The organism is Saccharothrix sabaoui (assembly GCF_051756985.1).
Taxonomy (GTDB): domain Bacteria; phylum Actinomycetota; class Actinomycetes; order Mycobacteriales; family Pseudonocardiaceae; genus Actinosynnema.
Window position 1 is genome coordinate 1 of the sequence record NZ_JBPKJK010000005.1, and the last position, 57,173, is coordinate 57,173.

56 protein-coding genes, 1 tRNA gene and 1 pseudogene (1 of these 58 running past the window's edge) are annotated in these 57,173 nt (G+C 74.0%); 21 read left to right on the forward strand and 37 right to left on the reverse strand.

Annotated elements, in window-relative coordinates; all coding sequences use genetic code 11:
• From ACR807_RS02670 to ACR807_RS02705, 8 genes and pseudogenes are all read right to left on the reverse strand, one after another.
• Positions 1–668: GAF domain-containing protein (locus ACR807_RS02670; protein ID WP_438919557.1), on the reverse strand; the 668-nt coding region annotated here is incomplete at its 3' end.
• Positions 665–3,778, reverse strand: coding sequence for a thiol reductant ABC exporter subunit CydD (gene cydD, locus ACR807_RS02675; RefSeq protein WP_438919558.1), 3,114 nt, complete (start codon positions 3,776–3,778; stop codon positions 665–667). The genes cydD and ACR807_RS02670, both read right to left, overlap by 4 nt.
• The gene (cydB, locus tag ACR807_RS02680; protein ID WP_438919559.1) at positions 3,775–4,854 is read right to left on the reverse strand and encodes a cytochrome d ubiquinol oxidase subunit II; all 1,080 of its coding nucleotides are present in this window, start codon (positions 4,852–4,854) and stop codon (positions 3,775–3,777) included. The genes cydD and cydB overlap by 4 nt, the downstream gene beginning before the upstream one ends.
• A gap of 12 nt (positions 4,855–4,866) precedes the next feature.
• Positions 4,867–6,369, reverse strand: a complete 1,503-nt coding sequence (locus ACR807_RS02685; RefSeq protein ID WP_438919560.1) for a cytochrome ubiquinol oxidase subunit I — start codon at positions 6,367–6,369, stop codon at positions 4,867–4,869.
• Between the two features lie 126 nt (positions 6,370–6,495).
• Positions 6,496–6,967, reverse strand: a pseudogene (locus ACR807_RS02690) (Uma2 family endonuclease); the annotation flags it as partial.
• A 51-nt stretch (positions 6,968–7,018) separates the two neighbouring features.
• A complete protein-coding gene (locus tag ACR807_RS02695; RefSeq protein WP_438919561.1) occupies positions 7,019–7,687 on the reverse strand; it encodes an IclR family transcriptional regulator in 669 nt (222 codons plus the stop codon).
• Positions 7,688–7,690: 3 nt separating this feature from the next.
• On the reverse strand, positions 7,691–8,893 hold the full coding sequence (locus ACR807_RS02700; RefSeq protein WP_438919562.1) for a fumarylacetoacetate hydrolase family protein: 1,203 nt from the start codon (positions 8,891–8,893) through the stop codon (positions 7,691–7,693).
• Positions 8,890–9,756, reverse strand: coding sequence for a hypothetical protein (locus ACR807_RS02705; protein ID WP_438919563.1), 867 nt, complete (start codon positions 9,754–9,756; stop codon positions 8,890–8,892). Before ACR807_RS02705 ends, ACR807_RS02700 begins: the two co-directional genes overlap by 4 nt.
• Before the next feature lie 70 nt (positions 9,757–9,826).
• Between ACR807_RS02705 and ACR807_RS02710 the strand changes: the two genes are divergently transcribed.
• From ACR807_RS02710 to ACR807_RS02735, 6 genes are all read left to right on the forward strand, one after another.
• On the forward strand, positions 9,827–11,002 hold the full coding sequence (locus tag ACR807_RS02710) for a homogentisate 1,2-dioxygenase (RefSeq protein WP_438919564.1): 1,176 nt from the start codon (positions 9,827–9,829) through the stop codon (positions 11,000–11,002).
• 39 nt (positions 11,003–11,041) lie between these two features.
• Entirely contained in the window at positions 11,042–12,325 is a 1,284-nt protein-coding gene (locus tag ACR807_RS02715) for an SWIM zinc finger family protein (RefSeq protein ID WP_438919565.1), read from the forward strand.
• A gap of 41 nt (positions 12,326–12,366) precedes the next feature.
• Positions 12,367–13,815 (forward strand): DUF5691 domain-containing protein, encoded by a 1,449-nt coding sequence (locus ACR807_RS02720; RefSeq protein ID WP_438919566.1) that lies wholly within the window; start codon positions 12,367–12,369, stop codon positions 13,813–13,815.
• The gene (locus ACR807_RS02725) at positions 13,812–14,897 is read left to right on the forward strand and encodes an ATP-binding protein (RefSeq protein ID WP_438919567.1); all 1,086 of its coding nucleotides are present in this window, start codon (positions 13,812–13,814) and stop codon (positions 14,895–14,897) included. Before ACR807_RS02720 ends, ACR807_RS02725 begins: the two co-directional genes overlap by 4 nt.
• Complete coding sequence (locus ACR807_RS02730; protein WP_438919568.1) at positions 14,897–17,197, forward strand: DUF5682 family protein; 2,301 nt, start codon at positions 14,897–14,899, stop codon at positions 17,195–17,197. Before ACR807_RS02725 ends, ACR807_RS02730 begins: the two co-directional genes overlap by 1 nt.
• Positions 17,198–17,323: 126 nt before the next feature.
• On the forward strand, positions 17,324–18,505 hold the full coding sequence (locus ACR807_RS02735) for a VWA domain-containing protein (protein ID WP_438919569.1): 1,182 nt from the start codon (positions 17,324–17,326) through the stop codon (positions 18,503–18,505).
• Positions 18,506–18,614: 109 nt separating this feature from the next.
• On the opposite strand, the gene ACR807_RS02740 is transcribed toward ACR807_RS02735, so the two are convergent.
• Positions 18,615–19,079 (reverse strand): hypothetical protein, encoded by a 465-nt coding sequence (locus tag ACR807_RS02740; RefSeq protein WP_438919570.1) that lies wholly within the window; start codon positions 19,077–19,079, stop codon positions 18,615–18,617.
• A 62-nt stretch (positions 19,080–19,141) separates the two neighbouring features.
• Entirely contained in the window at positions 19,142–19,615 is a 474-nt protein-coding gene (locus tag ACR807_RS02745) for a hypothetical protein (protein ID WP_438919571.1), read from the reverse strand.
• A 179-nt stretch (positions 19,616–19,794) separates the two neighbouring features.
• Between ACR807_RS02745 and ACR807_RS02750 the strand changes: the two genes are divergently transcribed.
• Both ACR807_RS02750 and ACR807_RS02755 read left to right on the forward strand, forming a co-directional pair.
• Complete coding sequence (locus tag ACR807_RS02750; RefSeq protein ID WP_438919572.1) at positions 19,795–20,553, forward strand: DUF2470 domain-containing protein; 759 nt, start codon at positions 19,795–19,797, stop codon at positions 20,551–20,553.
• A gap of 10 nt (positions 20,554–20,563) precedes the next feature.
• The gene (locus tag ACR807_RS02755) at positions 20,564–21,328 is read left to right on the forward strand and encodes a CPBP family intramembrane glutamic endopeptidase (protein WP_438919573.1); all 765 of its coding nucleotides are present in this window, start codon (positions 20,564–20,566) and stop codon (positions 21,326–21,328) included.
• Between the two features lie 211 nt (positions 21,329–21,539).
• Here the strand turns inward: ACR807_RS02755 and ACR807_RS02760 are convergent, their stop codons facing one another.
• Entirely contained in the window at positions 21,540–23,579 is a 2,040-nt protein-coding gene (locus tag ACR807_RS02760) for a caspase, EACC1-associated type (RefSeq protein ID WP_438919574.1), read from the reverse strand.
• 1 nt (position 23,580) lies between these two features.
• Positions 23,581–23,997, reverse strand: coding sequence for a hypothetical protein (locus ACR807_RS02765; protein WP_438919575.1), 417 nt, complete (start codon positions 23,995–23,997; stop codon positions 23,581–23,583).
• A gap of 202 nt (positions 23,998–24,199) precedes the next feature.
• Here ACR807_RS02765 and ACR807_RS02770 point away from each other — a divergent pair, with 202 nt between their 5' ends.
• Together ACR807_RS02770 and ACR807_RS02775 are read left to right on the forward strand one after the other, a co-directional pair.
• Entirely contained in the window at positions 24,200–25,447 is a 1,248-nt protein-coding gene (locus tag ACR807_RS02770; protein WP_438919576.1) for an arginine deiminase, read from the forward strand.
• Between the two features lie 116 nt (positions 25,448–25,563).
• Entirely contained in the window at positions 25,564–26,127 is a 564-nt protein-coding gene (locus ACR807_RS02775; RefSeq protein WP_438919577.1) for a ferritin, read from the forward strand.
• Between the two features lie 129 nt (positions 26,128–26,256).
• Here ACR807_RS02775 and ACR807_RS02780 read toward each other — a convergent pair whose 3' ends face one another.
• The 6 genes from ACR807_RS02780 to ACR807_RS02805 all read right to left on the reverse strand — a co-directional run bounded on the left by ACR807_RS02780 (position 26,257) and on the right by ACR807_RS02805 (position 30,091).
• Positions 26,257–26,724 carry a hypothetical protein gene (locus ACR807_RS02780; protein WP_438919578.1) on the reverse strand — a complete coding sequence of 156 codons (468 nt, stop codon included), beginning with the start codon at positions 26,722–26,724 and terminating at the stop codon, positions 26,257–26,259.
• Between the two features lie 5 nt (positions 26,725–26,729).
• Positions 26,730–27,422, reverse strand: a complete 693-nt coding sequence (locus ACR807_RS02785; RefSeq protein ID WP_438919579.1) for a hypothetical protein — start codon at positions 27,420–27,422, stop codon at positions 26,730–26,732.
• Entirely contained in the window at positions 27,419–27,928 is a 510-nt protein-coding gene (locus ACR807_RS02790; protein ID WP_438919580.1) for a SigE family RNA polymerase sigma factor, read from the reverse strand. Before ACR807_RS02790 ends, ACR807_RS02785 begins: the two co-directional genes overlap by 4 nt.
• A gap of 81 nt (positions 27,929–28,009) precedes the next feature.
• On the reverse strand, positions 28,010–28,336 hold the full coding sequence (locus ACR807_RS02795; RefSeq protein ID WP_438919581.1) for a DUF952 domain-containing protein: 327 nt from the start codon (positions 28,334–28,336) through the stop codon (positions 28,010–28,012).
• A 70-nt stretch (positions 28,337–28,406) separates the two neighbouring features.
• Positions 28,407–29,366 (reverse strand): DUF5926 family protein, encoded by a 960-nt coding sequence (locus ACR807_RS02800; protein ID WP_438919582.1) that lies wholly within the window; start codon positions 29,364–29,366, stop codon positions 28,407–28,409.
• A 17-nt stretch (positions 29,367–29,383) separates the two neighbouring features.
• Positions 29,384–30,091 (reverse strand): glycerophosphodiester phosphodiesterase, encoded by a 708-nt coding sequence (locus ACR807_RS02805; RefSeq protein ID WP_438919583.1) that lies wholly within the window; start codon positions 30,089–30,091, stop codon positions 29,384–29,386.
• Between the two features lie 91 nt (positions 30,092–30,182).
• Between ACR807_RS02805 and ACR807_RS02810 the strand changes: the two genes are divergently transcribed.
• From ACR807_RS02810 to ACR807_RS02820, 3 genes are all read left to right on the forward strand, one after another.
• Positions 30,183–31,412 (forward strand): cytochrome P450, encoded by a 1,230-nt coding sequence (locus tag ACR807_RS02810; protein ID WP_438919656.1) that lies wholly within the window; start codon positions 30,183–30,185, stop codon positions 31,410–31,412.
• Between the two features lie 30 nt (positions 31,413–31,442).
• Positions 31,443–32,147: a hypothetical protein gene (locus ACR807_RS02815; protein WP_438919584.1), complete on the forward strand. Its 705-nt coding sequence runs from the start codon at positions 31,443–31,445 to the stop codon at positions 32,145–32,147.
• 66 nt (positions 32,148–32,213) lie between these two features.
• Positions 32,214–32,744 (forward strand): DUF6879 family protein, encoded by a 531-nt coding sequence (locus ACR807_RS02820; RefSeq protein WP_438919585.1) that lies wholly within the window; start codon positions 32,214–32,216, stop codon positions 32,742–32,744.
• Here the strand turns inward: ACR807_RS02820 and ACR807_RS02825 are convergent.
• The 3 genes from ACR807_RS02825 to ACR807_RS02835 are packed head-to-tail and all read right to left on the reverse strand — an operon-like array spanning position 32,741 to position 34,827.
• On the reverse strand, positions 32,741–33,766 hold the full coding sequence (locus ACR807_RS02825; protein ID WP_438919586.1) for a glycerophosphodiester phosphodiesterase: 1,026 nt from the start codon (positions 33,764–33,766) through the stop codon (positions 32,741–32,743). The two genes, ACR807_RS02820 and ACR807_RS02825, sit on opposite strands and share 4 nt — an antisense overlap.
• 24 nt (positions 33,767–33,790) lie before the next feature.
• On the reverse strand, positions 33,791–33,985 hold the full coding sequence (locus ACR807_RS02830) for a DUF397 domain-containing protein (RefSeq protein WP_438919587.1): 195 nt from the start codon (positions 33,983–33,985) through the stop codon (positions 33,791–33,793).
• Positions 33,986–33,999: 14 nt separating this feature from the next.
• Positions 34,000–34,827: a Scr1 family TA system antitoxin-like transcriptional regulator gene (locus ACR807_RS02835; protein ID WP_438919588.1), complete on the reverse strand. Its 828-nt coding sequence runs from the start codon at positions 34,825–34,827 to the stop codon at positions 34,000–34,002.
• A gap of 90 nt (positions 34,828–34,917) precedes the next feature.
• On the opposite strand from ACR807_RS02835, the gene ACR807_RS02840 reads away from it, so the two are divergent.
• Both ACR807_RS02840 and ACR807_RS02845 read left to right on the forward strand, forming a co-directional pair.
• Entirely contained in the window at positions 34,918–35,172 is a 255-nt protein-coding gene (locus ACR807_RS02840; RefSeq protein ID WP_438919589.1) for a hypothetical protein, read from the forward strand.
• Between the two features lie 76 nt (positions 35,173–35,248).
• On the forward strand, positions 35,249–37,705 hold the full coding sequence (locus ACR807_RS02845; protein ID WP_438919590.1) for an RCC1 domain-containing protein: 2,457 nt from the start codon (positions 35,249–35,251) through the stop codon (positions 37,703–37,705).
• Between the two features lie 150 nt (positions 37,706–37,855).
• Here the strand turns inward: ACR807_RS02845 and ACR807_RS02850 are convergent, their stop codons facing one another.
• The 8 genes from ACR807_RS02850 to ACR807_RS02885 all read right to left on the reverse strand — a co-directional run bounded on the left by ACR807_RS02850 (position 37,856) and on the right by ACR807_RS02885 (position 45,734).
• Positions 37,856–38,761, reverse strand: a complete 906-nt coding sequence (locus tag ACR807_RS02850; protein ID WP_438919591.1) for a DUF4328 domain-containing protein — start codon at positions 38,759–38,761, stop codon at positions 37,856–37,858.
• A 1-nt stretch (position 38,762) separates the two neighbouring features.
• The gene (locus tag ACR807_RS02855; protein WP_438919592.1) at positions 38,763–39,110 is read right to left on the reverse strand and encodes a rhodanese-like domain-containing protein; all 348 of its coding nucleotides are present in this window, start codon (positions 39,108–39,110) and stop codon (positions 38,763–38,765) included.
• 106 nt (positions 39,111–39,216) lie between these two features.
• Complete coding sequence (locus ACR807_RS02860; RefSeq protein WP_438919593.1) at positions 39,217–40,824, reverse strand: monocarboxylic acid transporter; 1,608 nt, start codon at positions 40,822–40,824, stop codon at positions 39,217–39,219.
• Positions 40,821–41,168: a DUF485 domain-containing protein gene (locus ACR807_RS02865; RefSeq protein ID WP_438919594.1), complete on the reverse strand. Its 348-nt coding sequence runs from the start codon at positions 41,166–41,168 to the stop codon at positions 40,821–40,823. Before ACR807_RS02865 ends, ACR807_RS02860 begins: the two co-directional genes overlap by 4 nt.
• A 376-nt stretch (positions 41,169–41,544) precedes the next feature.
• On the reverse strand, positions 41,545–43,335 hold the full coding sequence (locus ACR807_RS02870; protein ID WP_438919595.1) for a sodium/solute symporter: 1,791 nt from the start codon (positions 43,333–43,335) through the stop codon (positions 41,545–41,547).
• Positions 43,332–43,637 carry a hypothetical protein gene (locus ACR807_RS02875; RefSeq protein WP_438919596.1) on the reverse strand — a complete coding sequence of 102 codons (306 nt, stop codon included), beginning with the start codon at positions 43,635–43,637 and terminating at the stop codon, positions 43,332–43,334. The genes ACR807_RS02870 and ACR807_RS02875 overlap by 4 nt, the downstream gene beginning before the upstream one ends.
• A 296-nt stretch (positions 43,638–43,933) precedes the next feature.
• Positions 43,934–44,809: a LytR/AlgR family response regulator transcription factor gene (locus tag ACR807_RS02880; protein ID WP_438919597.1), complete on the reverse strand. Its 876-nt coding sequence runs from the start codon at positions 44,807–44,809 to the stop codon at positions 43,934–43,936.
• Positions 44,810–44,870: 61 nt separating this feature from the next.
• A complete protein-coding gene (locus tag ACR807_RS02885; protein ID WP_438919598.1) occupies positions 44,871–45,734 on the reverse strand; it encodes a S49 family peptidase in 864 nt (287 codons plus the stop codon).
• A gap of 54 nt (positions 45,735–45,788) precedes the next feature.
• On the opposite strand from ACR807_RS02885, the gene ACR807_RS02890 reads away from it, so the two are divergent.
• Positions 45,789–45,956, forward strand: coding sequence for a hypothetical protein (locus ACR807_RS02890; RefSeq protein ID WP_438919599.1), 168 nt, complete (start codon positions 45,789–45,791; stop codon positions 45,954–45,956).
• Between the two features lie 36 nt (positions 45,957–45,992).
• On the opposite strand, the gene ACR807_RS02895 is transcribed toward ACR807_RS02890, so the two are convergent.
• The 5 genes from ACR807_RS02895 to ACR807_RS02915 all read right to left on the reverse strand — a co-directional run bounded on the left by ACR807_RS02895 (position 45,993) and on the right by ACR807_RS02915 (position 50,795).
• Positions 45,993–47,252: a sensor histidine kinase gene (locus ACR807_RS02895; protein ID WP_438919600.1), complete on the reverse strand. Its 1,260-nt coding sequence runs from the start codon at positions 47,250–47,252 to the stop codon at positions 45,993–45,995.
• Between the two features lie 167 nt (positions 47,253–47,419).
• On the reverse strand, positions 47,420–47,686 hold the full coding sequence (locus ACR807_RS02900) for a hypothetical protein (protein ID WP_438919601.1): 267 nt from the start codon (positions 47,684–47,686) through the stop codon (positions 47,420–47,422).
• Positions 47,687–47,769: 83 nt separating this feature from the next.
• The gene (locus tag ACR807_RS02905) at positions 47,770–48,633 is read right to left on the reverse strand and encodes an Fpg/Nei family DNA glycosylase (protein ID WP_438919602.1); all 864 of its coding nucleotides are present in this window, start codon (positions 48,631–48,633) and stop codon (positions 47,770–47,772) included.
• Between the two features lie 67 nt (positions 48,634–48,700).
• Entirely contained in the window at positions 48,701–49,135 is a 435-nt protein-coding gene (locus ACR807_RS02910; protein WP_438919603.1) for a DUF983 domain-containing protein, read from the reverse strand.
• Between the two features lie 85 nt (positions 49,136–49,220).
• Positions 49,221–50,795 (reverse strand): sigma-70 family RNA polymerase sigma factor, encoded by a 1,575-nt coding sequence (locus tag ACR807_RS02915; protein WP_438919604.1) that lies wholly within the window; start codon positions 50,793–50,795, stop codon positions 49,221–49,223.
• A gap of 239 nt (positions 50,796–51,034) precedes the next feature.
• Here ACR807_RS02915 and ACR807_RS02920 point away from each other — a divergent pair, with 239 nt between their 5' ends.
• From ACR807_RS02920 to ACR807_RS02940, 5 genes are all read left to right on the forward strand, one after another.
• Positions 51,035–51,433 carry a DUF7674 family protein gene (locus ACR807_RS02920; RefSeq protein ID WP_438919605.1) on the forward strand — a complete coding sequence of 133 codons (399 nt, stop codon included), beginning with the start codon at positions 51,035–51,037 and terminating at the stop codon, positions 51,431–51,433.
• A 27-nt stretch (positions 51,434–51,460) separates the two neighbouring features.
• Positions 51,461–51,533, forward strand: a tRNA-Gly gene (locus ACR807_RS02925).
• 129 nt (positions 51,534–51,662) lie between these two features.
• On the forward strand, positions 51,663–52,088 hold the full coding sequence (locus ACR807_RS02930; RefSeq protein WP_438919606.1) for an OsmC family peroxiredoxin: 426 nt from the start codon (positions 51,663–51,665) through the stop codon (positions 52,086–52,088).
• 102 nt (positions 52,089–52,190) lie between these two features.
• Positions 52,191–52,613, forward strand: coding sequence for a hypothetical protein (locus ACR807_RS02935; protein ID WP_438919607.1), 423 nt, complete (start codon positions 52,191–52,193; stop codon positions 52,611–52,613).
• A 60-nt stretch (positions 52,614–52,673) separates the two neighbouring features.
• Positions 52,674–53,654, forward strand: coding sequence for a pentapeptide repeat-containing protein (locus ACR807_RS02940; RefSeq protein ID WP_438919608.1), 981 nt, complete (start codon positions 52,674–52,676; stop codon positions 53,652–53,654).
• 3 nt (positions 53,655–53,657) lie between these two features.
• Here the strand turns inward: ACR807_RS02940 and ACR807_RS02945 are convergent, their stop codons facing one another.
• The 3 genes from ACR807_RS02945 to ACR807_RS02955 form a co-directional block, all read right to left on the reverse strand.
• Positions 53,658–55,409, reverse strand: a complete 1,752-nt coding sequence (locus tag ACR807_RS02945; protein WP_438919609.1) for an ABC transporter ATP-binding protein — start codon at positions 55,407–55,409, stop codon at positions 53,658–53,660.
• 150 nt (positions 55,410–55,559) lie between these two features.
• Complete coding sequence (locus ACR807_RS02950) at positions 55,560–56,504, reverse strand: glycoside hydrolase family 6 protein (RefSeq protein WP_438919610.1); 945 nt, start codon at positions 56,502–56,504, stop codon at positions 55,560–55,562.
• A gap of 27 nt (positions 56,505–56,531) precedes the next feature.
• Positions 56,532–57,173, reverse strand: partial view of an NACHT domain-containing protein gene (locus ACR807_RS02955; RefSeq protein WP_438919611.1) — the 3' end only. Its footprint extends 2,331 nt past the window's final position; 642 of the gene's 2,973 nt are visible here — the last part of the coding sequence; its start codon lies off the right edge, out of view; it ends in the stop codon at positions 56,532–56,534.

Below are 57,173 nucleotides of genomic sequence, written 5' to 3' on the forward strand. Positions count from 1 at the left end.
GCCTCGGCGAGCCGCTTCGCCTCGCGACCGTCGAGCTTGAGCCTGCGGTCGAGCAGGTCGAGCTGCACGCCGGTCGCGTACAGCCGCTGGATGATCACGTCGTGCAGGTCGCGCGCGATGCGCTCGCGCTCCTGGTAGACCGCGATGCGCTGGCGCGCCGTCGACCCCTCGGCCAGCACCACGGCGAGGCCGGCCTGCGCGGCGAACGCGGCCAGCACGTCGACGGTGTCCGGGCTGAACGGCCGACCGCCCTTGCGCCGGTACACGGCGAGCGCGCCGATCTTGCGCTCCTTCGTGCCGAACGGCGCCACCGCGAACGGCCCGTAGGACCGCAGCTCCTTCGGCACGAACGGCGCGGTGCGCGGGTCGGTGGTGAAGTCGTCGGCGACGACGGGCACCCCGGTGCGGGCGGCGCGGGCGGCCGACGAGCGGTTCGACAGGACCACGCCCACCGGGTCGTCGTCGCCCGAGAACCCGCCGGAGGACGCCTCGACGGTGAGCGTGCCGTCGTCGGTGGTGACCATGGCGAGGCCCAGGTCGGCCTCGGCGAGTTCGACGGCGCTGCGCACGACGAGCGGCAGCACGGCGTCCGGGTCGTCGCCCGCGAGCGCCGCGGAGGTGATCTCGGTCGAAGCGGCGAGCACGCGTGCGGGGTCCACGGAGGTCAACGGTATGCCCTGGCCGCGACGCGCACCCGGCCCCCGGCGACGTCCAGCACGAGGTCGGCCCGGTCCGCCTCGGCGGGGCGGTGGGTGATGTGCACGACGGTGCGGTCGCGCAGCACGTCGTCGAGCCGGTCGAGGAGGGCGCGGGCGGTGGGTTCGTCGAGGTGGGCGGTGGGTTCGTCGAGCAGCACGAGGTCGGCGTCGTGCAGCACGGCGCGGGCCACGGCGACGCGCTGCGCCTCGCCGCCGGACAGCAGCGTCGGACCGATCACCGTGTCGAGGTCGAGGTCGGGCCGGGGGTCGAGGCCGGCCACGCCGAGCGCCCACCGCAGCCGGTCGTCGTCGGCGTGCGGGTCGCCGAGCCGCAGGTTCTCCCGCAGGGTGGTCGTCACCAGCATCGGCTCCTGCGGGCACCACGCGACGCGCGCCGGCCTCGCCACCGTCCCCCGCTCCGCCCCGACGAACCCGAGCAGCAACGCGAACAGCGTCGACTTCCCGGCTCCCGAGGGCCCCACCACAGCTGCTTTTGTCCCCTTCGGAAGATGCACGGTCACGTTCGCCAGCGTGCTTTCCGCACTTCCGGGCCAGCGCGCGGTGACATCGGACAGCACCACGTCCGCACCGGAAGCAAGAACGATTGAATCGTCCGATTGTTCAACAATCCTCCCGTAGGACTCGCGCAACGCGGCCCGGTGCTGCGCGGCGGCCGGGAGGGCGCCGAGGACCTCGGCCAGGGCGAGCGGCACGAGGCCGAGCACCGGCACCCACAGCGGGTCGACGCCGCCGGCGAGGGCGAGCCCCGTGCACACGGCGGCGGCCAGGCCGGTGGTCAGGTGCACGATCCCGGTGGCCGCGCCCGCCCCGAGGGCCTGCCGGCGCGCCGCCCGGGCCAGTGCGGCGTCCCGGGCGGCCAGGTCGGCGCGCACGGTCCGGTCCGCGCCGAAGGCGATCAGGTCGGGCGCGGCGGTGAGCAGGGTCAGCACCCGCTCCGACACCTCGCGCCTCCCCCGGGCCAGGGCGGTGGTCGCGCGCCGCTCGGCGAGGACGGCCACCACCGGCGCGAGCACGCCGCCCACCGCCAGCGCGACCGCCAGCGCGACCCCGGCGGCCGGGTCGACCAGCGTGAACAGCACCACCGCGGCCAGCGCCGTGCCGAGCGCGACCAGCGGCGGCTGGAGGACGCGCGGCAGCAGGTCGCGGACGGTGTCGACGTCGTCGACGAGCCGGGTCAGGTCGGCCCGGCCGGGGCGCAGCGACCGCCACAGCCGCACCCGCAGCGCCTCGGCGTGCCGGAACGCCGCGTCGTGCGACACCAGCCGCTCCAGGTAGCGCAGCACGCCCTTCGCCAGCGCGAACGTCCGCACGCCCACCACCAGGACGGACAGCGTCAGGATCGGCGGCTGGGTGGCGGCCTTCGCGATCAGGTACGCCGCGACGGCGGTGAGGGCGACACCGCTCAGCGCCGCCGCCGCACCCAGCAGCGCGCCCGCCACGAGCCGACGCGTCGGACGTGGGGAATGAGGGATTGTTGAACGATCCGACGTGTGAGCGATTGAGCGGCCGGGAATGGTGTCGTCGGATTGTTGAACAATCCTGTGGGTGGACAGGAGGACGGCTGTGCCGGAGGTCGCGGCTTGCTGGATCGCGGCCATGACGCGGGTGGCGGTGGCGGGGTCGAGGTGGGCGGTGGGTTCGTCCAGGAGGAGGACGGTCGCGCCGTCGCGGACCTTGGTGAGGGCGCGGGCGAGGGCGACGCGCTGGCGTTCGCCGGTGGACAGCTCGGCGATCGGGCGGTGGGCCAGGTGGTCGGCGGCGACCGAGGCGAGGACGTCCCGGTCCACGCGGCCGGTGGTCAGCTCCAGCTCGTCGGCGACGGTGCGGCCGGCGAAGGCGGGGCGCTGCGGCACCCAGGCGATGGCGTCGCGGTCGACGGTCACCGAACCGCCGTCCGGCCGGACGTAGCCGAGGAGCACGTCGAACAGCGTGGACTTGCCCGCACCGCTGGGCGCGTCGAGGCGGTGCACCTCGCCGGGGCGCACCCGCAGGCTCACGCCGTCCGGGGCGTACCGGCCCCGGCGGCGGACGCGCAGGTCGCGCACCTCGACACCGCTGGGGGGCGATGCGGGAACCGGGGGCAGCTCGGGGGTGGGGTCGGCGGGGCGCACGGGGATCTCGGCGACCCGGCGCACGGCCTCCACGCCGTCCTCCGACGCGTGGTGCGCCGCACCGGCGGCCCGCAGCGGCAGGTAGCACTCGGGCGCGAGGATCAGCACCACCAGGCCCACGGCCAGCGTCATCTCCCCCGACACCAGCCGCAGGCCGATGCCGACCGCGATCAGCGCCACCGACAGCGATGCCGCGATCTCCAGCACCAGCGCCGACAGGAACGCCACCCGCAGCGTGCCCATGGTGGCCTTCCGGTACCGCTCGCCGACCTCCCGGACCGCGCCGGCCTGCGCCGCCGCGCGCCCGAACGCGGTCAGCACCGGCAGGGCGCGCACGAGTTCCGCGAGCCGCCCCGACAGCCGTTCCAGCGCGGTCGCCGCCGCGGCGACCCGGGCCGAGGTGAACTTGCCGATCAGGATGGCGAACACCGGGATCAGCGGCAGCGTCACGGCGATCAGCACGGCCGACGTCGGGTCGGTCCACAGCACCCACGCGCCGACCAGCGGCGGCACCACGGCCGTCGTCACGAGCGCGGGCAGGTACTTGGTGAAGTAGGCGTCCAGCGCGTCCAGTCCCCGGGTCGCGAGGACCGCCAGCTCCGCGGGGCCGCGGTCGACGATCCAGCCGGGTCCGAGGGCGAGCGCCCGGTCCAGGACCGCGGCCCGCAGCTCCTCCTTCGCCCCGGCCGCCGCGCGCGCCGCCGCGGACTCCGTGGCCCACGCCAGCAGCGCGCGCACCACGACGGCCGCCGCCAGGACCCACAGCGATCCGCCGGACACCAGCGCCGACGCCAGCGCCACGGCCTGCCACACCAGCGCCCCGGCCGTCAGGGCGGCCAGCAGCGCGCACAGGACCAGCGCCCGGCGCGCCGCCCCCGAGAGGGCGGGCAGCGCGCCGAGCGGGCCTTTCCCCGGCTTCGTGGCGGAAGGGGCTCCGGGGAAGCTCATGACGTGCCCGACGGGCGCGACGGGCGCGACGGACCCGCACCGGGGGCGGGCGCGTCGACCACGGGGGCGTCACCGGTGGGCACGTGCACCGGCGGGATGTGCCGGGTGCCGATCCGCTTGCGGAACACCCAGTAGGTCCACCCCTGGTAGACGAGCACGGCGGGCGTGCCGAACGCGGCGACCCACGTCATCACGGTCAGCGTGTACGGCGAGGACGCCGCCCCGGCCACGGTCAGCGACCACGCCGGGTCGAGCGTCGACGGCAGCACGTCGGGGTGCAGCGCGCCGAACAGCGCGGCCACCGCCGCCGCCACCGCGACGCCCATCAGCGCGAACGCCTGCCCCTCGCGCCGCAGCGCCAGCCGGGCGTACGCGCCCAGGGCGGCCAGGGCCACCGCGATCGACGCGCCCCACGTCCACACCGAGCCGGACCGCAGCTGCACGGCCAGCAGCAGCACCAGCAGCGGCAGCAGCGCGAACGGCGCGACCTTCAGGGCCAGCGCGCGGGCGCGTTCCCGCACGTCGCCCTCGGTCTTGAGGGACAGGAACACCGCGCCGTGCACGAGCGCGTACCCGGCCACGGCGACCGCGCCGAGCAGCGTTTCCGGCCGGACCGAGGCGAACGGCGAGCCGACCCGGTCGCCGACGGCGTCCAGCGGCAGGCCGAACACGGTGGTCGACAGGAGCAGGCCGACGCTCAGCGCCGCCGCCCACGACCCGCCGACGATCACCCGGTCCCACGTGCGCCGCCAGCGCGCCGAGTCGACCTTGCCGCGGTACTCGAACGCGACCCCGCGCCCGATCAGGGCCAGCAGGAACAGCACCAGCGGCAGGTAGGCGCCGCTGAGCAGCGAGGCGTACCAGGCGGGGAACGCGGCGAACGTCGCGCCGACCGCCACCAGCAGCCACACCTCGTTGCCGTCCCACACCGGGCCGATGGTGTTGATCACCACGCGGCGCTCGGTCTCGTCGCGGCCCAGCACCGGCAGCAGCATGCCGACGCCGAAGTCGAAGCCCTCCAGGAACAGGTAGCCCAGCCACAGCAGGGCGATCACGCAGAACCAGAACGTCTCCACGGCTCTCCCCGCTCAGTACGCGAACTGGAGGTGGTCGGACTCGTCGCGGCCCGGTCGCCCGCCGTCGCCCGGCGGTTCCCCGGCACCGCCGCCCGGTGCCGGCAGCACGCCCGCGACCCCCGCGCGGACGTACCGCCGGACCAGGAACACCTCGACGCAGGCCAGCACCCCGTAGACCAGCGTCAAGGCCACCAGCGAGGTCAGCACCTCGCCGACGGTCGAGTTCGACACGGCGCGCGCGGTGAACATCCACACCCCGTCCACGCCGGTCGGGTTGGGCACCACCACGAACGGCTGGCGCCCCATCTCGGTGAAGATCCAGCCGAAGCTGTTGCCCAGGAACGGCGTCGCGACGCTGCCCAGCGCGAACCACCTGAACCAGTTCCCGCGCGGCACCCGGCCGCCGCGGGTCAGCCACAGGATCGCCAGGCCGGACGCCACCGCGATGCCGCCGAACCCGATCATGAACCGGAAGCCCCAGTAGGTGACGGGCAGGTTCGGCACGTAGTCGATCGGCTGCCCCGACAGCTCGCCGAGCCGCTCGTCGACGGGGTAGTGGGTGCCGTACTTCGCCTGGTACTCGGGCACCAGGTCCTCGATGCCCTTGACCTCGGTGGAGAAGTCGTTGTGCGCGAGGAACGACAGCAGCGCGGGCACCGTGACGCTCTTGACGTTCTCGCAGTCCGGGCGCGACACGTCGCCGACCGCGAACACGGAGAACGAGGCGGGCTCCTCGGTGTGGCACAGCGCCTCGGCGGCGGCCATCTTCATCGGCTGCTGCTCGAACATCAGCTTGCCCTGGAGGTCGCCGCTCACCGCGAGACCGGCGAACGCGACCACCCCGACCCACGTGCCGAGCTTCACCGACGCGCGCCAGACCGCTCCCTCTTCGGTCCGCCGCCACAGGTGCCACGCCGCGATGCCCACCAGGAACGACGCCGCGACGGCGAACGCCCCGAAGACGGTGTGCGGGAACGCGGCGAGCACGGTGTTGTTGCCCAGCACGGCCCAGATCGAGGTGAGCCGCGGTCGCCCGTCGTCCAGGACGACGCCCACCGGGTGCTGCATCCACGAGTTCGCGGCCAGGATGAAGTAGGCCGACGCGATCGTGGCCAGCGAGAACGCCCAGACGCAGGCCAGGTGGACCCTCTTGGGCAGGCGGTCCCACCCGAAGATCCACAGGCCGAGGAACGTGGACTCGACGAAGAACGCGACGAGGCCCTCCATCGCGAGGGGCGCGCCGAACACGTCCCCCACGAAGCGCGAGTAGGCCGACCAGGTCATGCCGAACTGGAACTCCTGCACGATGCCGGTCACCACGCCCATGGCGAAGTTGATCAGCAGCAGCTTGCCCCAGAACTTCGTCATGGCCAGGTACTTGCGGTCGCCCGTGCGCACCCAGGCCGTCTGCATCCCCGCGACGAGCAGCGACAGGCCGATCGTCAGCGGCACCATCAGGAAGTGGTAGACGGTGGTGATGCCGAACTGCCACCGCGCCAGGTCGAGGACGTCCACGGCTATGAAGTTACGTCTGACCTGCGGTTCCGCTCAGGTACGAGGGTCCTGTCCGGGGCAGGACCAAGGTCCCGTCCCCCGCTGCCGCGAACCGCAGCCGCGCACCCACCCGGACGAGGACGGTCGGACGAGGGCGGTCAGGTCGAGCCGGACGGGGAACGGCACGTCGGTGGTGAAGACCCCCGTCACGTCACCGGGGTCCTGGTAGCCGAACTCGCCGGCGAGGTGGCAGGCCACCAGGGAGACCGGTTCGGCCAGGTCCACGATCCAGTAGTGGGGGATGCCGGCGTCCGCGTACTCGCCCCGCTCCACGACCCGGTCCGTGCGCTTCGACCCCGGCGAGACGATCTCCAGGACGACCAGGGCGTCGGACGCGCGGAGCATCCCCCCGCGCGCCACCGCCTCCCGGGGGACGACGAGCAGGTCGGGACGGCGGGAGAAACCCGGGTCACCGCCGCAGCGGCGACGGGCTGGGCGACATCAGGACCCGACCTTCTTGCAACTCGGAGTAGCCGGCCTCGACCTCTCCGAGCGCGGCGTACTCGGCGACCGTGAACAAGTGGGGCTCGTTCGCCGAAGGCTCGGGCAGAGCGGTCACCTGGTCCTCCTCGCGTCACGCCGATTGTCGCACACGCAGCGTAGCGTTGCTCTAACGCAACGCATCCGCGACCTCCTGGGCCGCCCGCACCACGTGCGGCCCCACGACGTCACCGTCCAGCTCCTCCAGGGCCACCACGCCCACGCTGGCCCGCAGTCCGGGCACACCGCGCACGGGCGCCGCGACGCCGAACGCGCCCGGTTGCAGCTCGCCCGTCGAGTGCACCCACTGGCGGCCCTCCGCGGACAGGCCGATGGCCTTCCCGGCCGCCCCCCGGTGCACGGGGTGGCGCGACCCGACCCGGTAGGCCACGTGGTACGCCGTCCACGACGGTTCGACGACCGCCACGGCCTGCGCCTCCGACCCGTCCGCCACGGTCAGGTGCGCGGTCGCGCCCACGTGCTCCGCCAGGGTCCGCAGGGCGGGCTGGGCGGCCAGCCGCAGCTGCGGCAGGACGTTGGACGCCAGGCGCAGCACGCCGAGGCCCAGCCGGACCTTGGAGCCCTCGCGCCGCACCAGGCCGCGTGACTGCAACGGCACCAGCAGCCGGTACACGGCGGCGCGCGACGCGCCGATGGCCGCCGCCAGCTCGCTGATCGACGGCGCCTCGGACTCGGCGTCGGCCACCGCCTGGAGCAGGGCCAGGCCCCGCTCCAGGGTCAGCGAGCTCTCCTTCGACGCCGGGGCCGGCACTCGTCCGCGCGGATCGGGTCTGACCACGGTCTACCTCTCGACGACGGCACCGCCACCGGCACCGGCGACGGCGGGCGCGATCGTGCCGACCACCTCGGCCAGCCCGACGACCGAACCGCCCTCCCCGGGTGCGGTGGCGGTGATGCGCACCTCGTCACCGTCCTCCAGGAAGGTCCGCTCACCCCCGCCGAGCGCGATCGGCTCCGTCCCGCCCCAGCTCAGCTCCAGGAAGGAGCCGCGCTGGTCGCGGTCGGGACCCGACACCGTGCCCGACGCGATCAGGTCGCCCGGACGGACCGTAGCGCCGTTCACCGACAGGTGCGCGAGCTGCTGGGCGAACGTCCACGACATCTCGCGGAACGGGGGCCGCGAGACGACCTCGCCGTTCCACTCGACCTCCAGGCGGATGTCGAGCCCCCACGGCCGTTCCTCGACGAGGTAGGGCAATACCGGGTTGGGCAGCGGCGGCGGGGTGACTCGGGCGACCGCGAACGCCTCCAGCGGCGTGATCCAGGCCGCCACGGACGTGGCGAACGACTTGCCGAGGAACGGGCCGAGCGGCTGGTACTCCCACGCCTGGACGTCGCGCGCGGACCAGTCGTTGACCAGGGCCACGCCGAACACGTGGTCCACGGCCTTCGCCGGGCTCAGCCTGGTCGCGACGGGCCCGCCGCACACGAAGCCGACCTCGGCCTCGACGTCGAGCCGCCCGGACGGTCCGAACACGGGCCCGGACGACGACCGGCGCTGGCCGTTCGGCCTGGTCACCGGGGTGCCGGAGACGACGACCGTGCCCGCCCGGCCGTGGTAGCCGATGGGCAGGTGCGTCCAGTTGGGGGTGAGCGCGTCGCCGTCGGGCCGGAAGATGCGCCCGACGTTCTCGGCGTGGTGGCGCGACGAGTAGAAGTCCACGTAGTCGGCCACGGTGAACGGCAGCACGGCGCCGTCCAGGCCCACCAGGGCCGCGCCGCGCGGGGCGGACTTCGCCGCCACCAGCTCGACCAGGCGGGCCCGCAGCTCGCTCCACGCGGGGCGACCGGCGGCCAGCAGGGGGTCCAGGGACGGGCCGGCGACCAGCGGCGCGAGCCGCTCGCCGAGGGCCAGGCCGCGCAGCGGCAGCGCGGAGTCGCCGACCCGCACCGCGACGCCGTGGTCGGCCAGCACGCCGTAGGGCAGCGTCTGGGGCCCGAAGGGGTCGTCCGCGGTGAACGCGGGGACGTCGACCCAGCTCACAGCAGCCCCAGGCGGTCGAGGTCGGCGATCGGCTCGTCCAGCGAGCACGACCCGTAGGAGGCGAACACGCCGCGGACGGCGTGCGCGGCCTGGTCGGACAGCGCCGCGGCCTCCTCGCCCAGCGCGGTCGAGTCGGTGCTGCCCAGCGCCTCGCGCACGTCGCCGCCGGACAGCGCCCGGGCGGTCGCCACCAGCAGGTTGAGGAACCCGTGGTGGGTGAACCCGGTCTTCTCGTCGGTGTGCCGGACGGCGTGGTGCAGGCCGGCGGTGGCCTTGAACGCCACCCCGCCGGAGCTGACCACCGACAGGAAGTCGGCGACCTCGTCGATGCTCGGGAAGTTCTCCCTGCTCACGCCGCCGCAGCGCAGCTTGGGCCAGCTGCCGTGCTCGATGACGCGGCGCACGCCGTCGAGCCACTCGGCGCCGCCCCGGCGCGGCTCGACGACGCGGATGACGTCCTCGGGCACGAACTCCGAGACGCGTTCCAGCCACACCTCGTCGACGTCGGACGGGGCGGGCATCTCGACCATGCGCAGCGCGAGCAGCTCACTGCGGGACTCGACGATCGACACGGCCTTGGGTACACCGCCCAGGCCGGTGTCGATGACCAGGGAGAGGGCGATGGGCTTGACCGGCTTGACCTTGATCAGCTCGGTGATGAGCTCGGCGAGTCGCGACGCTGGGCACAGGAACAGGCCGACCGCGCCGGCCCATTCCCCGCTGCGCGCGTCGAGGTGGCCGCGGACCGCGTCGGGCATGGAAGCGTTGCCCGGCGGGAACAGTGCGGCGTCGTCGACGAGCCTCGCGAGCAGGGGCGGAGTGCCGCGTGGACCGGGCGCACGGAGTTCGAAGGCGCTTGACACGGCTGACACGCTAGTGGCGTACCGGTCTATGAACAAAGATGTCCGACTATCGAACGCCCGGAGTGAGACGATGGCGTACTACCGCCAGGTCGGTGAGATCCCCCGGAAGCGCCACACGCAGTTCCGCGACCCGGAGGGGGGTCTGTACGCGGAGGAGCTGATGGGCGTCGAGGGCTTCTCGGCCGACTCGGCGCTGCTCTACCACCGCCACCTGCCCACCGCGATCGTCGACGCGGTGACCGTCGAGGAGGACCGCGGGCCCCTCGCGCCCAACCTCCCGCTCAAGCCCCGCCACTTCCGCACCCCCCAGCTGACCTGGGACGACGGCGCGGACGCGGTCACCGGGCGGCGCACCCTGTTCGGCAACGCCGACGTCGTCATCGGCTTCGTCACGGCCACCGCGCCGAGCCCCCTCTACCGCAACGCGACGGGCGACGAGCTGCTGTACGTGCAGGCCGGCGACGGGGTCGTGGAGACCGTCTACGGCGCGCTGGCCGTCGCCGAGGGCGACTACGTCGTGCTGCCCACCTCGTGCACCTACCGGGTCGTGCCGCGCTCGCCGATGAGCCTCCTGGTGCTGGAGGCGACCGGGCACGTCGGGCCGCCGCGCCGCTACCTGTCGGCGAAGGGCCAGTTCCTGGAGCACTCGCCGTACTGCGAGCGCGACGTGCGCGGCCCGACCGAGCCGCTGCTGGTCGACGGCGAGGACGTCGAGGTGCTGGTCAGGCACCGCGCCGGGCTCACCCGGCTCACCTACGCGCACCACCCGTTCGACGTGGTCGGCTGGGACGGCTGCCTCTACCCGTGGGTGTTCCACATCCGCGACTTCGAGCCCATCACGGGCCGCGTGCACCAGCCGCCGCCCGTGCACCAGACCTTCGAGGGTCCGAACTTCGTGGTGTGCTCGTTCGTGCCGCGCAAGGTCGACTACCACCCGCTGGCGATCCCGGTGCCCTACAACCACGCGAACGTGGACTCCGACGAGCTGATGTTCTACGTGGGCGGGAACTACGAGGCCCGCAAGGGCTCCGGCATCGGCGTCGGGTCCCTGTCGCTGCACCCGTCGGGCTGCACGCACGGCCCGCAGCCCGGCGCCGTGGAGGCGTCCCTCGGGGTGGACCACTTCGACGAGACCGCGGTCATGGTGGACACCTTCCGCCCGCTGGAGCTGGGCGAGGCGGCGCTGGCCTCCGAGGACCCGGCGTACGCCTGGTCGTGGTCGCGGCGGGGACCCGACCTCGGCTGATCGCCCCGCTGTCGGTGGTTACCTCTAACGTCTGCCGGCATGGACGTGCGGACGTTGCTCGGCACGGCGCCGGACGGGCAGGTGGCGAGCGCCGCCACCCGGCTCGCCGGGTCCTCCGGCTGGCACGGCACGGGGCGCGACGACACCGCCCTGTGGGGCCTGTGCGCGGGCAGCGGCGCGACCCCGTACCGGGTGTGCGTCGACCTCGGTGACCGCTCGGCGAAGTGCTCGTGCCCGTCGCGGAAGTTCCCGTGCAAGCACGCGCTGGCGCTCCAGCTGCGCGACGCGCGCGAACCGCTGCCGCCCGGCGAGGCGCCGGGGTGGGTTGCGGAGTGGCTGGCGCGGCGTGCCGGGGCGGTCGTGGTGGACGACTCGCCGGAGGCCGTGCGGCGGCGGGCCAGGGCCCGCGAGAAGACGGCCCTGGCCAGGCGGGACGCGGTGCGCGCCGGGGTCGCCGGGCTGACCGACTGGCTGGCCGACGTGGCCGGTTCGGGGATCGCCGGGCTGCCGTCGCGCGACGCCGCGTGGTGGCGCTCGGCCGAGGCCAGGATGGTCGACGCGCAGGCACCGGGGTTGGCGTCGGCGGTGGACGAGGTGCGCGGCGTCGTCGCGGCGGGCGGGCCCTCGTGGGCGCACGACGCGGCCGACCGGCTCGGCGGGCTGCACCTGCTGGCCGCGCTGGCGGAGTCGCCGGGGTTCGCGGACGTGGTGCGCCCCCGGCTCGGGTTCTCGGTGACCGAGGAGGAGGTCCGCGCCGGCCCCGGCTGGGCGGACCACTGGGTGCCGCTGCTGCGGCTGGAGTCCGACGACGGGCGGGTGCGGACCGTGCGGCAGTGGGTGTGGGGGCGCGCGCACGGCTGGGTGGTCGCGGTGCGGCACGCGGGGGGCGGGGCCGCGCCGGTGCCGGCGCTGGCGCACGGGGTGCGCGTGCGGGGGGTGCTGCACCCGTACCCCGGGGCGCCGCCGCACCGGGTGGCGGTGGGCGAGGTGTCACCGGAGCCGGGAGGGCCGGCGGCGGACGGGGTGGTGGGCGCGCCGGGGTCGTGGCGGGAGGCGCTGGCCGGGCTGGAGGGGTGGCTGCGCGCCGACCCGTGGCAGAGGCTGCACCCGCTGGGGTGCGCGGCGGTGCGGCTGACCGGGGACACCGGGCACCTGGTCGACGGGACCGGGCACGGGCTGCCGGTGCGGGCGGACCTCGCGCTCGACCGGGCGCTGGCGGTGACCGGCGGGGCGGCGTTCGACGCGTGGGGGCTGTGGGACGGGCACGCGCTGCGGCTGGGCGCGGTCGCCGGACCGGGCCGGGCGCCGGAGGTGCTGGGGTGACCGGAGGTGCCGGGGTGACCGGGGGCGCCGGAGGTGCCGGGGTGACCGGGGGCGGGAGCACGCCGGCGGACCTCGCCGCCGAGTGGGACGAGACCGTGCAGGCGGCGCTGGTCGGCGCGCACCGCGCGGGCACGACACCGGCCGCGCTGCTCGACCGGATGGCCGCGCTGGGCGTCGCGGCGCACGGGGCGTGGCTGCCGCCCGCCGTGGACGGGCCGCTGCTGGCCCCGGCGCCCGCGTCCGCCGACGTGCGCGCCGGGGCCGCCGCGCGGGACGTGCTGGCGCAGGTCCTCGCCCTCGACGACCACGTGCTGCTCACCGAGTGGTGCGGCCTGGCCCGCACGTCCGGCGTGACCGCCGACCCCCGCGAGCTGCCCGCCCTCCTCGGGCTCGGCACCGTCCACCCCGGGCTGCGGGCCGCGGTGACCGCGGTGCTCGGCGCGCGCGGGCGCTGGTTGGCGGGGCTGCGGCCCGCGTGGGCGTGGGCGACGGGGACCGTGCACGAGGACGTGGACCTGGAGCAGGCGCTCGACCTGCCCGGCGCCTCCCGGCCGGCCGCGCTGCGCCGGGCCCGCACGCGCGACCCGGCGGGCACGCGCGCGTTCGTCGCCGCGCGGTTCGACGCCCAGCGCCGGGCCACCGACCGGCAGGTGCTGGTGAGCGCCCTGGAGGCCGGGTTGGGCCCGGACGACGAACCGCTGCTGGAGCACGCCCTCGACGACCGGGCGATCGGCGTGCACGACGAGGCGCTGCGGCTGCTGCGCACCCTGCCCGGCTCGGCCCTCGCCGGCCGCGCCGCCGAACGCCTGCACCGCGGCCTGTGGTTCACCGACGACGGCTTCGACGTGCAGGACGACGAGCTGTGGACCGAGCTGTCCCCCGACCCGGAGGAGGCCCGCGACCTGCTCAAGGACGGCTCCGAGACCGGCGTGACCGGACGCGTCCGGGGTGCGGCGGCGAGCGTGCCGCCGTCCCACTGGACGAGCCGCCTCGACACCGACGACGCGGGCGCGGCGGCCGAGCTGGCGAAGGGGCCGTGGGCGTCGGCGCTGCTGCGGGGCGTGGCGCAGAACCTGCGGCTGGCCGTCGACGCCCGGCCGTGGGCGGTCGCGGCGACCCGGTCGCTGACCGGCATGGAGCAGCTGGAGATGCTCGCCGGGCTGCCCGCCGACCTGGCCGCGCGGACCGTGGTCGAGGTGTCCCGGCAGTGGAACTACGACCTGCTCGACCACGCGTGCTCGCAGCTGCCCGCGCCGTGGGGCCCCGGCGCGACCGCCGACCTGCTGGAGCGGTACGCGGCCATGCGCGACCCGAGGTGGCGCGCGGGACGGCCGCCGGCGGTGCTGCTGGCGCGCGGTGACGCCGAGGTGCTCGGCGCGCACTGGGACCGCATCACCGACCGCTGGCCCGAGCACACCGTCGAACTCGACGTCCTGCGGCTGCGGATGCGGCTGCGCGAGGCGTTCAACCACCAGGAGGAGAGCCCGTGACCGACACCGTGCTGCGGCCCGCCGCGGAACAGCAGTACGCCGCCGAGCTGACGGCCCTGGCCGCGGCGGACGACCGGCCGCGCCCCCCGCGCTGGCGGATGTCGCCGCGGGCCGTGGTCACCTACGTCCTGGGCGGCACGCTGCCGGACGGCACGGTGATCACGCCGAAGTACGTGGGCGACCGGCGGTTGGTGGAGGTCGCGGTGGGCACGCTGGTCACCGACCGGGCGCTGCTGCTGGTGGGCGTGCCGGGGACGGCGAAGTCGTGGCTGTCGGAGCACCTGGCGGCGGCGGTGAGCGGGGACTCCACGCTGGTCGTGCAGGGCACCGCGGGCACCGGCGAGGACCAGGTCCGCTACGGCTGGAACTACGCGCGGCTGATCGCCGAGGGGCCGTCCGAGGCGGCGCTGGTGCCGAGCCCGGTGATGACCGCGATGCGGACCGGCGCGGTGGCGCGCGTCGAGGAGCTGACCCGGATGCCCGCCGAGGTGCAGGACTCGTTCATCACGGTCCTGTCCGAGAAGATGCTGCCGGTGCCGGAGCTGGGCATCCGGGTGCAGGCGGTGCCCGGGTTCACCGTGATCGCGACCGCGAACGACCGGGACCGGGGCGTGAACCAGATGTCGTCGGCGCTGGCGCGGCGGTTCAACACGGTCGTGCTGCCGCCCCCGGCGACCGAGGACGCCGAGGTGGAGATCGTGCTGGCGCGGGCGGCGCAGCTCGGCCGGGCGCTGGAGCTGCCCGCCGAACCGCCCGCGCTGGAGGAGGTGCGGCGGGTGGTGCGCATCTTCCGCGAGCTGCGCGGCGGGTCCACGGCGGACGGCCGGACGCAGCTGAAGAAGCCCAGCGGCAGCCTGTCCACGGCCGAGGCGATCTCGGTGGTGACCAGCGGCATGGCGTTGGCCGCGCACTTCGGCGACGGCCGGATCACCGCCGACGAGCTGGCGTCCGGGCTGCTCGGGGCCGTGGTGAAGGACCGGGTGTCGGACCTCGCGGCGTGGCAGGAGTACCTGGAGGCGGTCGTCAAGGAGCGCGCCGACTGGCGCGACCTGTACCGGGCGTGCCGGGACCTGGTGGGCTGATGGACCGACCGCTGCCGGACCGCGTGGCGCTGCTCGGCATCCGGCACCACGGGCCGGGGTCGGCGCGCATGGTCACCGCGGCGCTGGAGGCCGCGCGGCCCGAGGTGGTGCTGGTCGAGGGGCCGCCGGAGGGCGACGCGCTGCTGGGGCACGTGCCGGGGCTGGTGCCGCCGGTGGCGCTGCTGCTGCACGACGAGGCGGAGCCGGCGCGGGCGGCGTTCTGGCCGTTCGCCGAGTTCTCGCCCGAGTGGCGGGCGGTGGTGTGGGCGCGCGCGCACGACGTCCCGGTGCGGTTCTTCGACCTGCCGGCGGCCGTGACGCTGGGCGAGTCCGCGGCGGAGCCGCCGCGGGCGGTGACGGACCCGCTGGGGGTGCTCGCCGAGGCGGCCGGGTTCGACGACCCGGAGCGGTGGTGGGAGGACGTGGTCGAGCACCACCGCGACCCCACCGACCTGGCCGAGGCGGTGGCGGAGGCGATGGGCGCGCTGCGCGAGGAGTTCGCCGACCAGGTGGACGAGCGGACGCTGCTCCGCGAGGCCGCGATGCGGCAGAACCTGCGGCAGGCGCTCAAGGAGTTCCCGGGGCCCGTCGCGGTGGTGGCGGGCGCGTGGCACGTGCCCGCGCTGCGGGTGCTCGGTCCGGCGTCGGTCGACGCGGCGGCGCTGCGGGGGCTGCCGCGGCGGAAGGTGTCGGGGACGTGGGTGCCGTGGAGCCACGGGCGGTTGGCGGCCGACTCCGGGTACGGGGCCGGGGTGGCGTCGCCCGGCTGGTACGCGCACCTGTGGGAGTGCGCGGAGCGCGGCGACGCCGTGGCGCGGTGGTTCGCGCGGGTGTGCGGGGTGCTGCGGGCCGAGGACCTGCCGGCGTCGACGGCGGGCGCGGTGGAGGCCGTGCGGCTGGCGGACGCGCTGGGCGCGTTGCGCGGGCGGCCGTCGCCCGGGTTGTCGGAGGTGATGGAGGCGGCGCTGGCCGTGCTGTGCGGCGGCGACGAGACGCCGTTGCGGCTGGTGCGCGAGCGGCTGGTGGTCGGGGAGCGGCTCGGCGAGGTCGGGGCGGACGTGCCCAGGTCGCCCCTGGCGGCCGACCTGGCGCGGTTGCAGCGGCGCCTGCGCCTGCCGCCGGCGGCGGAGGCCCGGCAGCTCCGGCTGGACCTGCGCAAGGACACCGACCGCGAGCGCTCGAAGCTGCTGCGGCGCCTGGACGTGCTGGGCGTGCCGTGGGGGGTGCCGGACGCGACGCGGGGGCTGGGCACGTTCGCCGAGGCGTGGCGGCTGCACTGGCGGCCGGAGTTCGAGGTCGCCCTGGCCGCCGCCGCGCGGCACGGCACGACGGTGGAGGCCGCCGCCCGGCGGGTGCTGGTGGCGGACGCGGACGCGGCGACCCGCGTGGTGGGGGCGGCCGAGGCCCTGAGCCGGTCGGTGGGGTGCGAGGTGCCCGAGGCGGTCGCCGCGGCGCGCCGGGCCCTGGACCGCTGCGCGGCGGCGGCGACGGACGCGGTGGAGCTGCTCGCCGCGCTGCCGGACCTGGCCGCGACGGTGCGCTACGGCTCGGTCCGCGGCACGGACCCGGACCTGCTGCGGGTCGCGCTGCACGGGTTGCTGGCGCGGGGCGCGGTGGGGTTGCCGGTGGCGTGCCGCGGGGTGGACGACGACACGGCCGAGCGCGCGCTGCGGGCCGTGGACGGTGCGGACGAAGCGGTGCGGCTGGCGGCCGACGACGAGCACCGGGACACGTGGCGGCGGGCGCTGGGGGCGCTGGCCGCGATGCCGGACGCGCACGGCCTGCCGAGCGGTCGGGCGACCCGGCTGCTGTGGGAGGCGGGGGTCATGACGTCGGACGACGTGGCCGTCCGCCTGCACCGGGCGGTGTCGGGCACGGTGTCCGGCGCGACGGGAGGCGGTTCGGCCGCGTCGGCCGGCGCGGGGGCGACGGCGTTCGTGGCCGGTTTCCTGCGCGGGTCGGCGGCGCTGCTCACGGCGGACCCGCGGCTGTTCGCCGTGGTCGACGGGTGGCTGTCCGGCCTGACCGGGGCCGATTTCGAGGCCGCGGTGCCGCTGCTGCGGCGGGCGGTGGCGGAGTTCAGCCCGGCGGAGCGGCGGATGCTCGGCGACCGGGTCCGCGCGTCGGGCGCGAGCGGGGGCAGCGGGCGTGCGGGCCTCGGCGGGCGTTCCGGCGGGGGCTGGGACGGGGCGGTGGCCGGGCGGCTGGTGGAGCACGTCCGGGGTCTCCTCTCGCGGTCCGCAGGGGCAGCGGGCTCGGGGTCGGCGGGAGCAGCTGGGGCGGCAGGGGCGGCGGGGTGATTGGGCCGGGTGGGTGGGTGGAGCGGGTGGCGGGGGTGGTGGTCGGGGGTTCCTCTTCGTTTCTAACCGATGGGCGAGATGGCGGTTACGTACATTGATCACCCGGATGAGTGAAGGGGCAGCACCGTGACCAGCGAAGACGATACCGAGCGGTTGCGGCGGTGGCGGTTGTTGCTGGGGGGTGCGGCCGGGGATCTCGGGGCGTTGGGCGAGGACGACCGGCGGCGGGACTCGGCGTTGACCGGGTTGTACGGGGGCGGGGCTCCCGGTGACGCGCCCGAGGCCGGTGGCAAGCGGAGCGCGGGGTTGGGCGGGTCGTCGCCGGTGCTGCACCGGTGGTTGGGGGACGTCCGCACGTACTTCCCCAGCTCCGTGGTGCAGGTGATGCAGCGGGACGCGGTGGAGCGGCTGGGGTTGCGGCAGCTGCTGCTGGAGCCCGAGCTGCTCGCCGGGGTCGAACCGGACGTGTCGCTGGTCGGCACGCTGGTGTCGTTGTCCGGCGCGATCCCGGCCCGCACCCGCGACACGGCCCGCGCGGTGGTGCGGAAGGTGGTCGAGGACATCGAGCGCCGGTTGGCGGAGCGGTTGCTGGCCGCCGTGCACGGGGCGGTCGACCGCTCCCGCCGCACGAGCCGGCCGCGGTTGTCCGACGTGGACTGGAACCGCACGGTCCGGCGCAACCTGCGGCACTACCAGCCGGAGCAGCGGACGGTGGTGGTGCAGGACCTGGTGGGCAACAGCCGGCGCAGCAGGCAGTCGTCGCTGCGGGACGTGGTGCTGCTGGTGGACCAGTCGGGGTCGATGGCCGAGTCGGTCGTGTACTCGGCGGTGCTGGGCGCGTCGCTGGCCTCGCTGAAGTCGGTCGACACCCGGTTGGTGGTGTTCGACACCGAGGTGGTGGACCTGACCGAGCAGCTCGACGACCCGGTGGACCTGCTGTTCTCGACGCAGCTGGGCGGCGGCACGGACATCAACCGGGCGGTCGCCTACGGCCAGTCGCTGGTGCGCCGCCCGACGGACACGGTGATGGTGCTGATCAGCGACCTGTTCGAGGGCGGGGTGGCGGAGGAGCTGCGGCGGCGGGTGCGGGAGCTGGTGCGCGGCGGGGTGACGGTGGTGGTGCTGCTGGCGCTGTCGGACAGCGGCACGCCGGCGTACGACCACGAGCTGGCGGCGCAGCTGTCGGAGCTGGGGGCGCCCGCGTTCGCCTGCACGCCGGACCGCTTCCCGGACCTGTTGGCCACGGCGATCAGGCGGGAGGACGTCGCGGCCTGGGCCGAGCGGGGCGGGATGGCCGTGGGGCGGTAGCCCGCACAGCCGGAATCCACCCGGTCGGAATCCGCGCGGCCGAAATCCGCGCAGCCGGAATCCACCCGGCCGAAATTCACGCGGTCGGGGGAACCCGTCGGGGGAACCCTCAGCGGATGACCACGCGGCCCAGGGTGAGGAACGGCGCGCCGCGCGTCAGCACGGCGGCCCGGCCGCGCGGGTCGGGTCCGGCCATCCACACCTCGCCGCCGCGGCGGATGTTCTCGCGCACCCGCTCCGGGATCTCCCACAGGCGCAGGAACGTGCGGTCGGAGCCGGCGGTCTCCAGGTAGGTCTGCCGCCCCACGCGGGTGCGGCCGGGCACGAAGTGCACCGGCACGGCGTGCCGCGGGTAGGTCTCCAGCAGTCGCCGCAGGCTGCGGCGGGTGAGGAAGTGCCGCAGGCCGGGCACGGCGAGTTCGAGGCACAGCGGCGTGAGCACGAAGACCCAGCGCGAGCCGAGCCACTCGGACACGAGCCACAGCACGACGACGGCCACCAGGGCGAGCCCGATGAACCCCACCGCCCGCCGGTCAGCACCGGTCAGGCACTTGCGCACCCACGTTTCGCCCACCACTGCTCCCAGCAAACCAGAAGGTCACCCACGGGGTCGGCCGGGAAGACGATCAGCAAACCTCAGGCGCGCACGACGCGGGCGGGGAACAGCCTGGGCACGCCGCGGAACGTGACGACGGCGTTGCCCGCGCCGTCGGCGGCGACGACCCAGGCGCGGCGGTGCCTGCTGATGCGGCCCCGGACGAGGGGGCCGGCGCTGACGTCGAGGACGACGGGGTGCTCGCCGTGGACGACGAGCCGCCCGGCGCGCCAGTGGACGCGCACGTGGACCCAGGCGTGGTGGCCCAGTTCGCGGGGCAGCGACGGTCGCCGGGCCAGTCCGATGCCGGTGACCAGGGCGGAGAACGCGAGGAGCAGCAGCGGCAGGGCGGAGGTCACGTCGAGCGCGAAGATCAGGACGAGCTGGAGGACGAACGCCGCCGCGCCGAGGACGACCCACCAGAACGCCCGCCGGCCGGCGATCTCCAGGCAGTAGCGGGTCCACCGGTCGTCGAGGGCCGCGCCCTCGGTGGACGGCGCGCTCGGCACGACCACCAGGCCCACCTCCCCGGCCCGCGTCCGCCCGGCGCTGATCAGGTTACGGCGACCGTCACCCGGACGGGATCGGCCAACCGGCGCACGGTGGCGGGAGCCCTTACCCTGCGGTGCGCCGACGTGGGACTTCCGCCGACGGGCTCCATCAAGTTAGGCTCCCCTAAGTTGGGAGGTGAGCGGTGAACGAGACACGTCGACCGCCCGCCCCGCACCCGGCGGAGCGAGCGCGCACCATCGCCGCCCGGGGTGGGCGCGCGGCCCTGTTGCCGTCGGACGGCACGGAGAACCGGGTCACGCCGGCGCTGCACCACGTGCACGCGTCGGGGAGCGCCACGATCGTGCTGCCGGACGAGCACCCGCTGGTCGGGGCGGCGCGCGGCACCGAGCTGACCTCGGTGCTGGAGGTCGCCGACCACGCGCCCGTGCCGCTGCGCGAGCCGGTGCGCGGCCTGCTGTGGATCACCGGGTGGCTGCGCACCCTCGACCCCGAGGAGGCGCGCGCGGCGTGCCTGGAGGTCGCCGAGGAGCGCCCCGACCCGAGGCTGCTGGACGTGGGCCACGGCGCGAGCGCGCTGGTGCTCGCCCCGGCGTCGCTGGTGCTGGCGGACGCGGAGGGCACGACGTCGCTGCGGCCGGAGCTGTTCGCGCAGGCCGAGCCGGACCCGTTCGCCGCGCACGAGGACCACTGGCTGCGGCACCTGGAGCTGTCGCACCGCGACGTCGTGGGCCTGCTCGCCGGGCACCTGCCGGAGCACCTGCGCGGCGGGCACGTGCGACCGCTGGGCCTGGACCGGTTCGGGCTGCGGCTGCGGGTGGAGATGGCGGAGGAGGACCACGACGTGCGGATCGCGTTCTCCCGCCCGGTCGGCACGGCGCAGGAGCTGTCGGTGGAGCTGCGCAGGCTGATGGGGTGCCCGTTCCTGGCGCGGCGCGGTTAACGTTGCGCGGGTGATCGAACCCCTCGACGCCCGGGAGCGCACCGGCTACCGGGTCGAACTGCTCCTCGTGTTCGCGGTGACGCTCGGCCTGTCCGGGGCGCGCAGCCTGGTGCGGTTGCTGGACAGCCTGCTCAACCCGGTGCCGCTGAACGAGCAGAAGGTCGCGATCAACGTCCCGCAGGCGCGGTTCGACCTGCTGGACCTGCTCGCGCAGCTGCTGGGCGTCGTGCAGCTGGCCGCGTGGGGCGGGCTGGGCCTGTACCTGCTGTGGCGGGGCGGCATCCGGCTCCGGGCGCTGGGCCTGGACCGCGCGCGCCTCGGGCCGGACGCGCTGGGCAGCCTCGGGCTGGCCGCCGTCATCGGCATCCCGGGGCTGGTGTTCTACCTGGTCGCGTGGAACCTGGGGCTGAACCTGGCGGTGCAGCCGGCGGTGCTGGACGAGGCGTGGTGGCGCAGCGCGGTGCTGGTGCTGTCGGCGGCGGGCAACGCGTGGGCCGAGGAGGTGCTCGTCGTCGGGTACCTGATCACGCGGCTGCGGCAGCTCGGGTGGCGGGGCGGCACGGCGCTGGTCGCGAGCGCGGTGCTGCGCGGGTCGTACCACCTGTACCAGGGGTTCGGCGGGTTCGTCGGCAACGTGGTGATGGGCCTGGTCTTCGGCTGGGTGTGGCAGCGGACGAACCGGCTGTGGGTGCTGGTGTTCGCGCACACCCTGCTCGACGTGGTCGCGTTCGTCGGGTACACGGCGTTGCGCGGGCACGTGTCCTGGCTGCCGTAGCCCCCCGGCTCCCCGGCTCCCCGGCTCCCCGACCCGGTGGACCGGGTCGGGTGGGCGGCGACAGGCGCGGGCCGCCGCCCACCACGTGCGGTCGGCCGCCGTCCGGCGGCCGGTCCTGACACCTGGTTCTCGGCGCGACGGCCCCGCGCGTTAGGCCGTCGCCGACCGTTTCACGCTTTGGTGTGAACGATGTTCATCCACCGCCGAAGGATCACCCCACCAGCAGGAAGCGGGTGGCCGTGCGCGCCGCCGCGGCCACCACGGCGTGCGCCGTGCCCGCCGAGTCGAGCAGGGTCGGGTCGAGGTCGGCGACGGTGAGGGCGGCGTTCTCGGCGATCCGCTCGGCCGGTTCGCCCAGGGCGCGCGCGAACGCCCGCCACCCCGCGACCTCCTCGGCGGTGCCGGTGGCCTCGGCGAGCAGCGCGTCGCCGAGGGCCCGCAGGCCCGCGCCGCCGCCGCGCACGACGCCGTGGAACGCCGCCGTGCGCACCGCCCGCACGGCGCGCTCCACGAGCGGCGCGGTCGTCGCCGGGGCGTGGACGACCGCCGCCGAGTAGCTGCCGACGCCCGCGCCGCCGAGGATCGTGGTGTCGTGCGCGGTCACGAGGACCCGGTCCGCGCGGCCGAACGCCAGCGGGGACGCGGAGGCGGGCAGGCGGGCGTCCAGGACCGTGCCGCCGACGACGGCCCGCGCCCGTTCGAGCAGGTCCGCGGCCACCGCGACGAGCGCGAGGGGCCGTTCCTCGGCGAGGCGGGCGACCTCGGCCAGCACGGCGCGCGTGACCAGCTCGCACAGCACGAGGAGCTGCGGGCGGTCCGGGACGTCGACCAGCCCGCGCACCAGCTCGACCGAGGGGCGGCCCGCCACCAGCACCACGGCGGGCGAGGTCAGCACCGGGTGCCGCACGGGCGCGCCGGACGCGTGCCCCCGGTCCAGGCGCAGGCCCCGGGTCACCTCGAAGTCCGGTTCGGCCCCCGTGCCCGCCTCCACCACGACGGGTCCGCGCCGGCCCACGGCGCGCACCGCCCGCCCGACCAGCTCGCCGATGGCCGGGTCGCCGGCCGACGCGGTGGCCAGCGCGGTCACGTCGGCCTCCTCCAGCGGGCGGGCGGCCTCGGCGACGAGGTCGAGGGCCCGCGCGGCGGCGGCCTCCACGCCGCGCAGCAGCCGCACCGGGTCGTGGCCGTCGCGCATCGCCCCGACCAGGCCGTCGAGCGCGCCGCGGGCCACGGCCACCGCGGACGCGGCCCCGTCGCCCGCCTCCCGCCGCACGTCGTCCACCAGCTCGCGCACGTAGGACGCGCCCAGCGAGTCGGCCGGGTCGTCCGGGGTGAACGCGGCGGCGATGGCGGAGGCGTCGCCCAGCTCCACCGGCCGCCGGTCGACGAACACCACGGCGCGCCGCCCCATCGGCCCCAGCGTCCGGCACACCGGCCCGGCCGCGGCCCGGAAACCGCGCGCGACCAGCAGCTGGCCGGACGTGTAGGCCGCCGCGCGGCGCTCCGACCGCACCGGCGCCCCGCCCGCGCGGGCGATGCGCAGCGCCCCGGACGCGCCGTGCGCGAAGTACTGCGGGGTCTGGTCGGCGCGGCGCGCCCGCACCCCGTCGTGCGCGTACCGGAACAGCTCGTCGACGCCGATCCACCCGTCGCCGTCGAGGTCCGCGCCGCCGCTCGCCAGGCCGTCGATGAGCACGTCGGTGAACAGCGAGGCCCGCGGCGCGTCGAGGGACAGCGAGTCCTGCTCGAAGGCGTACTCGTAGGCGTTGGACGCGGTCATCACCACGTAGCCGGAGCCCGGGTCGCCGAGCACGTCGGCCTCGCCCGCCTTGAAGCCCTCGACGAACGCGCCGCTGAAGCAGCAGTCGAGGACGAGGACCCGCCCGGACGCGCGGCAGTCCTCCAGCTGCTCGTTGACGAACGTGCGCGGGACGGCGGTGCCGGCGGGGCGGTCCTGCACGGTGTTGGCGGTGGCGAAGTACAGCCGGCGCGCGGGCGTGGTGAGCCCGTGGCACGAGAAGTACAGCAGCACGAGGTCGTCGGGGGTGCGGGGCGCGAGCAGCTCCTCCACGGCGCGCCGCACCTCGTGGTCGGCCCGGTCGCGCAGCACCTCGACCGAGGTGAAGCCGCCGACGCCGGGGTCGGCCAGCACGGCGGCGAGCCGCTCCACGTCCTGCGACGGGGCGCGCAGCCGGCTCAGCCGGACGTCCTCGTACTCGCCGGTGGCGACCAGCAGGGCGTAGCGCCCCACCTCACCCCCCGCCCTCGCGAGGCCCCTCGCCACCCGGTCCCTCGCCACCCGGCCCCTCGGCTTCGCGCGCCCCCTCGTGCTCGCGCAACCACGCCTCCAGCGCCGCCTTCTGCGAGCGCGCGTCGACGCCCTCGACGGTGATCTCGTCCTCCCCCGACCTGAGCACGACCTTGCGGGCGCTGCCGCGCTGCACGAACGAGGTGATCACCGACGCCGCCGCCGCGGCCACGGCGGCGGGCACCGCGCCGTTGAGCACGAGTTCCGCGATGGTCGCGCCCGCGCCGCTCTTGGCGCCCTCGGGCACGTCGGCGGGCGCGGGCCGCACGTCCGCGCGGGCGCCCCTCAGCAGCTCCTGGAGCAGCAGGTCCGTCGCCGACGCGGCCTGGCCCGGCGCGTCGACCGACAAGCGGATGTCCACCACTTCGCCTCCCCCGGTAGACCTCGATCATCCCGCAACGGCGGCACCGACCCGGCGACGCGGACCAGTACGCAACACCTGAATGGTCTAAAGACCGGCCCACGCAACAAAACGCCATATTCACGTCGTCATGCGATCGACTCGGCCATCGGAGCCCGCTCCGAGCTGCTGATCGCACCGGTCTCGGGTTACCCTCGAACGCGTGACTGCGCACATCGCCCGGACCGAGGCCGCCGAAGGCGAGCCGTTCCCCGCGCCCCGCGTCGACAGCGAGGTCGGCCCCCTGCGGACGGTGCTGCTGCACCGCCCCGGCGCCGAGCTGAAGCGGCTCACCCCGCGCAACAACGACCAGCTGCTGTTCGACGGCGTCCCCTGGGTCGACCGCGCGCAGGAGGAGCACGACGCGTTCGCCGAGGTGCTGCGCGGGCGCGGCGTCGAGGTGCTGCTGCTGTCGGACCTGCTGGTCGACGCCCTGCACGACGACCGGGCGCGGATCGCGGGCATCCACAGCGCGGTCAACGAGCGGCGGCTGGGCATCGACCTGGCGGACGCGCTGCGCTCGCACCTGGCGTCCATCGCCCCGGACCAGCTGGCCACCGCGCTGATGACCGGCATGACGTTCGAGGAGCTGCCGGCCGCCGAGGGCGCGTCGCTGGTGCGCAAGATGCACCACCCGATCGACTTCGCGGTCGCCCCGCTGCCGAACCTGCTGTTCACCCGCGACTCGTCGGTGTGGGTGGGCGACCGGGTGGCGATCACGTCGCTGGCGCTGCCCGCCCGCGACCGGGAGACCGCGCTCACCGACCTGATCTACGCCTACCACCCGAGGTTCCGCAAGACCGGCCGCGCCTACGGGGCGCACTCCGCGCCGGTCGAGGGCGGTGACGTGCTGCTGCTCGCGCCGGGCGTGCTGGCCATCGGCGTCGGCGAGCGCACCACGCCCGCGGGCGCCGAGTCGTTCGCCCGGTCCGCGCTGGCCGACGGCCTCGCGCACACCGTGCTGGCGGTGCCGATCACGCAGGAGCGGGCGACCATGCACCTGGACACGGTGTGCACGATGGTCGACGGCGACGCCGTGGTGATGTACCCGGCGGTGCGGGACACCCTCGACGCCTACCCGGTGCGCTCCGACGGCGCCGGCGGCGTCGTGGTGGAGGACCGGCGGCCGTTCCTGGAGGCGGCGGCCGAGGCCATGGGCATCGAGCGGCTGCGGGTCATCGACACCGGCCTGGACCCGGTGACGGCCGAGCGCGAGCAGTGGGACGACGGCAACAACACCCTCGCCGTGGGCCCCGGCCTGGTCGTGGCCTACGAGCGGAACGTGGAGACCAACGCGCGCCTGGAGGACGCGGGCGTGGAGGTGCTCCGGATCAGCGGTTCCGAGCTGGGCTCCGGTCGCGGCGGGCCGCGCTGCATGTCGTGCCCCATCGACCGCGCGCCGCTCGTCTGACGATTACCGGGAAGTCCCCGGAAAGGGTTGCCTAAGCTTTCTTCGGCAACCCTTTCCTCATTTTGACGAGCCTTACCTTCAATGCGCGGAAAAATGATACGGGTTATTCTCGGGTCATGGCCCTCAACCTGAAGAAGATCTCCCCGACGACCACCGCGTCCACGTTCCACGACCTGCTCCGGGCGCAGGTCCGCAACGAGCTGACCGCGTCGCAGCAGTACCTGGCCATCGCGGTGTGGTACGACGGCAACGACCTCCCGCGGCTCGCGTCGCACTTCTACCGGCAGTCGCTGGAGGAGCGCAACCACGCCATGATGATCGTGCAGTACCTGATGGACAACGGGCTGCCGGCGAGCATTCCCGGCGTCGACGACGTCCGCAACGACTTCGCCGCGGCCCGCGAGCCCGTCGCGCTCGCGCTGGAGCAGGAGAAGACCGTCACCGAGCAGGTCGTGGCGCTCGCCAAGACCGCCCGCGACGAGGGCGACTACATCGGCGAGCAGTTCCTCCAGTGGTTCCTCAAGGAGCAGGTGGAGGAGGTCGCGTCGATGAGCACGCTGCTCACCGTGGTCGACCGCGCCGACGGCAACCTGTTCCACGTGGAGGCGTTCCTCAGCCGCGAGGGCGTGGGCGAGACCGCCGAGCAGGGCGCGCCGCGCGCCGCCGGCGGCGCCCTCTAGGGACCGCGCCCCCCAGGAGCCGCGCACCGCGAGGAGCCGCGCACCGCGGGGGGCCGCACGGGGCCGGAGCGCGGCGGAGCCCGCCCCCACCGGGTGCCGGACACCGGGTCGGGGGCGGGCTCCGCCGCGTCAGAAGCAGGTCTGGTCGGGTCTCAGCACCGTCACCCCGCCGTCGAACAGCAGCGAGACGCCGTCGCCGAGCGCGACCCGGAACCGACCCGGCACGTGCTCGCCCGCGGGGTAGGCCCGCGCCAGCACCGGGTCGTCCGGGTGCACGTCCACCCTGATCTGCTCGTTCGTCCTCGCCCCGGACTCCACCCTGATGGCCACGACGCCCTTCCCCTCCTCGACCCACATCCCGCCGTCCGCGGCGGTCATCCGGTAGAACGCGCACTTCGTGCCGTCCGGCTCGGGCTCGGCCGCGCCGGTCGCCCGCACCTCCTGCTCGGTCATCCCCAACCGGAACTCCCGGTACCCGGCGGCCCCCACCACCGGGTACGTGTCGACCGCGCTCGTGACGACCCCCCGCGCCCCCTCCTGCGGTTGGCACGCCACCAGCGCGACCCCCAGCGCGGCGACCAGCGCGACGGCCGGCACCCGCCTCACTGGAGGCGTCCCAGGCAGTCGTCGGTGAGCTTGCGCATCAGCACCCACGCCACGCGCCCGTCTGCGATCCCGAAGACGTACTCCCAGCCCGGCTCGCCCGTGCGGCCCACGGAGTACACCGCCGAGCCGACGAACCCGGACGCCACCCCGGTGGGCGGCGCGGCGGGCACGGCACCGGGGTAGGCGGCCGGCACGTCGGCCTCGGCCGACCCGACGCCCACGCCCTCCGGTGTCCGCGCCGCCGGGGGCAGGACTATCTGCACCACGCCCTTCCAGCGCGACACGGTGACCGAGCGGCGCCCGGTGTCCGGCTCGTCGGCCCACCGGTACTCGGCGCAGTAGCGGGCCATCGCGACCAGCTTCACCGCGCCCGTCGCCTCGACCTCGGCGGAGGTCATGTCGAACCGCACCGGCCCGTACCCGACGTCCGAGCCGGTGGGCGGGGGCAGGGTGCTCACGACCGTCGCCGACGCCACCGCGCCCGAGCCCCTCAGCGGGGTGGTCACCACCTCCAGGCCCCACAGCGCGCCCGCCACCACCGCCGCGCACGCCAGGCTCGTCGCCGCGGCCCGCCGGTGCCGCCGGCGGCGGCGCGCGCCCCGCACGACCTCGGCGACGGCGTCCGGCTTCACCGGCACGTCCAGCCGGTCGTCGGCCATCAACCGGCGCAGCTCGTCCTCGATCGTCACGCCGTCACCCCCAAGCGTGCGCGCAAGGTCGCCATGGCCTTGCTGTTCTGACTCTTCACCGTGCCCGCGGACACCCCGAGGGTGCGGGCGATCTCGGCCTCGGACAGACCCTCGTAGAAGCGCAGCACGACGACGGCGCGCTGTCCCGGCGGCAGGGCGCGCAGCGCCTGCCAGAGCGGTTCGTGCTCCAGCCGGTCGACGCCGTGCACGGGCGCGTCGGGCGGTTCGGCGACCAGGTCCTCGCGCCGCCGTCGCCGCCACCGGCTGGCGTTGGCGTTGGCCACGGACCGCCGCACGTAGGCCAGCGGGTCGCCGCGCCGGCGCACCGGCTCCCAGCGGGCACCGACCTTCTCCAGGGCCGTCTGCACCAGGTCGGCCGCGTCGTGCGGGTTGCCGGTCAGCGCGTGCGCGTAGCGCAGCAGCCCCGGCAGCGACACCCGCGCGAACTCGGCGAAGTCCTCGGTTCCCCCGTCCGTGGCGCTGTGCTCCGGCAAGACAGCGGTCACCCCGAACCCCCTCAGGCGATGACCTGGTGGCCACCGTCTGTAAGGACACGCCCGAGGGGGGCTACTGGTTGTCCGCGAAGGTCACGAAACGGGCAAGGGTCGGAAACGGCCGTCGGTGTCGGGCGCGAACTCGTGCACGGCGACCACGTTGTCGGCCGGGATCGGCCTGTAGACGTGCGGGAACCACGGGCCGTCCTCGCCGGTCTCCCCCGGTTCCCAGAGCACCGGCAGGCCCTCGGGGTCGACCACGAGCAGCACGAGGTCGTGCCGCGCCGGGTACAGCCGGTTGGCGGGCAGGTGCACGGTCCCCCAGTCGGAGCAGTGCACGAACCCGTCCGGGTCGAGCGGGACGGCGCCCTCGTCACGGGCGCGCGCCCACTCGTCCCTGGTGCTGATGCGGAGGATCACGGGGACTCCTCACCTGCCGCGAAGTTGTCCACAGGCCCTGTGGACAGGGGTGGGGACACCTGTGGACAGCTCAGCGCAGGGTGATCTGGCGACCGCGCAGGCCGTCCCGCGCCCGGCGCTCCGCCTCGGTGAGCGGTTCGTCGTCGAGGCCGGCCAGGGCGTCCCGGAGGCGCTTGCCCAGGGCCTCGGCGCCGGGCGCCCACTCGCTGGAGTGCAGCTCGCGGTCGAGGTCCCACACCGGCACGAGCAGGCCGTGCGCGCGGAACGAGCCCGCGTAGCGGGAGCCCTCGCCGAGGTCCAGCTCGCCGCGCACGGACAGCCGGGCGAGCGCCGCGAGCAGCGTCTCCTCCGGCTCGGGCCGCACCCAGCGCAGGTGCGCCTTGTCGCCCGCGTCGACCCAGTAGGCGGCCTCGACGCCGGGGGCGTCGAGGCGCTCGGTGGGCAGGATCGCGGCGTTCGCGCGCTCCAGGGACAGGGCGACTTCGCCGGTGGGCTCGTTCTCCGGCGGCAGCCACCACGCGAAGTCGGCGTGCAGCTCGGGGCTGAGCGTGGCCGCCGGGTCGAGCAGGTCCTGCAACCGGCCGGGGTCCTCGCCGTTGTCCGGGCCGACCACGGGCAGCGCGTCGCCGGTCTCGGCGGTCAGCGCCCACCGCACGGCGCGGGCCAGGTCGCGGCTCAGGTCGCCGGAGCGGGTCTGCACCTGGAGGCCGACGAACGCGGTGCCGTCCGCGCGGACCAGGCCCGCCGCGGCCATCGGCAGCACGGTGGCCAGCGTGATCGAGCGGCCGGAGCCGTCCTTGAGCGGCAGCACGGCCGTGGCCGAGGGCACGAACTCGCGCAGCGCGATCAGCTCGGTCTCGGCGGCCAGGCCCTCGAACGGGCGGGAGACGATCACGTCCGCCGCGCCGCCGGCCGCTCCGTGGCACGCCTTGTAGCGCTTGCCGGAGCCGCACGGGCACGGCTGGCGCGGGCTCACACCGCCCGCCGGCTGGTCCTTCACCGACGTCTTCGCGGCTGTCCGCTTCGCCACCGCCGCCTCCTGGGGTCTCAGGGCTGGTCGGGCGTCAAGTTAGCCGCAAGGTGCTCGCGCGTTTCCTCCGGGTTGTTGGTCGCGAGGAAGCGGACGCCGCGGTCCCGGCACAACGCTATGTCGGCCGGGTCGTCCACGGTCCACGTGTAGACACCTTGCCCCCGGTCCGGGTGACGCCTGAGCAGGTGAACGCCGGGTCCGGCGTAGTCGACGAAGGTGGGCAGGGTGCGCGGCCACAGCCGGTCGTAGAGCAGCACGGTCGGCACGTCGGGCCGCAACCGCTTGAACCGGTGCACGGCGAAGACGGAGAACGACATCATCACCGCCTCGACCGCGTGCCGGCCGAGCACGGCGGCCAACGTCCTCTCCACCTGCGCCCCGTACCGGACGGGGTGCTTGGTCTCGACGAACAGCCGGGTGCCGTGGTCCTGGGCCAGGCCGAGCAGGTCCTCCAGGGTGAGCACCGGGGCGGGCTCGCCGCCGTGCCACCCGCCGAAGTCGTGCCGCTGGAGCTCGGCGAGGGTCATCGCGCTCACCTTCCCCTCGCCGTCGCTCGTCCGGTTGATCACCCGGTCGTGGATGCAGACGAGGTGGCCGTCCCGGGTGAGCCGCACGTCGCACTCCAGCCCGTCCGCGCCCTGGCGGAGGGCGAGGTCGTAGGCGGCGAGCGTGTGCTCCGGGCGGCGGGTGGACGCGCCGCGGTGGGCGACGATGTCGGGGGGCACGGGGAAATGCTCGTGGTGGACGACCGGGCCGGTCAACCCGGGCACACCACGTCACAGCCGGCTGAATGTTTGAGTGGACAACCACACTCGGATGGACGCGAGCCCAGCTCAAGACCTACCGTCCGTGACCGTGACGTTCGACCAGCACGACCCCGCCTTCATCGCGGACCCGTACCCGGTGTTCGCCGCCTTGCGCGCACGGGGCGAGGTCCACCGGCACGAGGGCATGGGCATCGCCGTGGCCGTGTCGCACGCGGCCTCGTCCGCGGTGCTGCGGCACCGGTCGCTCGGCCGGGTCTGGTCGGACGCGACCCCGCTGGAGCGGTTCGGGGCGTTCAACCTGCTGCACCGCAACTCGCTGCTGGAGAACGAGCCGCCCACGCACACCCGGCTGCGCAGGCTCGTGGCCGCCGCGTTCGGCCGCGGTCACGTCGAGCGCCTGCGGCCGTGGATCGCCGACCTGGCCGACCGCCGCGTCGACGGGCTCGTCGCCGAGGTCCGGGACGCCGGCTCGGCCGACCTGCTGGCCCACGTCGCCTCGCCCCTGCCGGTCGAGGTGATCGCCGAGCTGCTGGGCGTCCCGACCGCCGACCGGCCGCTGCTCCAGCCGTGGTCGAACGCCATCGTGAAGATGTACGAGTACGGCCTGCCCGAGGAGAAGCGGGACGCGGCCGAGCTGGCCGCCGCCGAGTTCGTGGCCTACCTGCGCGACCTGGTGGCCCACCGCCGGGCGAACCCCGGCGACGACCTCGTCTCGGACCTGGTGGCCGTCACCGACGCGGACGGCGCGAAGCTCACCGAGGACGAGCTGGTCGCCACCGCCGTGCTGCTGCTGATGGCCGGCCACGAGGCGACGGTCAACGTCATCGGCAACGGCGTCCGGGCCCTGCTGGAGCACCCGTCCGAGTGGCGGCGGCTGCTCGCCTCCCCCGACCTCCTCCCGACCGCCGTGGAGGAGCTGATCCGCTACGACTCGCCGCTCCAGCTCTTCGAGCGCACCGCCACCGAGGCGGTCACGATCGCCGGCCACACCGTGGAGCCGGGCGGGAAGATCGCCGCCCTCCTCGGTGCCGCGGCCCGCGACCCCCTCGTCTTCACCGACCCGGACGTCCTGGACATCGGCCGCAACCCGAACCCCCACCTGGGCTTCGGCATGGGCATCCACTACTGCCTGGGCGCGCCGCTGGCCCGCATCGAGGTCCAGGCGGCCCTGTCCTCCCTGACCCGCAAGCTGCCCGACGCCGCCCTGGCCGCCCCGCCGCGGCAGCGGGCCGAGTTCGTCATGCGCGGGGTGCACGAGCTGCCGCTGACGCGTTCGTAGAACGCTGGACGGCGCTGCCACGCTGAGCACGTGCGACTTCCGGTCACCGTGCACCCCGTGGTGCGGCAGGGGGCGCTTCGGCGCGTGCTCGTGCCGGCGGCGGCGTTGAGCCGCACGTGGACGCACGCGCCCGACGACCTCGGGATGGTGCGGTTCGTGTCGTCGCGCGCCGACCTGCTGCGGTTGGGCGCGCTGGTGCGGTTGGCGGCGACCAGCCCGCGCAGCGCGTTGTTCGTGCCGCTGCGGGAGAACCGGCACGACCCCGACGTGTGGTGGTGGAGCGACCCGCCGGCGCAGCCCGACCTGCTGGTCGTGCGGCACGACGTGGGGCTGCGGCCGTCGCGGTGGCCGGAGGTGCGCGGGTCGCCGCGGCGGACCTCCGCCCGGCCCGCGACGGTGCGGACGCCGGCCGCGCGGCTCGACGAGGTCTGGCGGCCGTGGGAGTGGCGGGGGTCGAACCGGCTCCGGCTGACCGACCACGCGGCCACGCTCGTCGTCGCCGGCACGGCGCGGTCGTTGTTGCGGATGGGTGACACGTTCACCGAAGCGGGCGAGGCGCTGGCCTCCGAGCCCGACGTCCACCGCCTCGGCTTCGCCCACCTGACCGGTCTGCGGACGGTGTTCGCCGACCCCGACCACCGGTTGGACGTCTACGGGCGCGACCACATTTTCCACCGGAACCGTTGGGCGGAACGGCGGAACAGGCGCGTGCGATTTCCACGTTCTGCCGAATAAATCGCGTACCGGAATTTACACAATCGGCGCTGCTCCCCCGCCCGACGCCTCGCTAACGTGGGGGTCGTGCGATCGGGCGATCAGGACATCCGGTGGGTTCCGGACGAGGAGTGGGCCGGGCTGTGGCGCGCGTTCACCGCGTCGGCGTTCCGGCTGGAGGTCCTGCCGTCGTACTGGACCGGCGACGACGTGGTGGAGCAGTGCACGGCGGGCCGCCCGATGCCGGTCGGGTACAACGCGGCGTGGCACAACCGGCTGCGCGTCCACCGGCACGCCGGGAAGGCCGTGCGGCGCGTGCGGTTGGTGAGCGACCCGTTGACCGAGCACCAGCGGTGCCAGTTCGAGTGGGAATACCCGGGGAACGTGCGGGCCGGCGAGGACGTGCGGATCATCAACCCCTCGCAGGAAGTCGCCCGGGAATTGATCCCGGAGGATTTCTGGTTGTTCGACGAGCGCACGGTGGTGCTCCTGCACCACCGGGACGACGGCCCCGTCCGCCGCGAGCTGCTCGACGGCGACCCGGCCGAGTACGTGCGGTGCGCGGAGCTGGCCCTGGCGCACAGCACGCCGTTCCGCTTCTACCCCAAGGCGGGTTAGCGGGCCGGGTACGGCCTGGGGAGCTTCAGGCCGCGGTCCGCCATGACGCCGCGCAGGCGGTCCGGGTAGTCGGTGATGATGCCGTCCACGCCGTCGTCGATCAGCTTGTGCATGGTCGCCACGTCGTTCACGGTCCACGGGACGACCGCCAGCCCGTGCGCGTGCGCCTCGTCCACCAGGGCCTTCGTCGTGAACGGGACGTAGCCGGGGTCGTTCGCGGTCCCGCCCTGCGGGTTGCCGTGCACCGGCGAGAGGGCGGACGCGCCGAAGCTCGTGACCGCCTTCACCACGCTGCCGCCGAAGTCGGCCAGCTCCAGGCCGCCGGTCCACGGCGAGCCGGGGCGCAGGAACTCGGGCTGGGTGAGCGCGACGAGCGGGATGCGCGGCTCCGCCCTCCGCCACAGCATCAGCGTGCCCCAGTCGAAGGACTGGACAGTCACGGAGCGCTGGAAGCCCGAGCGCCGGATCTCGCGGGCGGTCACCTCGACGAACTGCTCGCGCGGCGCGGTCTCGTGCGGGGCGGCGGCCTCGACCTTGGTCTCGATGTTGAACCTGACGCCGTGCGCCCGGTGGCGGCGGGCCAGGGCGAAGACCTCGGCGAGCGTCGGCATCCGCGCGCCCGGCGACAGCTCCTGGTCCGGGTGCTGCGCCCAGCGCCGCGACCCGCAGTCCAGCGTGCGGACCTGCGCGAACGTCAGGTCCTTCACGTACTTGCCCGCGTACGGGAACGCCGGGTCGCCCGGGGTGGCGGGTGCCGTGTCGACGCACTTGGCGGGGTTGGTCCTGCGGTCGTGGGTGACGACCTCACGGCCGTCCCGGGTGATCTGGACGTCCAGTTCGAGCGTGGTGACGCCCAGTTCGAGGGCCTTGGCGAACGCCGCCAGGGTGCTCTCGACGGTCAGCCCGATGCCTCCCCGGTGGGCCTGGAGGTCGAACGACCGCCGGCCGTGGGCGCTCGCCGCGCCGGGGACGACGACGGGGACGGTGAGGGACAGGACCAGTGCCGCCGCGAGTGCCCGCATGGGGTCCACGGTGGCACGGCGAGGTCAGGAACCCAAGTGCCGCAGGAAGAACGCCCACTGAACGGCGGGGAACGCCAGCGTTGCGGCGGTCGGGTTCTTCGAGTCCCGGACCCCGACGAACCGGCCGGCCGACGCCACCTCGACGCAGTTGGTGTTGCTCGCGCCGCCGCTGCGACCGCTCTTCCGCCACACCGCGCCGGTGAAGTCCACTGTGGACATGTCCATCGCCTCTCTCACCCGGCCAGGACCCGCTCGACAAGGGCGACCGACTCCTCAGGGCCCAGCGCTTGGGAAGCCAGGTGCTCGAACTCCAGACTAGCCTCGCGCAGCTGGTTCTCCTCCTCGATGTGCACCGCCCCCGCCATGTGCTCGATGAACAGCACCGGCTGTTCGAGGGGGTCGGCGAAGCTGAGCAGGGCGAAGCTCCCCATCATGCCCGCGTGCGCGCCCCCGGCGTCGGCCAGCAGGCGGATCGACACGTTGGGCAGGTCCGCCATCTCCCTCAGGTGCCGCAGTTGCGCGCGCATCACCTCGGTCCCGCCGACCGACTTCCGCAGGGCCGCCTCGTCGATGATCGCGTCCAGCCTCAGGGGGTCGCACCGGTCGGTCAGTCGCTCCTGCCTGATCCGGCGCACCCGGATGTCGTTCTCCAACCAGCGCTTCGTGCGGGTCAGGCGGTGCGCCGCGAACAGGGCGCGCATGTACTCGCCGGTCTGGAGCAGCCCCGGGACGACCAGCAGGGAGAGTTCGCGGACCCTCGCCGCCTCCGTCTCGACGTCGACGTACCCCTGGTTCTCGATCCCGTAGGTGGTCCACCAGCCCGGCTCCCGGGCCCGGACGGCCTGTTCCAGCAGGTCGGGGTCGTACTGGTCGTAGAGGTCCATCATCGACTTGGCGAGGTGGACGTCGAGGATCGTCTCCCCCCGCTCGATCCGGTGCAGCGTCGACCTGGTCCGGTACAGGGCCTTCGCGGCGTCGTCCAGGGTCAGCTTGGCCGAGACCCGCATCCGGGCGAGCTTCTTCCCCAACCGACGGCGGCGGAACGGTGGTGGAGTGGGCACGCGTCAGCATGGTCCGGCGGGATCGTCGGATGTGGGATTCCCGGTTCACCCCATGGGTCGACGCGGATCTCCCGCCGGACAGTGGGTCCCGTGGAAGCGAACCTCTTCAGCCTCGTGGACGCCGCCGACCGCACCCGGATCTTCGCGTGGGGCATGGAGATCATGGAGGACGACACGGCGACCGCCGTGGTCTACCGGCGCGACCCGGTGACCGGCCGCACGATGCTCGGCCAACACCGGTCGGCGGAGTCGGCGCTGGCCCGGTACGGCCGGCGCGTACCGCTGGTCCTGGTGTGGGAGTTCGAGGAGGAGGACGAAGAGGACGAGGACGCGGCGGCGGTGTGACGGGCGGGGTATCGCTTTTCGGCACGTGCCCGGCATATGTTGTCCCGGCTCATCAGGATTCCTTTGGGGGGAACACATGCGAAGATGGCTCTTGCCGTTGTGCGCCGGCGCTCTCGTCGTGACCGGGCTCCAGCCCGCCGCGGCGCAGGCCGAGCCGGCGGACCGCGCGGTGGTCGACCAGGTCGACAGGATGTCGATCGACGCCGCGAAGTCGAGCAGGACGAAGGACCGGAGAGCACCGGCCCCCGGCGCGCAGGACCGCAGCGCGCAGGCCGGCACCGCGTCGGCCGCCGACGTGGCGGCGAACCAGGCCGTCGACGAGGGTTCGACGTTCGTCCCGACGACCCCCGTGCGCGTGCTGGACAGCCGCAACGGCACCGGCGCGCCGGCGGGTCCGGTCGGGTACGGCGTGTACGTCGACCTCGCCTCGCGGCTGCCCGCGTCGGCGACGGCGGTGGTGCTGAACCTGACCGGCCTCCAGGCCACCGAGGACACCCACATCCGGGTGGCCCCGAACGACTCCGAGGTGCCCGAGGTCTCGAACCTCAACCTCCGGCCGGGCGAGATCCGGGCGAACCAGGTCACCGTGGCGCTGGACCGGGCGACCCGGTCGGCCTTCCTCTACAACAACGCGGGCTTCGTCCACCTGATCGCGGACCTCGCCGGCTACTACGTCTCGGACGGCGGCTCGTCGCGGTTCACCACGACGTCGCCGACCCGGGCGCTGGACACCCGCCTCGCGGGCGGCGCGCTCGGCGCGGGCACGGCGCGCGACGTCGACCTGTCGGGCCTGGTGCCCACCACGGCGACGTCGGTGACGTTCAACCTCACCGGCGTGCTGCCGACCGCCGACACGCACGTGGTCGCCTACCCGACCGGCGGCTCGCGGCCCAACGTCTCGAACCTGAACCTGGTCGCCGGGCAGATCGCGCCGAACCTGGTGACGGTCGCCCTCGGCACGAACCGCCGGGTCACGCTCTACAACAACGCGGGCAGCACGCACCTGATCGCGGACCTGGTCGGCTACTACGCCGGCGACCGCGGGCAGCGCTTCTTCCCGGTGGCGCCGTCGCGCGCCCTGGACACCCGGTACTCGACGGGCGGCGCGGTCGGCCCGGCGTCGGTGCGGACCGTCGACCTCGCGCCCAGGATCGCGTCGACCGCCACCGCCGTGGTGGTCAACCTGACCGGCACCGGCGTGACGCAGGACACGCACGTGACGGCGTACGCGGCCGGCTCCGGCAGGCCGACCACGTCGAACCTGAACCTGTTCCCGGGGCAGGACACCGCGAACGCCGCGGTCGTCGCGCTCCAGGGCGACGTGCGCATGTCGCTCTACAACAACAGCGGCTGGACGCACCTGATCGCCGACGTGGCGGGCTTCTTCGCCACGCCGACGGCGTGCACCGGCGCGTGCCTGCACGGCTGGGGCGGCAACCTGGCCTACGGCACGACGCCGACCCAGCGGCCGTGGCTGTCCAACGCCACCGCGGTGGAGGCGGGTCCGTTCACCGCGTACGCGCGGCGCTCGGACGGCACCGTGTGGTCCTGGGGCGACAACTACTACGGGCAGCTCGGCGCGGGCGGCTACGACGGCAGCTCCCCGGTGCCGCTGCGGGTGGCCGGCCTGACCGGCGTGACCGCCGTGGACGCCGGTACCGGGTCCGGCTACGCGCTGAAGTCCGACGGCACCGTGTGGGCGTGGGGCGAGAACTACTACGGGCAGCTCGGCACGGTCGGCGGGTACGACTCGCCCGTCCCGGTGCAGGTCCAGGGCCTGACCGGGGTGACGGCCATCGCCGCCACGCACGCGACCGCGTACGCGCTGAAGTCCGACGGCACGGTGTGGGCGTGGGGCAGCGACGAGTGGGGCGGCCTGGGCGCGGGCACGTGCCCGGCGGGCCAGTCCTGCCCGGCCGGCACCCCGGTGAGGGTGTCGCTGCCGCTGCCGACCGGCACGCGGATCACCGCCATCGCGACGGGCACGCTGGAGACGGCGTACGCGCTGCGCTCCGACGGCACCGTGTGGTCGTGGGGCCGGAACTTCGCCGGTGAGACCGGCACCGGCGCCGCGCTGGAGACCGGCAACGCGCCGGCGCAGGTGCGGGGCCTGACCGACGTCGTCAAGATCGCCGGCGGCGAGGAGGTCGGCTACGCGGTGACCGCGAACGGCGCCCTGTGGGCCTGGGGCAACGACTTCTGGGGCTCGCTCGGCAACGGGTGGGAGTGCACCGAGCTGGGCAACGGCAACTCCTGCCGGTCCGACTACCCGGTGAAGGTCCCGAACGTGGTCAACCCGTCGTCGATCGACAGCTCGTACGGGACGACGCTGGTGCGCCAGGCCGACGGCTCGGTCCTGGCGTGGGGCTACAACGGCGAGTCCGGCAGCGTGGGCAACGGCACGGCCGGTTCGTGCGACCAGTTCCCGCTGACCTCGGCGTGCCGCGTCAGCAGCCCGGTGACCACGTCGATCACCGGTGTGTCGGAGGTCGCCGCGGGCGGCATCGGCCAGTTCGCGATCGTGGCGGGCTAGCGGTTCCACCTGCTCCACCACGGGACGGCGTCGGCTCAGGCCGGCGCCGTCCTCGTGTCAGCGCACCCGTCAGCGCCCCTGCCCACGCACCTGCCCGCGTCCCACTGGCGGGACACGCGGTGGTCAGGCGCGGCGGTCAGGCGCGGCGGCCTAGCGCGGTGAGCCGGCGGCGCGGAAGGTGCGCAGCTCGGGCGCCGGGGCGTCCTTCACGCCGACCACGCGCATCCGGCGCATCGCGGCCGGGTCCACCGGCAGCAGGCACGTCGTCGTCCGGCGCACGACCACGGCGGTGAGGACGGCCGTCGCGGTGGCCAGCAGGTCGGCGACGGCGTGCAGCAGGACGCCGTCCGCCATGGCCTGCACGCTGTCGCGGAACGACCAGGCGATCGTGAACGCGGAGAACAGGAAGGTGAACGCCCACGTGCCCCACCACCAGCGGAGCAGCCGGGACGGGCGCGGGCGGGCGGTGGCGGGCAGGCGCAGGGCGGCGTGCTCCAGCTCGGCGGCCACGGAACCGGGCACGACCAGGTTGACGCCCGGGACGAGCAGGCCGACCAGGACCTGGGCGTCCGAGCGGGACGGGGCGTAGCCGGCGGCGCTCGCGGCGGCCCGGCGGGCCCGGCGCAGCCACAGCAGCGTGAAGACGGCGGCCATCGCGGTCGCGACCAGCATGACGAACGACGAGGACACGACCATCGCGTCCGACACGCCGACCGTGGACCCCGACAGCGCGCCGTAGCGGCTGAGCAGGAGCAGGACGTAGCGCCACACCTCGCTGCCCGCGGCCCACAGGCCGGTGAGCGCGGCCAGGCCGAGGGCGTGCGAGGCGGTGCGGGCCAGGCGCTGGACCCGGTCGACCGAGTCGACGGGCTCCTCGGCGTCCGTCGCCACGGAGGTGGGCCAGCGCCACGCCAGCAGCGGGAAGCCCCAGCGCGGCGGCACCGGGTAGGACGGCGGCCCCTGGTAGTCCTGGCGCGGTCGGCCGAGGCGGCGGTGCGGGTACGCGCCGGGTGGCGGGGTCGCCACCCAGTCCACGCGCATCGGCCGGAGCGCCACGTCAGATGACCTCGGGCTCCGCGCCGGCGACCTCGGTCACCAGCGGGCGGCCCCGGGCGGCCCAGACCTGCATGCCGCCGTCGACGTTGGTGGCCTCCCAGCCGTTGGCGTTCAGGTACTGCACGACCCGCGCCGACCGGCCGCCCACGCGGCACACCACGTACAGCTCGCTGTCGCCGGGCAGCTCGTCCAGCCGGCCCGCCAGCTCGCTCATCGGGATGTGCACGGCACCCGGGGCGTGCCCGGCGGCCCACTCGTCGGCCTCGCGGACGTCGAGCAGCACCTTCCCGGCGGGGAGTTCGGCGGGCACGTCGGTCACGTCAACGCTCGGAACGGTCACGGACACCATGCTGCCACGCCCTTGTTGAACAGGAGATGAGGACCATGCCGGCCGCCTCCCCGAAAGGATGACGGCCGGCGTGGGCGGTGCGACCGCGGTGAGTGGGCGACAGCGGCTAGTGCGCGGTCGCCTTCTCGGCGCCGACGCCGGTGAGCGCCCGCACCTCCATCTCCGCGTACTTCTCCTTGTCGTTCTCCTTCGACAGCACGGTGCCGACGTAACCGAGGATGAACGCCACCGGGATCGACACGATGCCCGGGTTGGACAGCGGGAACAGGTCGAAGTCGGCGTTCGGGAACATCGAGGTCGGCTTCCCGGACACGGCCGGCGACAGGACGATCAGCGTGATCGTCACGGCGAGGCCGCCGTAGATGCTCCACAGCGCGCCCGCGGTGTTGAAGCGCTTCCAGAACAGCGAGTAGAGGATGGTCGGCAGGTTCGCCGACGCCGCCACCGCGAACGCGAGCGCCACCAGGAACGCGATGTTCTGGCCGTTGGCCGCGATGCCGCCGAGGATCGACACGATGCCGATGACGATGGCGGTGCGCCGCGCCACCCTCACCTCGGCGATCTCGTCGTCCTTGTCCTTGACCGCGCCGTCGTGGCCGTTCTTGCGGATGATGTTGGCGTAGATGTCGTGCGCGAACGACGCCGACGCGGTGATCGTCAGGCCGGCCACCACGGCGAGGATCGTGGCGAACGCGACCGCGGCGATCAGGCCGAGCAGCAGCGGGCCGCCCAGTGCCTCGGCGAGCAGCGGGGCCGCCGAGTTCGCCTTGCCGGGTGCCGCGTTGATCTTGTCGGGGCCGACGAGCGCCGCCGCGCCGTAGCCCAGGACCAGCGTGAACAGGTAGAACAGGCCGATCAGCCAGATCGCCCAGACGACCGAGCGGCGGGCTTCCTTGGCGGTCGGCACGGTGTAGAAGCGCATCAGGATGTGCGGCAGGCCGGCCGTGCCGAGGACCAGGGCGAGGGCCAGCGACAGGAAGTCCAGCTTGGACGTGCCGGTCGCGCCGTACTGGAGACCCGGGCCGAGGAGCTTCTCGCCGGCCTTCGGGGCGTTGTCGACGGCCGCGCCGAGCAGCGACGACAGGTTCAGGCCGAACTTGCCGAGCACCCAGATCGTCATCACGCCGGCGCCGATGATCAGCAGCACCGCCTTGATGATCTGCACCCAGGTGGTGCCCTTCATGCCGCCGATCAGCACGTAGGCGATCATCAGCGCGCCGACGACGGCGATCACGAGGGCCTGGCCGAGCTTGCCGGTGATGCCGAGCAGCAGGGCGACGAGGCCGCCCGCGCCCGCCATCTGGGCCAGCAGGTAGAAGAACGACACGGCCATGGTGGACGTCGCCGCGGCGGCGCGGACCGGGCGCTGCCGCATCCGGAACGCCAGCACGTCGCCCATCGTGTACTTGCCGGTGTTGCGGAGCAGCTCCGCGACCAGCAGCAGCGCGACGAGCCACGCGACCAGGAAGCCGATGGAGTACAGGAAGCCGTCGTAGCCGTTCACCGCGATGGCGCCCGCGATGCCGAGGAACGACGCGGCGGACAGGTAGTCGCCCGCGATGGCGACGCCGTTCTGCGGGCCGGTGAACGCGCGGCCGGCGGCGAGGTAGTCGGCGGCGGTCTTCGTGTTCCGGCTCGCGCGGATGACGACCACGAGGGTCGCCGCGACGAAGATGCCGAAGATGCCGATGTTGAGCCAGGGGTTGCCGTTCACGCCCGACCCCCTTCGATCTCGGAGCGGAGCTTCTCCGCCTTGGGGTCGAGGTGCTTGTTCGCGTGCCGGACGTACAGCGTGGTGATGGCGAACGTCGACACGAACTGGAGGAGGCCGAGGATCAGGCCCACGTTGATGTTGCCGAAGACCTTCGTCGACATGAAGCCGTGGGCGTAGTCGGCGAGCAGGACGTACAGCAGGTACCAGGCCAGGAACAGGCCGGCCATCGGGAACACGAAATTGCGCAGGCGACGGCGCAGTTCCCGGAAGTCCGCGCTCTCCTGCACTTCCACCCAGTTGTGAGCGCCCTGGGTGTCGGGGGTGTGCTGCTCAGAGGTGCTCACGGTCCCCTCCTCGCGTGTTTGACGACGGTGTGAACGGCACGTAATGCCTCCTGGTGCGTTCCTGATACGCCGTGCACCGTAGGGAGACCTGGCTCACGTCTGAAAGACCCCGGACGTGGCCTTGCGCTCAACAGTCGAGTGATGCGATGAGCGGTATGAATGCTGAGACGAACCGCCACTGGGGTGATCGACATCACCGCTAACCGGATCGGATGTCTTATCTACACCCGTTCGAGACCTTCACGCACTCCCTGCTACCACGCCTGCGGCCGAAGGAGTGCGCCGCTGGTCAGGCCCGCGCGGCCGTGGTGCCACCGCCCGCGGAGAGGTCCGGACCACGCCGCGACGAGCCCCCCGCGGGGTGCTCCGGATCACGTCAGGACGACGGCCCGTCCCGGCGCGCGCCCTCCTGGAGCGCCTTCTCCTCCGCCGAGCCGAACCGCTGCACGTCGCGGTCGCGGATGAAGCCCAGCGGGTCCGGCGCGTGGAAGCGCAGCAGGATCTGGTTGACGTCCTCGGGCCTGCGCCGCGACGTCAACCCGCTGATCACGACCATGGTCAGGAACGCCACCGGCACCGTCACCAGGGCCGGCTGCGAGAACACCGACGGCGCCCAGTCCCCCGTGTACGAGCTGACCACCGTGACGACCTGCGAGCCGAGCACCAGGCCGCCGCCGACGACCATGCCCGCCATCGCGCCCACCCACGTCAACCCGCGCCACCAGATGCCCAGCACCAGCAGCGGGCAGAACGTGGACGCGGCCAGCGCGAACGACATCGCCACGGTCAGCGAGGCGTCCGAGCGCGGCAGCGCCAGCGCCAGCAGGATCGCCACCGCGCCGGTCAGCACCGTGGCCCAGCGGAAGTCACGCACCTTGCCCGGCAGGATGTCCGTCGACACCACCCCGGCGACCGAGACGACCAGGCCGGACGAGGTGGACAGGAACGCGGCGAACGCGCCCGCCGCCACGACCGCGCCCAGCACCTGGCCGAGCAGGTTGGGCTGCACGGTGGTCGGCAGCAGCAGCACCGCGGCGTCCGTCGTGCCGGTCACCAGGAGCTGCGGCAGGTACTGGCGCGAGATCACCCCCAGCACCGTGGGGAACAGGTAGAACAGGCCGAGCAGGTAGATCACGTGCAGCGCGGTCCGGCGGGCGGCCCGGCCGTCGGGGTTGGTGTAGAAGCGGACCAGCACGTGCGGCAGGCCCATGGTGCCGAGGAACGTCGCGAAGATCAGCGAGTAGGTCTCGAACAGCTCGGCCGCGCCGCCGGTCTGCGGGCGCAGCCAGTCGGCGTTGTCCGCCGGCGCGCCCTCCACGACCGGCACCGGCGTGCCCGCGGTGAACCGCAGCTCGGTGTCCGCGCCCACGGTGTGCGCGCCGGCCGTCCAGTAGACCTCGCCGTCCGCCCGCGCCCCGTTGACCAGGCCGGTCGCGGACAGCTCCAGCGGCACGCCCACCCGCACCCGCACCGGCTCGGTGGTCGTCACGGACACGTCCTCGTGGAACCGCAGCACGCCGTCCGAGTCGACCGCCTGCGCGCCGTTGCCCGGTCCCGCCGCGAACAGCGTGAACAGCACGAACGTCGGCGCGGCGATGGCGAACAGCTTGCCCCAGTACTGGAACGCCTGCACGAGCGTGATCGCCCGCATCCCGCCGCCCAGCACGTTCACCACCACGATCGCGATGACCACCGCGCCGCCGAGCCACGCGGGCAGGCCGGTGATCGTGTTCAGCGTCAGCCCGGCCGACTGGAGCTGCGGCACCAGGTACAGCACGCCGATGCAGATCACGAAGAACGTGCAGAACCGGCGCAGGTTCGACGACCCGAGGCGGGCCTCGGCGAAGTCGGGCAGCGTGTACGCGCCGGACCGCCGCAGCGGCGCCGCCACGAACAGCATCATCGCCAGGTAGCCCGCGGTGAAGCCGATCGGGTACCACAGCGCGTCGACGCCGTCCTTGAGCACCAGCCCGGCGACGCCGAGGAACGACGCGGCCGACAGGTACTCGCCGGAGATGGCGGCGGCGTTGCGGGTCGCCGGGATCGCGCGCCGCGCCACCAGGAAGTCCGGCGTGGTGTTCGCCCGCCGCGAGCCCACGTAGCCCAGCAGGAACGTCAGCGCGGCGACCAGGGCGACGAGCCCCAGGCTCCACAGGTTCTGGATCACCGGTCCACCGAGTTCACGAAGTCCTGCTCGTGCCGCTCGGCGAGCCTGCGGTAGGCGTAGCCGACGCCGTAGCACAGCGGGAACGGCAGCAGGCCCAGCAGCACCCACGGCAGCCGCACGCCCAGCAGGTGCACGTCCGAGAGCTGGGGCAGCGCGAAGAACACCCCCGGCAGCGCGGCGAGGAACAGCAGCGTCGTGCCGCCGAGCGCCAGGCCGGTGCGCAGCTGCTGGCGGATGAGGTCGCGGATCAGCTTCTCGCCGACGCTGGTCTGCTCCTCCAGCTCGATGATGGTGCGCAGCACGCGACCGCGCCCCTTCGGGTCGGCCAGCACCACCCGCCGGCGACGCGGTTTCCGCCCCGGGGCCGGCGAACCCGGAACCGGCGAACCGGGAGTTGACGAGCCGGGAGCCGACGAACCGGACGCGGACGAACCGGGCGTGGTCGAACCGTGAGCCGGCGGGCCGGGTGCGGACGAACCGGACGCGGACCGGCCGTACGCGGGTGGGACGGGGACCGCCGCGCCCGGCACCGGCGACCAGGTGTCGCGCCCGGCGGGCGGCGGCTGGTCCGGTTGCCCGGGCGGGCCGGGGTGCTCGGTCATCCCCAACTGCTCTTGGGCGGTCGGACGAGCCGCTCCTTCAGCTCGCGCGTGTGCCGCCGGCTCACCGGCAGCTCCTTCGCGTCGTCGCCGGAGCCGATCACCACCGCGTACCCGTTCGACGTCATGCGCAGCTCGGTCACCAGCGGCAGCGCCACCAGGTAGGACCGGTGGATGCGCACGAACCCGGCGTTCTCCCAGCGGTCCTCCAGCTGGGCCAGGGGGATGCGCACGAGGTGGCTCGCGCCGTCGTTGGTGTGCAGGCGGGCGTAGTCGCCCTGCGCCTCCACGTACCGGACGGTGGCCCGGGGCACGAGCTTGATCGTGCCGCCCAGCTCGACCGGGATCACCTCGTCGTCCTGCGGTTCGGCCGCCGCGGTCGGCTCGGGCAGGGCCGTCGGGGTCGACGCGACCCGCTCGACGACCCGCGAGATGGCCTTGTTGACCCGGTCCTCGTTGATCGGCTTCGTCACGAAGTCCAGCGCGCCCACCTCGAAGGCCACCACGGCCTCCGAGTGCTCGACGCCCGTCACGAACACCAGCGCCGGCGGCGCGCGGAACGCGCCCAGCACGCGCGCGAGGTCCGTGCCGCTCAGCCCCGGCATGTTGATGTCCGCGAACACCGCGTCGACCGGCGGCAGGCCGGCCTTCTGGCGGTCCATCACCTCGGCGTCGTAGTCGCCCCGGAGGATGCGCAGCGCCTCGGCGGCGTCGAAGGCCGTGAGCACGCGCCTGATGTGCGGGCTGCTCTCCAGCAGGTACTTGATCTCGCTCAGGCCGGGGGCCTCGTCGTCCACCGCCAGGACGAGGAGACCGGCGCCGTCGGTGTTCTTCGGGGTGTTGGGGTTCTTGGGTGTACTCACTGTGCCGCGCATCTTGCCCATCGAGCGGGGTCGCTGTCTACGCCGGTTGCCGGACCTGTTACCGGCCCCGGCGTCACAAGCCGAATCGCGACCAGCGCGACCGCTCCTCCAGGGCGGCGAGGCCCTCCAGCAGGAAGTCCCCCGATCGGGTGGTGGCGCCGGCCAGCCCGAAGCGGGCGAGGAAGGGGCGGCGGGGCTCGGCGACGGCGATCTCGGCGTCCGGGTAGCGCTTGGCGACGACGCTGCGCAGCGTGCCGATCCCGTCGACCAGGCCGAGTTCGAGGGCCTTCGCGCCGGTCCACACCTCGCCGTTGAACAGCTCGTCGTCGGTGCCCTTGAGCTTGGTCCCGCGGCGCTCGCGGACCCACGCCGCGAACTGCTCGTGCAGCTCGGCCTGGAGGCCCTTGAGCCACTCGACGTCCTCGGGCTTCTCCGGGGAGAACGGGTCGAGGCGCACCTTGTTGTCGCCCGCCGCGTGCACGCGGCGCTCCACGCCGTACTTCCCGATCAGGCCGTCGAGGCCGAACCCGGAGCTGACCACGCCGATCGACCCCACCAGGGACGTGCCGTGGGCGTAGATCTCGTCGCCCGCGCAGGCCAGCCAGTAGCCGCCGGAGGCCGCGACGTCCTCGCAGAACGCCAGGACGGGCACCCGCTTCTTCGCCGCCAGCTCGCGGACGCGCTCGGCGACCAGCGCGGACTGCGTGGGCGCGCCGCCGGGCGAGTTGACCAGCAGCGCGACGGCCACCAGCCGGTCGTGGTCGAACGCGCGGGTCAGCGCGGTCTCGACGGTCTGGGCGCTGATGGTGTTGCGCGCCATCGGGGTGGGCGTGGGGGTGATGACGCCGTGCAGGCGGACGGCGGCCACCACGGGGCCGCGCTCGGTCCGCTCACCGACGATCCTGGGCAACCGGGCGATCTTGTCCGTCACGCTCATGCCCACGACCTTACGTGCAGCGGCGCGGTCGAGTGGCAGAGCTAACATCGGGCGGTGACGTTCAACCCGATCCGGTGGCTCGAACGCTACGTCGAGTGGTGGGACGACCGGGGCAAGAAGAACCCGGACGGGCCGACGACGATGCACGTCTACTGGATGTGGATCACGTGGTCGGTGTGCGCGGTGATGGTGGTCGCCGCGCTGGCGGTGGCCGCCGCCTGACGGTCGGGGCCCGGTCGCCGGGCCCGGCCCGGGTGGTCAGGCCCTGATCGCGGGCTGCTCGGTGGTGTCCTCCAGCCTCGGCGGCACCAGCGGCAGGTTCGTGCGCACGCCCCGGCTGTACTTGGGGATCTTCAGGATGATCTTCATGCCGGCGTCCGGCGCGGTCTCCACGACGAGGGCGTAGTCGTCGCCGAACACCGCCCGCATCCGGTGGTTGATGTTGCCCAGGCCGACGTGCGCGCCGGTCTGGTGGGCGTCCTTGAGGTCCTCGAACAACCGGTCCGGGTCCATGCCGACGCCGTCGTCCTCGACCGAGATCAACGCCTCCGCGCCGTTGTCCTCGGCGATGATCGTGAGCAGCCCGCCGCCGGGCTTCTTGGCCAGGCCGTGCCGGACCGCGTTCTCCACCAGGGGTTGCAGCACCAGGAACGGCAGCACGACCTGGAGCACCTCGGGCGCGATCTTGAGCCGCACGTTGAGGCGCGCGCCGTACCGGGCCTGCTCGATGGTCAGGTAGCGGTGGATGTTGGTCAGCTCGTCGGACAGCGTGGTGAAGAAGCCGTCGGTGCGGAACGAGTAGCGGGTGAACTCGGCGAACTCCTGGAGCAGCTCGCGGGCGTGCGCCGGGTCGGTGCGGATCAGCGACGAGATCGTGTTGAGCGCGTTGTAGACGAAGTGCGGCGAGATCTGCGCCCGCAGCGCCCGCACCTCGGCCTGCGCCAGCGCCTGCCGGGACTTCTGGAGCACCTCCAGCTCAAGCTGGGTGGAGACGAACCGCGCGGTCTCCTCGGCCATCCGGATCTGGCGCTTGTTCGCGACCCCGCTGACCACGATCAGCGTGCCCGCGACCTCGTTCTCCACCACCAGGGGCACGATCACCGCGCTGTGCAGCAGGCACGGGCCGGGCAGCTCGCAGTCGAGCTTCTTGTGCTCGACGTGCTCCTTGTGGCCCTCGCCGATGGCGCGCTCGATGAACGTGCGCAGGAACTCGTAGTGGTCGTTCGCCTCGCCGTCCCAGGACAGCAGCGTGCCCTCGTGGTCGGTGATGCCGACGGCGACGCAGCGCAGCATCTCCCGCAGGTGCGGGGTGGCCTTGTTGGCGGCGTCCTCGGTCAGGCCCTCGCGCAGGTCGGCGGACGCCTTGGACATGCGGTGCAGCATGTCCATCACGGCGTCCTCGACCGACGTGCTCACCCTGCGGGCACGGCACAGCATCACGAAGAGGCCGAGGACGGCCAGGGTCGCGATGACGCCGAGGACCGCGCGCTCGGTCAGGAGGTCACGCACGGCGTCCATGCTGTGCCGTGGGGGCCGCGTAGGCAAGGGGATCGGCGGCCGGACACGTGCACATCCGATGAATTGGCGGCGGCCGTGACCGGTTGCCTACCCGATCGAGTGACAGAACAGCGAGGCGGTGACGGAGAGTGGGCGCGATCCGACCACCGAACCGCGCCCCGGCGGCCTCAGTTGGCCGGCGCGTCGGACGTCGTGCTGGTGGTCGTCTCCTCGACGTCGCACCCGAGGAACGCGAGCAGCTCCTCCATGTCCGGTTCGTCGTACAGGCCGGCCTCCTCCAGGATCTCGCACAGCGTGACCCGCTCCTGGGCGTCGAAGGTGCCGCTCCCGGTACTCGCGGCCGGGGGCGTGTCCGAGGACGCGGCGGCCACGCCGGCGATGGTCGCCAGGCTCAGGGCGGCACCGGTGACGGCGGCGGCGATGCGGATGTCCATGACTCCTCCAAGTGGTCGAGCTGTCACCAGGGGGAGTTGCCGGGCAGGGCGTGCACAAGCACGGGTCCACCCGGACGTGTGACCTACTTCAGCAGGCGTGACATCCGGCGGTCGGCCAGCGGCCTGCCGCCCGTCTGGCACGTCGGGCAGTACTGGAACGCCTTGTCGGCGAACGACACCTCGCGCACCGCGTCACCGCACACGGGGCACGGCAGGCCGGTCCGCGCGTGCACCCTCAGCCCCGACCGCTTCTCGCCCTTCAGGGTGGCCGAGCCCTGCCCCACCGACCGCTCCACGGCGTCGGTCAGGACGCCGACCAGCGCCTCGTGCAGCCGGTCCAGCGCCTCGGCGGGCAGCTTCCCGGCCGTCGCGTAGGGCGACAGGCGCGCGGTGTGCATGATCTCGTCGGAGTAGGCGTTGCCCACCCCGGCCAGGACGGTCTGGTCGGTCAGCGCGGTCTTGAGGCGCTCGGTGCGGCCGGCGAACAGGTCCTCCAGCTGCGTGCGGGTCACCGACAGCGCGTCCGGCCCGAGCCGCGCGACGCCCGGCACCTCGCGCGGGTCGGCCACGACCCACGCCGCCAGGCCCTTCCTGGTGCCCGCCTCGGTCAGGTCGAACCCGGGCCCCTCCCCCGGCGGGCCGAGGTGCACGCGCAGCGCCAGCGGGCCCCGGCCGGGCTTGGGCGGGACCGCGGACAGGTGCTCCGACCAGCGCAGCCACCCGGCGCGCGCCAGGTGCACCACGAGGTGCAGGCCGCCGCAGTCCAGGTCGAGGTGCTTGCCGAACCGGCCGGCGCCCGTCACCTCCCGGCCCTGGAGCTCCGTCCAGGGCGGCGCGACCGTCTTGAGCACCTGCAACGACGAGACGTCCACCCGGTGCACGGTGCGGCCGACCGCGTGCTCGCGCAGGTGGTGGGCGAGGGCCTCGACCTCGGGGAGTTCCGGCACGCGTCCAGTGTCACCCGCCGACGGCGTTCAGTCGACCGGGTGACACCGGCGGGCCGGTCCGGTGGGTTCAGTCGACCGGCTGGAGCGGGCCGTCCAGGTCGGGCAGCGAGTACATCTCGATCTTGCGGGCCACCTTGGCGACCTCGTCGCGCACGACCAGGATGCCGCGCACCGTGCCGACCCACCGCTCCGGCGGCAGCTCGTCGGTCTTCTTCGACTCCGCCGCCACCACCCACGGCCGGCGCAGCGCCCAGCGGACCGGGAAGAACAGGAACAGCAGCACCAGCGCCACGATCAGCCAGGCGGGCACGACTACGTCGGCGGGCGTCCAGGCCACCAGCACGACGGCCATCACGACCACGATGGTCAGCATCAGCACGCCGGGGCCGTGGCCGCCGCTCACGTCGTGCTCGAAGTCGGCGTCGGCCGCCGGGTTGCGCCATTGGACCTGGCTGCGCACAGTCCACATCCGGCCGTCAGCGCCGCGCACCAGCCGCGTCATCACCGTCTCCTCAGACGTCGAGCGATCACTCAGCGTGTCCCACGCTACCGGCAAAGTCTTGCACCTCGTGGGTGAAAACCCGCAGTTACGCGGGTGTGAGAGCGGTCGGTGTCGGGTAGAGGGTCACCGTGGTGGGCGTGGTGACCGGTTCCGCCCTCGTCGGCCCGGGTCCGGGTTCGGCGGACGCGGTGGTGGTCGTGGCCAGCAGCGCCGTGTCGGACGGCGGCACCGGGGACGTGGTCGTCGGGGGCTTCGCGGTGGTGGGTTCCACCGCGGTGGAGCCCGCGCTGGTGGGTCCGGCGCTGGTGGGTCCCGTGGTCGTGCCGGCCGGGGTGGCCGACCCGCCGGGGCCGGGGACGGCCCCGGACGTGCTCGGGGCGGTGTCGGTCAGCAGGCGGGCCCCGGGCCGGTCGGACGCCGGGGTGCCGCCGGCCGGTTGACCGGGCACCGCGTCGGCGGTCGTCGTCGCGGACGCCGCCGGGGGCGCGGTGACCGTGCGGGCCTGGGTCCTGGTGTGCGCGACCCACGCCGCGGCGGCGGGCGAGGTCTCGCTGGTCGCCGTGCCGGTCGCGGTCGGTCCGGTCGTCGTGCACAGCGCCAGCACGTGCCCGCCGGGCGCGCCGTCCGGGCCGGGCTGCACGAGGGCGGGGCCGGGCGCGCCGGTGAACGCGCCCGCCAGCACCCCGAACAGGCCGACCGCCGCGGCCGACGCCGCCGCCGCGAGCACCAGCTTGACCCGGCCGGTGAGCAGCGCGGCCTTGCCCGCCGCGGCCGGCGCGAGCAGCGGTGCCGAGACGAAGGGGGTGGAGATCAGCGGTGCCGAGACGAGGGGGGTCGAGACGAGGGGTGCCGAGACGAGGGGGGTCGCCGCCAGCGGGCCGGTGACCAGCGAGGTCGTGGCCAGGGCGGTCACCGCCGCCGGTACCGCCATGAGGGCCGCGTGCGCCCGCAGCGACGAGCAGACCTCGGTCAGCTCGGCGTGCAGCGCGTTGCACGAGGAGCACGTCCGGAGGTGCTTGCGGATGCGCTTGTGCTCGGCGCCCTGCACGCCGCCCGCCACGTACGTGCCGAGCTTGGCCACCACCGAGCTGCACGCGCGCGGGCCGGTGTCCTCGGCCAGGTGCGCCTGGAGGTAGGCCGCGCGCAGGCCCTCCCGGGCGCGGCGGGCCAGGGCGGCCATCGCGTTGGGGCTCAGGCCGTAGCTCGGCGCGACCGCGGACGGCCGGGCGCCCTCCACCTCGACCTGCCACAGCACGGTGCGCCACCGCTCCGGCAGGCTCGTGAAGGCGCGCGAGATCAGCGTGTGCTCGGGGCGGTTCGCCGTGGCGTCGGGGAACGGCTCGACGCGCCTGCTCAGCTCCTCGTCCTCCACCGGCACGTCCCGCCGCCGCCCGCTCCACTCCCACGCCACCCGGCGCGCGACGGTCAGCAGGTAGGTGCGCACGTGGTCGGTGGGGCCGTTGCCCCGGCGGATCGCCTGGAGCACCCGGAAGAACGCCTCGGCGGTCAGGTCGTCGGCCTCGGCGTGCTCGCGCACGTGCCGCAGGGCGAACCGGCGAACGGCGTCGGCGTGGTGGGTGAACAGCTCGCCGAACGCGGCGTCGTCGCCCGCCCTGACCCTGGCGAGCAGTTCCCGGTCGAAATCGGCATCTCCGGCCATCCCGCCCGGCACCTCCCGCCCGCCCTGTGGTCCGCTCGTCAAGATGCCACAAACGGGTGGTCCGCGCTCCGAAGTGATAGCGACCCGATACCGAAGACCAGCCGGACGGTGTGGGCCGTTCGGGTCAGTCGCTGCACCCGCACCCCGCAACGCTCCCGGTGACGGACCGGTCACGGGTGGGCGTCAGGTGGTGGTCGGTGGCGTTCCGGGGGGTCGCGCGGCGAGTACGCTCCTGCCGCGTGGTCGACTGGCGCACAAGGGCTTCCGCCCTCCTCCCCGAGCTGAGCGCCGTCGTCGAGCGCGAGTCCTGGTCGTGCCACGTGTTCCTCTCGGAGCTGTGGCAACTGGCCCTGGAGGCGCACCGGGACGGCGACCGCGAGGCGCTCCGCCGGGTCTACGAATTCGCCCACTGGTGCTTCCGGCAGCCGGAGCGGTTCCTGTCGGACGCGTCGGTGGTCAGCTTCTACGAGCACGTGTTCGACGAGTGGGAACTGCGCGACGAGGTCGCGCCGTGGCTGCCGGCGGAGGTCGTCGACCGGGTGCGCCCGCTGTGGGAGTGGCGGTGGTCGAAGGAGCGGTTGTCCGAGGTGGACCGCCTGTTGACCCGGGTGCCACCCCCCGGTGCGAACGCCGTTTGAGGCATGGTCTATAGTTCTTCGTGTCAGGCGGATGTAGCGCAGTTGGTAGCGCATCACCTTGCCAAGGTGAGGGTCGCGAGTTCGAGTCTCGTCATCCGCTCTCGTGAAAGGCCCCCGGTGTCCGCACCGGGGGCCTTTCACGTTGTCGACCACTGGTGCGGGCGCGGCCCCCGGTGGACCGTTAGGTTTGGCGGCGAAGGGTTTCCTCGTCGAAGACGGAGTTGCAGACATGGCCACCACCCGCAAGGCGACCACGCACTGGGAAGGCAACCTGCTGGAGGGCAAGGGCAACGTCGCCCTGGAGTCCTCGGGCGTCGGTTCGTTCGACGTGAGCTGGCCCTCCCGCGCGGAGGCGGCGAACGGCAAGACCAGCCCGGAGGAGCTGATCGCGGCCGCGCACTCGTCCTGCTACTCGATGGCGCTGTCGCACGGCCTCGCGCAGGCGGGCACCCCGCCGCAGACCGTGGACACCTCGGCCGAGGTGACGTTCAAGCCCGGCACCGGCATCACCGGCATCCACCTGACCGTCACCGCGGTCGTGCCCGGCCTGGACGCCGACGCGTTCGCCGAGGCCGCCGAGAACGCCAAGAAGAACTGCCCGGTCAGCCAGGCGCTGGCGGGCACCGAGATCACGCTGACCGCCACCCTCGCGTGACCGCGTGACCACTGGTACCGGCCCGATACCCGAAGTTCCGGGCCGGTACCAGTACTTCGGCCCGATTTGACCCGGTTGAGGGATGCCCGGTAGTGGTGGTGGATGCTCACCGCGTCGGGTGGACCCGTACGGCTCGCCCTGGGGGCCCTCGTCGGTGCGGCCGTCGCGGCCCTCGTCGGCTTCTCCACGCTGACCGCGACCGGGGACGGCCCCGCGCCGCCCGCGCCGTCGGACGTCGGGCACATCGTGGTCGTGAAGGGCAGCGAGCCGCCCAGCCGCGCCGAGTCGCCGACGGGCGGGGTGCCGACGTCGAGCAGCACCACGACGACGACCTCCACGACCACCGCTGTGACCACCACCACGACCGTGTCGCGGACCACCACGACGACCACGTCGCAGGCGATCACCACGACCACGCCCACCACCACGACGACCAGGCAGACCACGACCACCACGCGCCGGCCGACCACGACCACGTCGACCACCACGACCACGACGCGCAGGCCGTGCGGCTGGTGGTGCTGACTCACCCGTCCTGGACTACCGACCGTGTTTTGGCAAGATCGAGGGGTGACGTCAAGCCAGGTGCCCACACAGCCCCAGCGAAGCAACGACACCCCCACGGTCCGCATCAAGCCCGTCGCCGTGCTCTCCGAGCCCGCGTGGCCCACGTCCGAACCGATGACCGCGACCAACGTGAAGCCGGTCGCGGCGCAGGTCAGCACCCCTCCGCCGGTCGCCACACCCGCTCCCGCCCCGGTGTCCTCGCCGGTGTCCGCCCCGATGTCCGCACCGGTGTCCACCAAGCCCGCCCACCCGGGCGTCGGGCGTCCGTTCATCCCGGCGCTGATCGAGCCCACCCCGCCCGACGGGCGGCAGGGCCAGCGCGCCAAGCCGCCGTTCGCGATCCTGCTCGGCGAGCCGCCCGCCCCCCAGTTCGACGGCGCGCCGGTCAACGGCGCCAAGCCCAACGGCGCTCAGCTCGGCGGGGCCCAGCTCAACGGCGCTCAGCCCAACGGCGCTCAGCTCGGCGGCGCTCAGCTCGGCGGCGCTCAGCTCGGCGGCGCTCAGCTCGGCGGCGCTCAGCTCGGCGGCGCTCAGCTCGGCGGCGCTCAGCTCGGCGGCGCTCAGCTCGGCGGGGCCACGGTGCCCGCGACACTGCCGGTGAGCGGCACGCTCCCCGTCACCGCGCCCGCCCCCGCGCCGATCCCCGCGCCCGCGCCGATCTCCGTGCCGACCGCCGCCCCCGTCGCCGCACCCGCGCCCACTCCCGCGCCGGTTCCCGCGCCCGCCCCGGCCCCCCTCCCGCCGGTGGACCCGCAGGCCACGACCGTCCTCCCGGCGATCTCGGACCTGCCGCCGGCCCCCGCCCCGGCCGCCCCCGTCACCCCGGCCCCCGCCGCGCCCGCTTCCGCGCCGGCTTCCGCGCCCACGCCCGCCTCCGCCCAGGCACCCGCTTCCGCCGCGGCGAGGGCGTTGTCGTCGGCGACGCCGCAGACGCCCAAGTCGAAGCTGCGCAAGATCGCGCGCAAGATCGTGGGCCCGACGCTGCTCACGAAGAGGTAGCCCTCAGGCCGTCTGGGTCCGGGCGTACAGCCCGCCCCTCCGCACCAGCTCGTCGTGCGAGCCGACCTCCGCGATCCGCCCGTCGTCCACCACCACGATCCGGTCGGCGTTGCGGATCGTGGACAGCCGGTGCGCCACGACGAACACCGTGCGCCCGCGCACCAGCCGGGCCAGCGCCTGCTGCACGAGCGCCTCGGACCGGTTGTCCAGCGCCGAGGTCGCCTCGTCCAGCACCAGCACGCGCGGGTCGCGGACGAGGGCGCGGGCGATGGCCAGGCGCTGCTTCTGGCCGCCCGACAGCCGTGCGCCGCGGTCGCCGACCACGGTGTCCAGCCCGGCCGGCAGGCGGTCGATGAACTCCAGCGCGTTGGCGTCGTCCAGGGCCCGCCGCACGACGTCCTCGGTGACGCCCTCCAGGCCGTAGGTGACGTTGTCCCGGATCGTGCCCTCGAACAGGATCGACTCCTGCGGCACCACGGACACGAACCGGCGGTAGCTGCGCAGGTCGAGGGTCTCCATGTCGACGCCGTCGAGCAGGATGCGGCCCTCGGTGGGCCGCAGGAAGCCGATGACCAGGTTCAGCGCCGTCGACTTGCCCGCGCCGGACGCGCCGACCAGCGCGACGGTCTCCCCCGGCCGCACGTCGAGGCTGAAGTCGCTGATCGAGTTCCGCCCCGACCCCGGGTAGGCGTAGCCGACGTCCTCGAACCGCACGCCGCCGCGCACGACGTCGACCCGCGCCTTGCCCGCGTTGTGCTCCAGGTCCGGGGCCTGGAGCACCTCGCCGAGCGACCGCACCGACTCCAGCCCCTTGCTGATCAGCGGGGTGAGGCTCATCAACGTGGTCACCGCGCCGGTGAGCGAGGCGAAGTAGGCGCTGAGCATGACGACGTCACCGGGCGTGACGGCCAGCAGGCCGTGGTAGGCGGCCAGGGCCGAGCCGACGAGGCAGCCGACGCCCAGCGCGTTCAGCGTGATCCAGGCGAGGGCGCCGAAGCGGACGTTGAGGCCGTCGAGCCGCATGCCCGCGTGGAACACCTGGCGCAGCGTGCCGTCCATCCGGTCGAGGGCGGTGCGCTCCAGGCCGTGCGCGCGGGTGATCGGGATGAGCGTGGTCATCTCGCCGACCCGCGACGACAGCCGCTCCACCTCCTGGCGGAACGACTCGTTGTGCGCGCGCAGCCGGCCGCGCAGCCACATGACCAGCACGGACGCGACGGGCACCACGACCAGGAAGACCGGCAGGAACGCGGGCGCGCCCAGCCCGATCACGACGAGCGCGCCGGTGAGCGTGGCCAGCGCGGACAGGCTCTGGTCGCCGACCTGCTGGGTGGCCGTCTCGATGCTCTCGACGTCGCGGATGACCTTGGTCTGGAGCACCCCCGCGCTGACCCGCGCGTGGTAGCCGATGGACAGCTGCTGCATCCGGCGGCTGAGCGCCGAGCGCACCCGCAGCCCCGTCCGGCGGGCGCTGCCGTACCACCAGCGCGTGTAGAGGACGGCGAACGGGTAGTTCAGCACCAGCATCACCAGCAGCAGGCCGGCGCCGACCCAGACGCCGAGCAGCGGCTCGCGCTCGACCACGACGTCGACGACGTGCGCGGTGATGACGGGCGTCAGCCAGGTGGGGCTGTGCTTGACGAAGAACGCGCCCGCGCCGAGCGCGAGCCGCCCCCGGTCCTCGCGGAACAGGTAGAGCAGGGTGCGGACGGGGTGCTCGCCCCGGTAGCGGTGGTCGAGGGGGCCGTGGGGCATGGCGGGGCAGCTCCTGGGGGGCCGTGGGGTGCGCTTCGGCGGCCCACACCGCGCCGTGCGGGGAAGCGCCGACGCGATCCTAGGACCCGTTTCGCCTGGCCGGACGGTGTTTTTCGCCCCGCTCCGCCATACCCCTCGGTAGGCCGCGGGTCAGTACCCGAACACCAGCCGGTAGGCGATCTCCGGGTCGAACGTCCCCGCCGGCGTGTTCGGGGCCGTGCCGCAGTTGCCGTCCGAGTCGCCGGGGACCTTCACCCACAGCAGCATCTCCGCGCCCCCGCCGGTCCGCGCGGTGGCGCCGAGCTGCCGCTGGCCGGGGTTGCACCACTCGCCGTTGTGCCCCTTGCCGTTGCGGGAGGTGTCGACCACGAAGGTCTTGGTGTAGCCGGGCAGCGAGCCGTTGACGGCGTTGCCGTAGGTCGTGGACTCGGCGGTCGTGTAGTAGTTGGAGACGTTGACGGAGAACCCGCGGACGTTCCGCACGCCGGCCGCGTCGAGCCGCTGCGCCATGGTGTTCGCCGGGACCCACCTGGCGTTGCCCGCGTCCAGGTAGGCCCACGTGTTCGGGGCGCGGTCGCGGAACTGCTCGGTGGCGAACCGGATCATCGCGTTGCGCTCGGTGACGCGCTCGGGCGTCATGCAGTTGAAGTCGGCCAGCGAGTCGGGCTCGATGACCACGACGGCGGGTCGGTTCCCGATGGCCGAGGCGAAGGCCGCGATCCAGCTCCGGTAAGCGGCGGGAGACCCCGCCCCGCCGCCCGAGTGCCCGCCGCACGCGTCCCGGCCGGGGATGTTGTAGGCGACCAGCACGGGCAGCTTGTCGGCGGAGTCGGCCGCGCCGACGAACGACCCGACCGCCTGGCCGATGTCGCCGCTCCAGCTGCCGAACCACCGGGCCATGGGCTTGGTGGCGATGTTGTCCCGGATGGCGGCCATGCGGCCGTCACCGCCGTTCCCCCGCACCCAGACGGCCGGGTTGGAGTTCGGGTCGACGTAGAAACCGCTGGTCAAGCTGATGGGACTGGCGGCTTGGGCGGGCACGGCGAAGCTCGTCAACGCCGCGAGCGTGGACAGGATCACGGTGAACAAGCGCATGGGGCATTGAAGCAACCTCGGCAACCCTTAGTCATCAACCGTGTTCACTGAGTGAGACTCGGGCTTGCGAGGCGGGCCGATGAACAGCTCCAGGAGGCGTTCGGGCGCGACCTCCCCGCTGTCGTCCGCCCCCTCCGGGATCGACCGGGCCAACTCGTCCCACCACGCCTTCCGGTCTCCGCCATCGGCGAACCGGGCAGCCACGAGCCGGAACACCGCCCGCGCTTCCGGCCTCACCGAGGCGTAGAGCGCCGGATCGTGAAATTCGGCGAAAGCTTCGAACAAATTCGACTGATAGTAGGCGAGAGCCAAAGATACCCTAGGATCGTCACCCCCCTTATCGAATTTTCCCAAAAAATCTCGAGTTACAAGAAAACGGAGGTTATTTTTGACGAATCCAAATGCCATCGTAATGACATCATCCAGGGCTGCCATGGCTCCAAGTGGGCTGTCGATCACCAAAATGCCACCCACGAATGCCGCGAACCGCATCAACCGAGCTTTTTGTAAATCCCCCTCCAGTGCCGCCATCTCATGCTCGAACCTCGGCCGCATCGACAGGTAATCCTTCGGATCACAAGACAAATCCTTCGACCTGGCGAAGTCGACCATGGCGGTCAGACCGTCCACGTCCAACCCTGAACGCCACAGCGCGAGGGTCGACCGCCA

Excerpts from the sequence above, each read along its gene's own strand:
- ACR807_RS02935 (WP_438919607.1), top strand. The coding sequence starts at position 52,191 with ATGCTCACCGCGTCGGGTGGACCCGTACGGCTCGCCCTGGGGGCCCTC.
- ACR807_RS02950 (WP_438919610.1), bottom strand. The coding sequence starts at position 56,504 with ATGCGCTTGTTCACCGTGATCCTGTCCACGCTCGCGGCGTTGACGAGC.
- ACR807_RS02775 (WP_438919577.1), top strand. The coding sequence starts at position 25,564 with ATGGCCCTCAACCTGAAGAAGATCTCCCCGACGACCACCGCGTCCACG.
- ACR807_RS02710 (WP_438919564.1), top strand. The coding sequence starts at position 9,827 with ATGGCGTACTACCGCCAGGTCGGTGAGATCCCCCGGAAGCGCCACACG.
- ACR807_RS02930 (WP_438919606.1), top strand. The coding sequence starts at position 51,663 with ATGGCCACCACCCGCAAGGCGACCACGCACTGGGAAGGCAACCTGCTG.
- ACR807_RS02915 (WP_438919604.1), bottom strand. The coding sequence starts at position 50,795 with ATGGCCGGAGATGCCGATTTCGACCGGGAACTGCTCGCCAGGGTCAGG.
- ACR807_RS02845 (WP_438919590.1), top strand. The coding sequence starts at position 35,249 with ATGCGAAGATGGCTCTTGCCGTTGTGCGCCGGCGCTCTCGTCGTGACC.
- ACR807_RS02880 (WP_438919597.1), bottom strand. The coding sequence starts at position 44,809 with ATGCGCGGCACAGTGAGTACACCCAAGAACCCCAACACCCCGAAGAAC.
- ACR807_RS02825 (WP_438919586.1), bottom strand. The coding sequence starts at position 33,766 with ATGCGGGCACTCGCGGCGGCACTGGTCCTGTCCCTCACCGTCCCCGTC.
- ACR807_RS02730 (WP_438919568.1), top strand. The coding sequence starts at position 14,897 with ATGGACCGACCGCTGCCGGACCGCGTGGCGCTGCTCGGCATCCGGCAC.
- ACR807_RS02830 (WP_438919587.1), bottom strand. The coding sequence starts at position 33,985 with ATGTCCACAGTGGACTTCACCGGCGCGGTGTGGCGGAAGAGCGGTCGC.
- cydD (WP_438919558.1), bottom strand. The coding sequence starts at position 3,778 with ATGAGCTTCCCCGGAGCCCCTTCCGCCACGAAGCCGGGGAAAGGCCCG.
- ACR807_RS02810 (WP_438919656.1), top strand. The coding sequence starts at position 30,183 with ATGGACGCGAGCCCAGCTCAAGACCTACCGTCCGTGACCGTGACGTTC.
- ACR807_RS02900 (WP_438919601.1), bottom strand. The coding sequence starts at position 47,686 with ATGGACATCCGCATCGCCGCCGCCGTCACCGGTGCCGCCCTGAGCCTG.
- ACR807_RS02715 (WP_438919565.1), top strand. The coding sequence starts at position 11,042 with ATGGACGTGCGGACGTTGCTCGGCACGGCGCCGGACGGGCAGGTGGCG.
- ACR807_RS02885 (WP_438919598.1), bottom strand. The coding sequence starts at position 45,734 with ATGAGCGTGACGGACAAGATCGCCCGGTTGCCCAGGATCGTCGGTGAG.
- ACR807_RS02910 (WP_438919603.1), bottom strand. The coding sequence starts at position 49,135 with ATGACGCGGCTGGTGCGCGGCGCTGACGGCCGGATGTGGACTGTGCGC.
- ACR807_RS02895 (WP_438919600.1), bottom strand. The coding sequence starts at position 47,252 with ATGGACGCCGTGCGTGACCTCCTGACCGAGCGCGCGGTCCTCGGCGTC.
- ACR807_RS02945 (WP_438919609.1), bottom strand. The coding sequence starts at position 55,409 with ATGCCCCACGGCCCCCTCGACCACCGCTACCGGGGCGAGCACCCCGTC.
- ACR807_RS02855 (WP_438919592.1), bottom strand. The coding sequence starts at position 39,110 with ATGGTGTCCGTGACCGTTCCGAGCGTTGACGTGACCGACGTGCCCGCC.